45 protein-coding genes and 5 pseudogenes (1 of these 50 running past the window's edge) are annotated in these 57,671 nt (G+C 39.8%); 18 read left to right on the forward strand and 32 right to left on the reverse strand.

What is annotated here, in order from left to right; all coding sequences use genetic code 11:
* Window positions 1–137 precede the first annotated feature (137 nt).
* The 5 genes and pseudogenes from ACYQ3L_RS18000 (at window position 138) to ACYQ3L_RS18020 (ending at window position 2,405) form a co-directional block, all read left to right on the forward strand.
* Window positions 138–311 (forward strand): histone H1, encoded by a 174-nt coding sequence (locus tag ACYQ3L_RS18000; protein ID WP_291031373.1) that lies wholly within the window; start codon window positions 138–140, stop codon window positions 309–311.
* 109 nt (window positions 312–420) lie between these two features.
* Complete coding sequence (locus ACYQ3L_RS18005) at window positions 421–825, forward strand: hypothetical protein (RefSeq protein ID WP_379998861.1); 405 nt, start codon at window positions 421–423, stop codon at window positions 823–825.
* 12 nt (window positions 826–837) lie between these two features.
* Window positions 838–1,149 (forward strand): annotated as a pseudogene (locus ACYQ3L_RS18010) (hypothetical protein); the annotation flags it as partial.
* 126 nt (window positions 1,150–1,275) lie between these two features.
* Window positions 1,276–1,503, forward strand: a complete 228-nt coding sequence (locus ACYQ3L_RS18015) for an OST-HTH/LOTUS domain-containing protein (RefSeq protein ID WP_379998899.1) — start codon at window positions 1,276–1,278, stop codon at window positions 1,501–1,503.
* The gene (locus ACYQ3L_RS18020) at window positions 1,500–2,405 is read left to right on the forward strand and encodes a hypothetical protein (RefSeq protein ID WP_379998863.1); all 906 of its coding nucleotides are present in this window, start codon (window positions 1,500–1,502) and stop codon (window positions 2,403–2,405) included. The genes ACYQ3L_RS18015 and ACYQ3L_RS18020 overlap by 4 nt, the downstream gene beginning before the upstream one ends.
* A gap of 178 nt (window positions 2,406–2,583) precedes the next feature.
* On the opposite strand, the gene ACYQ3L_RS18025 is transcribed toward ACYQ3L_RS18020, so the two are convergent.
* From ACYQ3L_RS18025 to ACYQ3L_RS18095, 15 genes are all read right to left on the reverse strand, one after another.
* The gene (locus ACYQ3L_RS18025; RefSeq protein WP_379998865.1) at window positions 2,584–3,012 is read right to left on the reverse strand and encodes a DUF3872 domain-containing protein; all 429 of its coding nucleotides are present in this window, start codon (window positions 3,010–3,012) and stop codon (window positions 2,584–2,586) included.
* 24 nt (window positions 3,013–3,036) lie between these two features.
* Window positions 3,037–3,621 carry a conjugal transfer protein TraO gene (locus ACYQ3L_RS18030; RefSeq protein WP_379998867.1) on the reverse strand — a complete coding sequence of 195 codons (585 nt, stop codon included), beginning with the start codon at window positions 3,619–3,621 and terminating at the stop codon, window positions 3,037–3,039.
* Between the two features lie 2 nt (window positions 3,622–3,623).
* Complete coding sequence (gene traN, locus ACYQ3L_RS18035; RefSeq protein WP_379998869.1) at window positions 3,624–4,589, reverse strand: conjugative transposon protein TraN; 966 nt, start codon at window positions 4,587–4,589, stop codon at window positions 3,624–3,626.
* A gap of 84 nt (window positions 4,590–4,673) precedes the next feature.
* Window positions 4,674–5,963, reverse strand: a complete 1,290-nt coding sequence (gene traM / locus ACYQ3L_RS18040) for a conjugative transposon protein TraM (RefSeq protein WP_379998871.1) — start codon at window positions 5,961–5,963, stop codon at window positions 4,674–4,676.
* A 61-nt stretch (window positions 5,964–6,024) separates the two neighbouring features.
* Complete coding sequence (locus tag ACYQ3L_RS18045) at window positions 6,025–6,360, reverse strand: TraL conjugative transposon family protein (RefSeq protein ID WP_379998873.1); 336 nt, start codon at window positions 6,358–6,360, stop codon at window positions 6,025–6,027.
* Window positions 6,361–6,406: 46 nt separating this feature from the next.
* A complete protein-coding gene (traK, locus tag ACYQ3L_RS18050) occupies window positions 6,407–7,030 on the reverse strand; it encodes a conjugative transposon protein TraK (RefSeq protein ID WP_379998875.1) in 624 nt (207 codons plus the stop codon).
* Between the two features lie 337 nt (window positions 7,031–7,367).
* Complete coding sequence (gene traJ, locus ACYQ3L_RS18055) at window positions 7,368–8,360, reverse strand: conjugative transposon protein TraJ (protein WP_379998877.1); 993 nt, start codon at window positions 8,358–8,360, stop codon at window positions 7,368–7,370.
* A complete protein-coding gene (locus tag ACYQ3L_RS18060; RefSeq protein WP_379998879.1) occupies window positions 8,360–8,989 on the reverse strand; it encodes a DUF4141 domain-containing protein in 630 nt (209 codons plus the stop codon). Before ACYQ3L_RS18060 ends, traJ begins: the two co-directional genes overlap by 1 nt.
* A gap of 68 nt (window positions 8,990–9,057) precedes the next feature.
* A complete protein-coding gene (locus ACYQ3L_RS18065; protein ID WP_379998881.1) occupies window positions 9,058–11,562 on the reverse strand; it encodes a TraG family conjugative transposon ATPase in 2,505 nt (834 codons plus the stop codon).
* Complete coding sequence (locus tag ACYQ3L_RS18070) at window positions 11,547–11,888, reverse strand: DUF4133 domain-containing protein (protein WP_379998883.1); 342 nt, start codon at window positions 11,886–11,888, stop codon at window positions 11,547–11,549. The genes ACYQ3L_RS18065 and ACYQ3L_RS18070 overlap by 16 nt, the downstream gene beginning before the upstream one ends.
* Before the next feature lie 164 nt (window positions 11,889–12,052).
* A complete protein-coding gene (locus ACYQ3L_RS18075; protein ID WP_379998885.1) occupies window positions 12,053–12,352 on the reverse strand; it encodes a DUF4134 domain-containing protein in 300 nt (99 codons plus the stop codon).
* 110 nt (window positions 12,353–12,462) lie between these two features.
* The gene (locus tag ACYQ3L_RS18080) at window positions 12,463–13,137 is read right to left on the reverse strand and encodes a hypothetical protein (RefSeq protein WP_379998887.1); all 675 of its coding nucleotides are present in this window, start codon (window positions 13,135–13,137) and stop codon (window positions 12,463–12,465) included.
* 12 nt (window positions 13,138–13,149) lie between these two features.
* The gene (locus tag ACYQ3L_RS18085) at window positions 13,150–13,569 is read right to left on the reverse strand and encodes a DUF3408 domain-containing protein (RefSeq protein ID WP_379998889.1); all 420 of its coding nucleotides are present in this window, start codon (window positions 13,567–13,569) and stop codon (window positions 13,150–13,152) included.
* Window positions 13,570–13,579: 10 nt separating this feature from the next.
* Window positions 13,580–13,993, reverse strand: coding sequence for a DUF3408 domain-containing protein (locus ACYQ3L_RS18090; RefSeq protein ID WP_379998891.1), 414 nt, complete (start codon window positions 13,991–13,993; stop codon window positions 13,580–13,582).
* A gap of 4 nt (window positions 13,994–13,997) precedes the next feature.
* The gene (locus ACYQ3L_RS18095) at window positions 13,998–14,759 is read right to left on the reverse strand and encodes a ParA family protein (RefSeq protein ID WP_379998893.1); all 762 of its coding nucleotides are present in this window, start codon (window positions 14,757–14,759) and stop codon (window positions 13,998–14,000) included.
* An 886-nt stretch (window positions 14,760–15,645) separates the two neighbouring features.
* On the opposite strand from ACYQ3L_RS18095, the gene mobA reads away from it, so the two are divergent.
* The 5 genes and pseudogenes from mobA to ACYQ3L_RS18120 form a co-directional block, all read left to right on the forward strand.
* On the forward strand, window positions 15,646–16,083 hold the full coding sequence (gene mobA / locus ACYQ3L_RS18100) for a conjugal transfer protein MobA (RefSeq protein WP_379998895.1): 438 nt from the start codon (window positions 15,646–15,648) through the stop codon (window positions 16,081–16,083).
* Window positions 16,073–17,299, forward strand: coding sequence for a conjugal transfer protein MobB (gene mobB / locus ACYQ3L_RS18105; RefSeq protein ID WP_379998897.1), 1,227 nt, complete (start codon window positions 16,073–16,075; stop codon window positions 17,297–17,299). Before mobA ends, mobB begins: the two co-directional genes overlap by 11 nt.
* A gap of 48 nt (window positions 17,300–17,347) precedes the next feature.
* Window positions 17,348–18,499 (forward strand): annotated as a pseudogene (locus ACYQ3L_RS18110) (YWFCY domain-containing protein); the annotation flags it as partial.
* Between the two features lie 626 nt (window positions 18,500–19,125).
* Window positions 19,126–20,940, forward strand: coding sequence for a reverse transcriptase domain-containing protein (locus tag ACYQ3L_RS18115; protein ID WP_380002105.1), 1,815 nt, complete (start codon window positions 19,126–19,128; stop codon window positions 20,938–20,940).
* Window positions 20,941–21,047: 107 nt separating this feature from the next.
* Window positions 21,048–21,902: pseudogene (locus ACYQ3L_RS18120) on the forward strand (TraM recognition domain-containing protein); the annotation flags it as partial.
* Window positions 21,903–22,088: 186 nt separating this feature from the next.
* Here ACYQ3L_RS18120 and ACYQ3L_RS18125 read toward each other — a convergent pair.
* The 16 genes and pseudogenes from ACYQ3L_RS18125 to ACYQ3L_RS18200 form a co-directional block, all read right to left on the reverse strand.
* On the reverse strand, window positions 22,089–22,490 hold the full coding sequence (locus ACYQ3L_RS18125) for an RteC domain-containing protein (RefSeq protein ID WP_459952450.1): 402 nt from the start codon (window positions 22,488–22,490) through the stop codon (window positions 22,089–22,091).
* Entirely contained in the window at window positions 22,474–22,719 is a 246-nt protein-coding gene (locus ACYQ3L_RS18130; RefSeq protein WP_380001593.1) for a hypothetical protein, read from the reverse strand. The genes ACYQ3L_RS18125 and ACYQ3L_RS18130 overlap by 17 nt, the downstream gene beginning before the upstream one ends.
* 98 nt (window positions 22,720–22,817) lie before the next feature.
* Complete coding sequence (locus ACYQ3L_RS18135; protein ID WP_380001595.1) at window positions 22,818–24,131, reverse strand: MFS transporter; 1,314 nt, start codon at window positions 24,129–24,131, stop codon at window positions 22,818–22,820.
* 133 nt (window positions 24,132–24,264) lie between these two features.
* Window positions 24,265–25,161, reverse strand: coding sequence for a glycerophosphodiester phosphodiesterase family protein (locus tag ACYQ3L_RS18140; RefSeq protein WP_380001597.1), 897 nt, complete (start codon window positions 25,159–25,161; stop codon window positions 24,265–24,267).
* A gap of 13 nt (window positions 25,162–25,174) precedes the next feature.
* Window positions 25,175–26,209 carry an MBL fold metallo-hydrolase gene (locus ACYQ3L_RS18145; protein ID WP_380001619.1) on the reverse strand — a complete coding sequence of 345 codons (1,035 nt, stop codon included), beginning with the start codon at window positions 26,207–26,209 and terminating at the stop codon, window positions 25,175–25,177.
* The gene (locus ACYQ3L_RS18150; protein ID WP_380001599.1) at window positions 26,209–27,078 is read right to left on the reverse strand and encodes a sugar phosphate isomerase/epimerase family protein; all 870 of its coding nucleotides are present in this window, start codon (window positions 27,076–27,078) and stop codon (window positions 26,209–26,211) included. The genes ACYQ3L_RS18145 and ACYQ3L_RS18150 overlap by 1 nt, the downstream gene beginning before the upstream one ends.
* 53 nt (window positions 27,079–27,131) lie before the next feature.
* Complete coding sequence (locus ACYQ3L_RS18155; RefSeq protein ID WP_380001601.1) at window positions 27,132–29,117, reverse strand: outer membrane protein assembly factor BamB family protein; 1,986 nt, start codon at window positions 29,115–29,117, stop codon at window positions 27,132–27,134.
* An 18-nt stretch (window positions 29,118–29,135) separates the two neighbouring features.
* Window positions 29,136–30,527 (reverse strand): RagB/SusD family nutrient uptake outer membrane protein, encoded by a 1,392-nt coding sequence (locus ACYQ3L_RS18160; RefSeq protein ID WP_380001603.1) that lies wholly within the window; start codon window positions 30,525–30,527, stop codon window positions 29,136–29,138.
* Window positions 30,528–30,542: 15 nt separating this feature from the next.
* Window positions 30,543–33,983, reverse strand: a complete 3,441-nt coding sequence (locus ACYQ3L_RS18165; protein ID WP_380001605.1) for a TonB-dependent receptor — start codon at window positions 33,981–33,983, stop codon at window positions 30,543–30,545.
* Between the two features lie 175 nt (window positions 33,984–34,158).
* On the reverse strand, window positions 34,159–35,154 hold the full coding sequence (locus ACYQ3L_RS18170) for a FecR family protein (protein ID WP_380001607.1): 996 nt from the start codon (window positions 35,152–35,154) through the stop codon (window positions 34,159–34,161).
* 66 nt (window positions 35,155–35,220) lie between these two features.
* Complete coding sequence (locus ACYQ3L_RS18175) at window positions 35,221–35,772, reverse strand: RNA polymerase sigma-70 factor (RefSeq protein WP_380001609.1); 552 nt, start codon at window positions 35,770–35,772, stop codon at window positions 35,221–35,223.
* 109 nt (window positions 35,773–35,881) lie between these two features.
* A complete protein-coding gene (locus tag ACYQ3L_RS18180) occupies window positions 35,882–41,191 on the reverse strand; it encodes an N-6 DNA methylase (RefSeq protein ID WP_380001611.1) in 5,310 nt (1,769 codons plus the stop codon).
* Complete coding sequence (locus tag ACYQ3L_RS18185) at window positions 41,181–41,618, reverse strand: DUF1896 family protein (RefSeq protein ID WP_380001613.1); 438 nt, start codon at window positions 41,616–41,618, stop codon at window positions 41,181–41,183. The genes ACYQ3L_RS18180 and ACYQ3L_RS18185 overlap by 11 nt, the downstream gene beginning before the upstream one ends.
* Before the next feature lie 299 nt (window positions 41,619–41,917).
* The gene (locus tag ACYQ3L_RS18190; protein ID WP_380001615.1) at window positions 41,918–44,026 is read right to left on the reverse strand and encodes a type IA DNA topoisomerase; all 2,109 of its coding nucleotides are present in this window, start codon (window positions 44,024–44,026) and stop codon (window positions 41,918–41,920) included.
* 97 nt (window positions 44,027–44,123) lie between these two features.
* The gene (locus tag ACYQ3L_RS18195) at window positions 44,124–44,825 is read right to left on the reverse strand and encodes a DUF3945 domain-containing protein (protein WP_380001617.1); all 702 of its coding nucleotides are present in this window, start codon (window positions 44,823–44,825) and stop codon (window positions 44,124–44,126) included.
* A gap of 111 nt (window positions 44,826–44,936) precedes the next feature.
* Window positions 44,937–45,035 (reverse strand): annotated as a pseudogene (locus tag ACYQ3L_RS18200) (DUF4099 domain-containing protein); the annotation flags it as partial.
* A 165-nt stretch (window positions 45,036–45,200) separates the two neighbouring features.
* On the opposite strand from ACYQ3L_RS18200, the gene istA reads away from it, so the two are divergent.
* From istA to ACYQ3L_RS18215, 3 genes and pseudogenes are all read left to right on the forward strand, one after another.
* Window positions 45,201–46,784 carry an IS21 family transposase gene (gene istA / locus ACYQ3L_RS18205; RefSeq protein WP_380002093.1) on the forward strand — a complete coding sequence of 528 codons (1,584 nt, stop codon included), beginning with the start codon at window positions 45,201–45,203 and terminating at the stop codon, window positions 46,782–46,784.
* Window positions 46,771–47,553, forward strand: coding sequence for an IS21-like element helper ATPase IstB (istB, locus tag ACYQ3L_RS18210; RefSeq protein ID WP_459952321.1), 783 nt, complete (start codon window positions 46,771–46,773; stop codon window positions 47,551–47,553). The genes istA and istB overlap by 14 nt, the downstream gene beginning before the upstream one ends.
* 112 nt (window positions 47,554–47,665) lie before the next feature.
* Window positions 47,666–47,876: pseudogene (locus tag ACYQ3L_RS18215) on the forward strand (BRO-N domain-containing protein); the annotation flags it as partial.
* Between the two features lie 134 nt (window positions 47,877–48,010).
* Here the strand turns inward: ACYQ3L_RS18215 and ACYQ3L_RS18220 are convergent.
* Window positions 48,011–50,179, reverse strand: coding sequence for a bifunctional alpha,alpha-trehalose-phosphate synthase (UDP-forming)/trehalose-phosphatase (locus ACYQ3L_RS18220; RefSeq protein ID WP_380000897.1), 2,169 nt, complete (start codon window positions 50,177–50,179; stop codon window positions 48,011–48,013).
* A 203-nt stretch (window positions 50,180–50,382) separates the two neighbouring features.
* On the opposite strand from ACYQ3L_RS18220, the gene ACYQ3L_RS18225 reads away from it, so the two are divergent.
* The 5 genes from ACYQ3L_RS18225 to ACYQ3L_RS18245 form a co-directional block, all read left to right on the forward strand.
* On the forward strand, window positions 50,383–52,176 hold the full coding sequence (locus ACYQ3L_RS18225; protein WP_380000895.1) for a glycoside hydrolase family 15 protein: 1,794 nt from the start codon (window positions 50,383–50,385) through the stop codon (window positions 52,174–52,176).
* Between the two features lie 505 nt (window positions 52,177–52,681).
* On the forward strand, window positions 52,682–53,788 hold the full coding sequence (locus ACYQ3L_RS18230; protein ID WP_380000893.1) for a site-specific integrase: 1,107 nt from the start codon (window positions 52,682–52,684) through the stop codon (window positions 53,786–53,788).
* Window positions 53,789–54,455: 667 nt separating this feature from the next.
* Complete coding sequence (locus ACYQ3L_RS18235; protein ID WP_380000891.1) at window positions 54,456–54,992, forward strand: dihydrofolate reductase family protein; 537 nt, start codon at window positions 54,456–54,458, stop codon at window positions 54,990–54,992.
* A gap of 153 nt (window positions 54,993–55,145) precedes the next feature.
* Window positions 55,146–57,506 (forward strand): carboxypeptidase regulatory-like domain-containing protein, encoded by a 2,361-nt coding sequence (locus tag ACYQ3L_RS18240; protein WP_380000888.1) that lies wholly within the window; start codon window positions 55,146–55,148, stop codon window positions 57,504–57,506.
* A 7-nt stretch (window positions 57,507–57,513) separates the two neighbouring features.
* On the forward strand, window positions 57,514–57,671 hold the start of the coding sequence (locus ACYQ3L_RS18245; RefSeq protein WP_380000886.1) for a sensor histidine kinase. The gene runs 1,594 nt beyond the window's last position; only the first 158 of its 1,752 coding nucleotides appear in the window; the start codon lies at window positions 57,514–57,516; its stop codon lies off the right edge, out of view.

Genomic DNA, 57,671 nt, shown 5'->3' on the forward strand with positions numbered 1-57,671 from the left:
TACAACTATTGGCGGACTGAAAAATTCAGTCCGTTTCTTTTCTCATGAGTCTGAACGGAAGAAAAGAAACAAAAGACCATGAGAAGAAATTAGTCTATTTAACTATCTTTGTCCCTGAAATAATTAAAAAAAGAAACATGAAACAACTAACTGACAATTTGAATCAATTATTTGCTGATTTTGCAAAAGATGCAGCATTGCAAGTAGAAGCCGGAAACAAAGCAGCGGGAACACGTGCCCGTAAAGCTTCTTTGGCTATTGAAAAAGCATTGAAAGAATTTCGTAAAAAATCAATTGAACATTCAAAGTAAGAAGTTCAAGAGATACGATAACTTTCATTGGGGTAGATTTTTGCTACCCTTTTTTGTTTTCCGTTCATAGAATTTTACTTACTTTGGTATGGATTAAACTTCTAAAATCATGACGGAACGTTTTTACGATATAAGTCATTTATCTACTACCCAGCTTCAAGGGCTGTACACCACCTATATTAAAAAGGGTTGGAAAGACTTTGACTATTATGAGCTGATGCCTGAAGGTATTAAACCCACAGACATTTCGGATGCTGAAGTAATTATGAGTATTGATGCTACCCACGAACACAATTATTGTGTTCTGATGATTGATTGCGAGAATGAACAGGACGGCATTATGTTTGGCTTCGGATTATCATATTACCCCGATTTTGCCGTCTATCTGCATTTACCTCTGAACCTGTTGGATGAGTTGGTTTCTAAATATGGACTGATAGCCAAAGAGGAAGCAAAGGATTATACCGTTAATGAATTTCTGATTGAGGATCATCTGAGAAATTCACAGAACTGATATTGATGTATTATGGCTGTAAAATTAGATAAATGGTTAGTTGCACAAAAGAAACATCGCCTGTCGGATAAACATACTATGATGGCGAGAGAGTTAGGTCTAAATCCGGATAAATTAGGTAAAATTGATAATCACAAGCAGGAACCCTGGAAAGCTCCCCTGCCACAATTTATAGAAGACATTTATTTCAAACGCTTCAAAAGAGAAGAGCCGTTAATAGTAAAATCGATCAAACAACTGATTGCCGAAGAGAAGGTAAAAAAAGAGAAGCAGAAAAAGGAAAAAGAACAAAATCGAAAAGCTAAACTTCAAGAAGATGGCTCTATAACTGATGATAAGGCCACTGAAAATCCCATAGAGCACCCCAACCATACTAAAAAGATCAGATACAACGATATAAAGCCGATAGCAAGGGTTCAATTAGAAGCTGGTGATACTCCGGAAACTATATTGCAGAAAGAAGCCCATATTTTTGATGAAGCTTTTAATCTCCATGAAAAAGAAAGTGCGACAATGTCTGAACTCGGATTTATGCTGAAAAAGATATATCCTCAGTATAAACCTCGCCGTTATGGTTGTAAATCATTAGGGGAGATTTATGAGAGATTAGATAAGTATGAGGTTATCCAAGCCGAAGAAAAAGGGGCTTGTAATATTGTTCGTAAAAAAGAAAAATGATGAAAATTAATTTATTCCCGGATGAACTTCCAAATGAGGAATTTACAATGGAAGAGTTGCAACAAGCCCTTGATCAGGTAATGAATGATAAAAACGGGCAGCCTGTTCCTGAATTTGAAGGCTATTCCCCTTCCGAAATGTTCAACATATTGCACCATCCCCTTGAAGAAAGTTCTGTGGTTTATCTACGCAAGCTAAAAAAAGATGATTATGTACAAAGCCCTTTATACATGCAAATTAAAAGTTTGGCTGAGATTATCAAACGAGAGGGGACTGTGAAACTGACTCCTAATGGTTATCTACCTCCAAAACTTGTAATTGAATTGTATAATCTGGGCTATTTTAAAGAAGATAATATCGAACAGGGCTATGTAAAACTGAAAAGAGAGAATGATTCGGATATAATATCTCTGGCTCACTACATCTTAGTGTCATCGGGTGTCTGCCTGAAAAGACATAGTAAACTCAGTCTTACACTAAAGGGCCGAAAATTACTTGAATCTGATGCCGATTTATTCAAACATCTGTTTTTATTTTTTGTACATCGTTTCAATTGGTCCAGTTTCGATAATTGGGGAATGGAAGAAGTCGGACAGTTTGGAGTTGCGTTTTCGCTTATTTTAGTCAATAAATATGGGGATCAGAGCAAAACGAGTGAGTTCTATGCCGAGAAATATATAAATGCTTTTCCAATGCTGATAGATAGTTTCGAAGCAGCGGTACCCGGAACATTAGAAGGTTTTTTCACTCGATGCTATTGCTCACGCACTTTCAATCGTTTTCTCAGCTATTGGGGCTTGATAAACATTGATAGACAGGGTAAAGCATTTGATACAGTTGAGTACATTACCAAAACGCCTTTGTTTGATAAGTTAGTGGTCTGTGTGCCTCCCGATAAATAAAAGAGTATCTAATAAGAAAGCCCCTGACTTCGTGTCAGAGGCTTTCCAAAATGATAATGAACCGACAGAATCTATTCAATTTCTTAACCAAATAGTTCTATGTCACTGGGGGCTGTAATCAGCGAATAAATAATCCCTACCCATGTAGAGATATACGAAATTACCATCATTGTCATCATTATTCTTCCTCCTCTGAGTTATCGTTGTTGAATGAAAAACTTAAAAAAGAGGTGTTCTGATAATTATCTGAAAAATAAATATCAATTACCTGCTGATCCTCCGACTGAGAAGTGTAGTACAGTCGAAACGTTTCTTTTGTCAATTCGTAAGTATCATTCGGCAAGAATACCGTCCCATCATCCGATTGTAAGCTGCCTTTTCCATCGGACTGAAAATATCGCAGATAGTATTTCGCATTGTCGTATTTTCCTGAACGCTCCAACTGACAACGAATTTCCGCTGTCTCCCCAACCTTTAGCTTTTTTTGAACAGGGAGATGACTAACCTCAAATGTATAACCCTGACGAATATCAATATCGTCGCTACAGGCACACCCTATTGCGACCAGCAATAGGGTAAATAGTATATATGATGCAAATTTCTTCATGTTATTATTGTATTTAATTAGTTCTTAGTTGATTATGATTTTTACGCCCAAACCTATTTGCGTGTGGAATTTATTCACAGTAGAGCCGCCCAATACCCGCTCCCGGGCATTCAGTAATAGTACCACCCGATCCGTCAGATAGGTTTCTATCTCGAAATTGACTGCTCCACCATACAAGAAGTTATCTTCCGAAGTAATCGTTGCCCCATCGAACAACAGTTCCTTACCCCAATTGATCGTTTCATAGCCTGCCATAGCAGAAATACCCACCGAAAAGAATACCGTTTTACTCGGGTCAGATAAGAATTTCAGATAGTGACCACCCTCTATCGTCATTTGTGATAAGGGTATCAGTATATCTTTATACTCATATGACTTTTGCAAGTATTCCGCACCGAAAGTCCAACGATTGCCATTTTTGGTATAGGTCGATAGAGCCACACCTCCGAAGAAAGCCTGTCCGTCTGTCTTCTTGAACTGAAAACCATCTACTGCACCACCAGTAAATTGAATACCTTTTTGTCCCGGCAGATAGCGTTGGCCATGAGCCTGCCCGATAAGGGCAAGACTCAAAATGAAGCTCAGTGTAATAATATATAGTGTCCTCATATTTACTTAATCTTTAGTTCGTTGATTTGTTCTGCACGTATCAGATCGTCATTCTCTACGATGAATGACTGATTGCGACCGCCATTTTTCTCAAAGAGTTCAATAACTAATTGCTTATCATTGGGAATGGTTATCTTATCAATCGTGAATACAGTTCGTTCGGTCTGATTGCCACCGACCTGTGAGATAAAATTGTGAGCACGAAGCGGATAGATAACCATTTCTTGTACAGCCGTTTGTTTGATCATCTTTTTATCCACCACCTTGAATCGGATAAAATCAATATCAAAAGCTACATTCGAAGAGTTCTTGATTTGCATGTGTAAATACAAAAGTCCATTGTGACTATAAATTCCTTTGAGTAGATATTGAATACCAAAACGTTTTGAGCCGATATGCTTTACAATCCGTTTATCGTTCTGATAGATAGAGCGATTAATGAGATACACAATACGAGGCGATTCGCTACCTAATTCTTTCAGGTAGATTTCCATTGAATTATTAGGACGGTTTGTTGCTATACCGTCGTGCATAAAATCCTTCATTTCGATATTTAGCTTTTCCGGCTCATTGGCATACTTCACATTGAAAGTATAATAGCTACCTTCTTCGGTAATAACCGCCATATTGGTCTCCGTCTCAAATTGTCTCATAGCTGCTTTTACTCGCAATACATTTTCCGAACTTCCGACTTTGCCAGCAATAATATTATTGGAACCCAAGTCCACATACTTGATGGATGCCGGAAAGATGATATGTACTGTCTTATCGAATGTGACCTCTAATCCGTAGGGAGGTATCATCCTATCGAAAGTTATTTTCTTGGATAGCCCTTCGTAGTAATCTCCATAAGTAGGCTTGAGCACCTGTTGCAGATCTTCCTGCATATTGTTTGTACTTGTCTCTGTCTGAGCATGGGCAACGAGTGTTGTTACCATCAATGTAAATGCAATAATATATTTCTTCATTTTTAAAATTGTTTGATTTATAAATACTTGTTTTGATTCTGCCAATCTTTCGTTCATTGGCATATCGGCATATTAGCACATTATCTAATTAGCCTTTGGCATCAGCATTACCCGATAGCCGGATTTGAGCGTTACCTTGACCTGTCGAATTTTCTTCTGCATATAAGCCGATACGCCCTGTATCGCTCCTTTGCTCAGGTCGGAAGCCAATTGTGCCCCTGTGCTTTGTGTCATGGTAAAGCTACTGCCGACACTATTTCCCATATTGGCAACAATCTCTTTAGCGGCATTCATCTCTAATGAGCCGGGGATGTAGATACCTTTCTGGCCGTCTGTGTCATATGTGACCATTTCCACCGGAATGATTGTTCCTTCGTACTCAATAGAGGCTATCAGAATGTCCAATCGTTCGCTATGAACTTTAGCTACTCCCGTCAATATTGTATTTTCAGGAATGAGTGTCGTTCCGGCAACCAATGGTTCTGTCAATCGCAAACGAGTCGTCTGCCCATCTATAACCGTCTGGTCATCATGGATAACCGCCGAAATGGTATTTTTGGTAGAGATACCAACTTCACCGCCCATTGTATTGAATCCTGCATTTCGGGGCTGGTCATACATATGGAACAGTTCCTCATTACTCATATTCTGAGCCAGTGCAGATACCGTATGCTTCTGTATCTGCCGAACAGGGCTAACCGTTGTCTTGCCATTTTTAGACGAATTGTTTTTGCCATAATTATCAATCTTGCTTTTTAAAGAATTGTTTGGAGCTTCCTGATTCTGACCCTGTGGCATATACTTCGCTGCCATTTCGTAGGATTTTTCCATTAGCAGTAGTTGTTCGTCTATAGCTGACTGCTTATCATCCTTTTCGTTCATCTTGGCCTCCAGTTCCTCCAGCTTTTGTTTCATCGCTTCCTTTTCGGGATCATCTTTGGACGGTTCGTAAAAATTGCCCAATGTCCGATTGATGTCCTTGTAAGCCGATACCGAGTTGTTAATCGGAGCTTTCGGCGTGGAAGCCGATTGGTTTTGTTTTGGTTCGTCATCAAAATCAATGATGACCCGTTCGTTTTTGGAACTTTCCAGCATATCGGCATATCCTTGTAAGGATTGCATCCTGTCTTTCTGTCGCTGTTGTGTCTGTTCCTGTTCGTAGGCACTCATCTTGTCGCCAACAATACCGTCTTTTTTGGGGTCGGGTATATCGGCATTGAAGCCCATACCTATCTGTTCTTTGGCTATATCTTCGTCCGATGGAGCAAAGATCAGCCAGAAACATCCCGCACAAACAATCGCCATCAGTACGAAAATCCCATACTTGATGAACTTTTGCTTTTGCTCTTCTCTTAGTTTTGGTTTATCTGCCATATAATTTTTTTGTTATAATTTATACTACATCTCAAAGTCATAGTGACTTATCATTATTATTCTAAGAGGGAGAATTTAGAGGGGCACAGACGATAATACTATCCGGCATCGCTATATCCAGTTCAGAGTCTAAAAAGTCAAAGTCGAATTCCATTTTTTTCGGCTTTGACTTCTCCAATTCCAGTCCTTTCATATGTTCTATTTTCAACTGTTCCCTGCGTTCCTCTTCCATTCCCCAAGTCTTAATCGAGGTAAATGTGAAGTACAGATTCAAGATTGTAAAGAGCAGAAGCATGATGATAATGACTGTGAGTCGCTTATCGGTAGTAATCTCCCCACATAGCTCTTTGAGTTTATCCTCCAACCAGTAACCAAGTTCTTTGATTCGTTCTTTCATATTTTCGTGGTTTACCCAAGTCCCCTTTGGGGAATTTAGGGGGCTGTTATCTATCCAGAACTCTCAAATCCTTATTCTCCCGTATCTCAAAGGCTTCGATAGTAAACCCATGCGGATTATTATCAGAGCGAACGGAGTTCAGTAGTTTACAAGTCGTTATCAGACTGCGTTCCGTGATATTACTTTCCCTGATAATCATCTGTCGGGCATGGGTAACAACCTGATAGGGATATGCATCTAAATTGCAGGAAATACTATCGACCTGAATGGTCTGATTGATATTACCCGAGATGATTCGATTATAATATCCTTTCTCCGACAAGTCTTTATAGTAATTGAAAGCCGATTTATCCGATAGCACTAACGCCCGATTGATATTACTTTCGATAGCGGACTTATCAGGAGACAGTGTAAAGAACAGTTCGTGAAACCGCCTGACGTGTTCCCGAGCTTCCACAGGTCTGTTCTGCGACAAGTCTTGCGAGAGAGCCAGCATCAGCGACTTGCCACTATCCAGCACATAGATTTTCTGTCGCTGTGCTTCTGCGAAATCGTAGGCACTCCATGTGGAGTAGCCTGCGACCACAGCACACAAACAGAGAAAGACAATGCCGAAGATGCGGAGTTGCTTAAAACTCGATTCGATATTTTTTAATGATTTAAATTCCATTGATTTTTAATTTGTTATTTTTTAACTAATTATGAAAGAATTTATCAGAATTGGATTTTGGTTCGCCATCACAAGTATATCTGTCAATATGCTGGTTATTATTCTTGCATTTATTTTCGGAAATACATTCTCATTTGTGATCGCTTTTATCTATTTATTATGCTATCTAACTCCTATTCTGAGTTTTATGCTAATCTTCTTTTGCCTATTCTCGGCTCTTCTCAATAAAGAAGTCAGAAAGCAATTATTGATAAATAGTTTACTCTTATTGCTTGGCGGTACTGTTCCGATTATTCTGATGTTCTATATTCTCTTTGGTTCTAATTACATGCTATAATTATTTCCCTTTGAGCCTTCCCGCAATATTTCCTGCAACAGCACCACCGAAACCGCCTGCCATAGCAGCACCTTTGGTAGCCGTGTTATTTACGTTCTTACCGAAATTGCCCATACCTCCGGCGGAGATAATCCATCCTGCAACCGTTGGTATTGTGAAGTAGCCCACAATTCCAATAATGAGAAAGACAATGTAAATTACATCTGAACTATCCAGCGAGAAGTTAGGGTCAGTCTGCATCCGGTCGATGTCCGATTGTAGCATGAGTGATTGCAACCTTGCCAATATGGTACTGAACAAATCCGAGACGGGCAACCACAGGTATACCGATATATACCGACTTATCCATTGAGTCAGTGTCGATTGAAAGCCATCCCACACAGATATGGCAAAAGCCAGTGGACCGAGTATGGCAAGGACAATCAGAAAGAAAGTGCGTATCACATCAATAATCAGGGCAGCCGATTTGAAGATTATCTCCAACAATTCCCGAAAGGCTTCCCGTATCCATTTCTTTAATTGATAGGCAGCCCTTTCTATATACAATCCGGCTTTTGTCCCCACATCCATAACGCCCAATGCTTCGAGTTTGGCATCCCATACCTCGTTATCTACCAGATAGGCTGTCTCGGGATTACGCCGCATGGCTTCATATTCTAACTTGTCCTTTATGTCTGCATAACGTTGCATATCCAACGTTTCGGACTGCAGCATCCCATTTGTTCCCTGTACCACCGGACTCATAATACTGTTAATTGTTCCAAGTACAATCGTAGGAAAGAACATAATGCACAAACTGAGAGCGAACGGACGAAGGAGCGGGTACACATCAATAGGTTCTGCCCGAGCCAAAGATTGCCACACACGATAGGCTACATAGAACAAGGCACCCAGTCCGGCAATCCCTTTGGCGATACCAATCATGTTGCCGCAGAGGGGCATCATACTGTCGTAGAGTGCCCGTAGCGTTTGATGAAATTGATCGAAATCCATTACCAATAACGTTCGTTAGGGTTACCATACAAAGCATTCACACGGGCTGTCTCACCTTTCTTCTTGGCACGGAGATAAGAAACACCGATATTCTTATTGGTATAGTAGCGGACAAGATTCCGGTACTCCACCATCGAATCGTAACAGCCATTGACCACATCCATACGGTCTTTGTCCGAAAGGGATAGTGTAGAAATATTGACTACTCCTTTCAATTCGTTCAGCACATCATTGCTTTGCTCCAGCAGTTTGGCATAGCCGTTAGCGATAGCATTGAGTTCTTCTATCGAATAATTAGGGTCGGATAACATCTTTTGGAAGCTGTATACATAAACATCTGATATTTCGCCTACCATAAGAATTGTCCTTTGGACTTTTTTTGCATCCTTAACTAAGTTATTTACAGCCTTTAAAGCATCGTAATATTGCTTCCCCTGATCGTACACTTTTTTAACTTCCTGAAAATTTTTGACCATATTGGTCGCAGTCGTAGTGGTCTGGGTAACGTTACGGGTTGTATTGACAATACTTTGAGCCAAGTTGCTCGGATCAAATACTGCCCACTGAGCTTTTACTTGTGTTGCCATAAGCAGACAGCTTACGCATAACATGAAGATTTTTGTTCTCATATTCAATTGATTTTTAAATAAATAATTGTAATTTGTTACGCTCTATCAGAGCGTTGAGAGAATGAAGCCTATCCGCCCCTTTTGCTTTCAGCCAATTGCCGGATCGCCTGCTCAATATCTCCGCCGAGTTTACCTGCCAACTGCAAGACTTCCATCTTTTCAGTTTCTTCCGTTGTGAACGTCAGATATTCTTCAGTCGATACTTCGGTAGCGTATACTGCCGACTGCATTCCACCCAGACCAATCCAGACTTCTTTGTAGATACGACTTGGATTGTTCGACATATTGATGGAAAGTATCTGAGCCTTTTCTTTGTCGGTCAAACCTAATAAGGATTGTATCGAATCAAATTTGTTCATATACTTTCGTTGATCCAGCAGTATCTTACAGTCTGAATTATTGATAATGGCTTCCTTGACAATCGGCGATGAAATAATATCATCTACCTCCTGTGTAACAACAATCGCTTCCCCGAAATATTTCCTAACGGTTTTATACATATACTTGAGATAATCAGCCATATTAGGGGAAGAAAGAGCCTTCCAGGCTTCTTCCACAATCAGTTGTTTTCGAACGCCTTTCAGGTGTCTGAGCTTGTTAATAAAGGCTTCCATAATGATGATAGTGACAATAGGAAAAAGTTCGCGGTTCTCCTTTATACTGTCAATTTCAAAGACTATAAAGCGTTTATTCAACAAGTCGAGTTTCTTATCCGAGTTCAGCAAGAAGTCATAACGCCCACCCCGATAGTATTGGCGAAGAGTAGTCAGAAAATTATTGACATTAAATTCTTCTTTCCTCACCTCAATCTCCCGATTTTCGAGTGCCGCCTTGTATTCGTCCCGCATGAACTCGTAAAATGTGTTGAAGCTGGGAACAATACTACTGTCAGTCTGAATCCTTGTGATATACTCATCTACAGCACTACCCAATTCGCCCGATTCAGTCTTCGATATTTTATCATCATCACTTTTCCAGAGAGTCAGCAGCAGCGTTTTCAAACTATCCTTTTTCTCTACATCGAACTGGTTGTCATCGGTATAGAAGGGATTGAAAGAGATCGGATTTTCTTCGGTATAGGTAAAATAAATTCCATCATCCCCTTTGGTCTTGCTGCGAATCATTTCGCATAATCCCTGATAGGAGTTTCCCGTATCGACTAAGACGACGTGCGTGCCCTGCTCCCAGTATTGGCGGACGAGGTGGTTCATAAAAAAGGACTTTCCACTACCCGAAGGACCCAACACAAATTTATTTCGGTTGGTAATAATTCCTTTTTTCATGGGTAGGTCGGAAATATCCACATGAAGCGGTTTGCCTGTTACCCGATCCACCATTTTGATACCGAAAGGCGAAGGAGAACTTTTGTAGTTTGTCTCTTCCACGAAAAAGCACAAAGCCTGTTCGATAAAGGTGTAAAAACTCTCCTCACTCGGAAAATCGCCCTGATTGCCTGGAATGCCTGCCCAGAACAAGGTCGGCGTATCGACTGTATTGTGTCGGGGCTTACATTCCATGAGTGCCAATTGGCTACCCACATCGTTTTTAATACGTGAAAGTTCTTCCTTATCCTCACTCCATGCAATCACATTGACATGGCAACGTACAGAGGTCAAGCCAAAGCTGTGAGCTTCGTTCAGGTAATCTTCGATCCACTGTTTGTTAATTTGGTTTCCACGACTATACCTTGAAAGTGAGTGCATATTCCTTGCTTGTTTTTCGAATTGCTTTAAGTTAGCCGTATGGTCATCAATAAAAATATATTGATTGACGATGTGATTACAGGTCAGTAATACCCCGATGGGTGCTGCAAAAGACAGACGGCAGTCACTCCGGTCGGTAGATAGCCGTTCATAACGGGTATCGGTTTCTACTTTGCCCGGCAGATCTTCCACATCCGACAGCGTATGCAGGCAGAGATACTTATCTCCGACTTTCATCTCTCCCGCTCCAAGTGCCATATCTTTCAGGCAAGTCGTATCTTCCTGTGATAAGGAGAAATACTTTTCGATAATGCCTGCCTTTTCTTTCGTACCTACAATCTGGTCAGTAGTTAGTCGTACCAATTTAATAAATCCACTATCATTGATAATTCGTTCAAACTGCCCGACCGATTCTAAAAATTTCTGAGCCATCTCCCGATCCTGCATTTCCTTTGGAACAATAAAACCACGAGTCAGAGCTGTATAACTGCTTTGTTGTTTGGCTCGCTCTTTGGTGGTCTTGGTCAGATACAGATAGCTGGTATGATTCAGAAAAGGGCGTTCGTTGAAATGCCGCTCGAAACTGCGAGACAGAAAACTGATGTCTTCTTTTTGCACCTGTGGTTCGTACTTTTCTTCTACAAACCAATCTTGTTTATGAATGATACTGTAGTTAGGCAATACTTTCATCGCTTTTGCCCACGAAGCATGTATCGCTTCATACTCGGGAGAGGTTACGGTAAAGAGTTCGGGCAGTTCCACCCGATAGGCAATAGTTATATCCGCATCTTTACTTAGGATGCAGTCATGTTCTACCGCCAGCAGAGGGAACTTGCTCTCTAAGGTGGCAGCACTTAGTGTGTTTCGCATAGAGCCTCCTTTCTTTTGATTCTCGAAATGAGTTGTATTATTCGTTTGCGATTGATAATGTATCGGGGGTGGTTGCGGGTAGCTTGCAACTTCATCAATCCATATTCGCCGTATTTATCATTCAGGTGGAATGTACCCCAGACCAATGTTCCGGCAGTGATGACTCCGAAGCCGATGCAGATAACCTGACTGATCCCGATCATATACATAATCACAAAGACAATAAACACAGCCAATAGCCCACCTGCGAAAATGAATAGGTACTGCGATTTGAGTCCTTTAAATTCGGCAGGCTTGCCAATTCCTTTGTTGATTGAATATTCCATTCTTTTTCCTTCTTTATTTGAGTTAATAAGAGGGCCTAAGACCCTGAATTGATTTTAAGTGTGGTATCCAAGGCGGACGAGAGATTCGAATATTCATCTACCGATAGTAGATTCATATTCAAATCCTCGAAGCCCAATGCTGAAGACCGGAGCTTAAAATCGGCTTATAAGAAGAATGAACGAAGAATGGTTGCCGCCACAATCAGGAAGATACACGCCCCAAACCACGAAGCGGCAGTTTTCGAGGTGTCGGGATCGCCACTCGAAAACTTCGAATACACTTTTACGCCCCCGATCAGTCCTACGACTGCCCCGATGGCATAGATTAGTTTGGTCGCTGGATCAAAGTAGGAGGTTACCATGTTTGTCGCATCGGTAATCCCCTGCATGCCGTTTCCTTGTGCGAATACAGATGTGGTAGCAGCTAAGAGTATAGCTGCAAAGAATAGGATTCTTTTCTTCATACGTTTTTTGTTAGTTGTGCCGTGAGGATTGGATGGTCGCTCACGGCGGGTTAAACTTGGATAATTTTTAATTGGATAATTAGTTTTTTTGATCTATTACATAGGCAGATTTATTTAGGATTTAGAAATTTATTTACGTCAAAGTCTTCCAGCTCTTCGGACTCATCAACTATCTTCGATGTTCCTTGTTCTTTCTGATGAAGTGTTACATGCAGGTCTATCAAGTTAGAAATAATGGATGCCGTTTTACCGGAGGAGAGTTGTTCTACGATTTCGGTTTCTTTGTTCTCATATAGTATTCTTCCGGCTTCCCTCTGTTCGTTCTGAGATGCTTCCGTAGACTCAACAACTTGTTTCAGTTTATGCAACTCATCGATTGTGACACCCGAAGCAAAACAGACATCTTTACCAAACATTTCCTTTAATTCAATAGTCTCTTGATCTTCGTCAATCTCATCATTATTTTCTTCTCTGTCCAATGGGTAATCGATCTTCATCGGAGCCGGATCGCTTTCCGTTGCAAAGGTAGGTGCATTCTCTTCGATTATCGGCTCTTTTGCCATAGGGGTGGTCGTGGTTGGCAGGGGTTGGCTTAGGGTAAAGGTACTTTTACCGACTATCGAAGCCTCTTTTTTTGAAATTTCAGGCTGATTTGGGTCTACACTCTTCTCTTTTTCCATCTGTTCTTTTCCCAAATGAAAGATTCGATATAGACGAATAATGGTCGGATATACCAATAGTAGAAATAATAGGACTGCGGCTAAAGTGGTTATTAGTATTATCATAACAATTTATTTTTAGCGTTTCTTGGATGGCAACTTTTGCTTGAGGCTGTCTTCCAATAATTCATCTATTATCTCCTGATAATCGTCAAGATGGGTTTTCAGTACATTATCAATGTAACTGAATAAGGATATATTACTATCTGTTGATATCTTAAGCAGTAGTGACAAGCAAGCATGAAACTCCGGACGGATATTTACGGACTTGCCATGACGGGCTATTTTATCTGATTCAATCAGAAATAAGGAACTATAACGCTTTATATTATTCTCTTTGTATTCGGAGCCATAGATATCCTTATCTGCATTTAAAAGAGGATTGTTGTCTGGTTCTCTCTTCTTGTTCTGCATAATGATTCTAAGGGTTATCCCTTTTACAAGTAAGAACAGGAGAACGAAAATCAGAAGAATTGATATAATTATATATGGTAACATGGTGTCTAATTTATAATTGGTTATTCTTCCGTAGGAGTTCGTTTACTTCATCTTCATACATGTTAAAATGATGTTCCAGAATATTATCAATATAACCGAAATAGGACAGGTCATTCTCAGCAATTATGCCGAGAATTTTTCTGATTTTATTATGGAACTCCTGGCGTATATTGATATTCTTACCTTTTCGGGACGAAGTCCTGTTCTCTTTCAGAAAGGTCGAAACAAAATCCGGTGCTTTAGCCTTTCGCTTTTTTGATTCTTCTTTAACTTGTACCGGTTCTTCAGATGTTTGTTCTTGTATTTCTGATTGCTTTTCTTCACTGGGAGCAGGTTGTTCTATTTCAGGTCTTTTACCTTTCATTAAAGACCTCAAAATCAGATCTTCGTCTGATTCCTCATGTGTTATTATTTTTTTACTCATCTGTTTATTGATTTATTATTTGTAAAATTTCTTCAGCAAGTTCAGCCAACTTTGCTTTCTGTATCAATACTTTATCGGCAGGAAACAGGGTAGACCGAAATAGAACCTTCTGCGATGACAATATATCCTTTCGGAATTTTTTCGTATCGGGAACAGAACTTTTAAGTAGCTGTATTCCCAATTCGCCCACTACTTTTTCATAGACGTCATAGATATCGGTTCTTTCCCGTCCATCGACCATATTCCAAAAAAGGTACATTCCCTTGATATTGCCCTTCCCTACGGATAGGTAGCCTTCGTTCATGGCTACAGCGAATTGCAAAGTGCTTTCTACGGCAAGACGGTCCGCAATCATCGGAGGAAAAATATAGTCCATATTAGCGATAAGTGTCAGTACCCCTTTGGTATTGAGTGTTCCCGGCAGATCGAAGAATATCATATCGAACTGCGTATCGGAAGATGCAATCAGCTGCCGGGCTGTTGTAATGGCATCCATCGTATTGCTGGGGACTATTGGATAAGCCCCCCGATTATCCAACTTAAACTGATTCAAAGCCAATCGCTTATAATAAGGATCATTCATTACAAGTTTGCTCTCCCGTTCCCGTTCTTCATTAATACTATGCTGCGGACTATCGCAATCGATAATCGCAACGTTCTTACCCAACACATAATTGAAATAACTGGCCATCAATACTGTAAAGGCACTTTTGCCAACTCCGCCTTTTTGATTACTAAAACTGATAAACAAGGGTTCCTTTTTCATATCATTACTTTTTAGTTTGATAAATTTATATTTCTGTCTATGAAACTACATACCGTTCTATAGATCATATCTTTTGTCCTATTTATAATTCTATCAATTGATAGATTAATAGATGGATGGATGATTGGATTTATAGATAGAGATTCCTCCCTATATATCTACATATAGTCCTATCGTTTTTTAGTTTTATAGATAGAGATATTCTTTGTTAGATTTATCAATATATCTATACCTCGATCATTAGATTGTTAGAAGATTCTATCAATAGAAAAAAACATATATCAATACAGAAATCTATCTATCCATTTTTTTATTTATCGATTGATATATGAGTCCATCTTCTACTCTGTCTTTCGTTCGATAGAACAAAAGTAGATCAACATTCTCTTTAAACGATTCATTTTCATAAGTGGTGGTAGCGGTTGGCAGGGGTTGGCACAGGTAAAGGATTATTTCAGCCCATAAATACCCTCTAACTTTGCATAATCGAAGGATAAAGATTCTCTGATTTACAAATTATAGTTTGGAAAGGGCTGATTCATTTAGGATGTGTATCCAATGATGGCAATATATATTGCTTATCCCCATCATTCTCCATTTGATAATGTTCGGTCAGTTTCGAGTTTAACGTCAATCCACCCTTTCAAGGTGGATTTTTATCAGCGTCAGCTGAAGGCAAGATGTGTTTTGAGTACCCTCAAAACTATTTCAAGGTACTTGAAACCATCTTGCCCACTCCTATGATAAGTCGGGGGAATCTTGCTCCGAAGTCGGCAAGATTTTTAGTTCTCGATTGAATGTAACGGCTACACGAATAGTAGCATATGTAAAACTTGTCGCAGACTATGTAAATAGGACGGTCTGCGACCGCTAATTATCCAATGTTATGAACGAAAAGAAAACAAACAAACGAAAGACCGGACGCTTGCCCAAGCAAGATCCGGCGAAAAGAAAGCACGTATTCTACCTCAATGAAGCCGATGAAGTCCGCTTCCTATCCCTTTTTGAGCAGTCGGGAAAGGCAGCAATGGCTCATTTTATTACTTCCTGCATCTTTGACAAGCCGCTCAAAGTCGTTAAAATAGACAAGGGAATACACGATTATTATATGCGACTGACCACTTTCTTTGGCCAGTTTCGGGGTATTGCCAATAATTACAATCAGATTGTGAGGTCGCTCAACACCAACTTTACGGAGAAAAAAGCACTCGCTTTTCTCTATAAATTGGAGCAGGAAACTATTGAATTGGCTCAACTAAATCAGAAAGTTATTGCACTTACCGCTGAATTTGAAGCTAAATATTTACAATATTATGGTCGCTAAAATCAACAGCGGGAGTTCATTGTTCGGAACTTTATCCTACAATCAGGAGAAGGTAGAGCAGGGCAAAGGAAAGATACTCTTTGGCAATCGTATGATCCAACATGTAGATGGCACATATAATATGTATCTGAATATAAAATCATTTGAACTATATTTGGATGCCAATAAACGAACCGAGAGACCTGTCCTGCATATATCGCTTAATCCGCATCCCGATGATAAGCTGAGTGATGAGCAGCTAAGTACCATCGCACAGGAATATATGGAAAAGATGGGTTATGGTAACCAGCCTTATCTTGTGTATAAGCACGAAGACATTGACCGTCACCATCTGCATATCGTTTCGATACGAGTAGATGAGAATGGCAAGAAGTTGAACGACTCCTATGAAAAAAGACGTTCGGAGAAAATCCGCAAGGAACTGGAGCAAAAATATAATCTCATCCCTGCCGAGAAACAAAAGCAATCCGATACTCTGTCTCTAAAACCTGTAAATATCAAAGATGGTAATATCAAAAAACAAGTATCCAATATTGCCAAATCGCTGATGCGGGACTATCATTTTCAGAATATCAATGAGTATCGGGCACTCCTTAATATATATGGTATAACCGTAGATGAAGTAAAAGGCGAAGTTCGGGGCAAAGCCTATAATGGATTGGTATATTCGGCATTGGATAAGAAAAGTGAAAAAGTCGGCAACCCGTTCAAAGCATCGTTGATTGGTCGGGAAGTAGGATATCATGCTTTGCAGAAGAGAATGGATGCATCTAAAGATGTGCTGAAGGATAAGAAAGCCTACAACCGGACAAGGCATATCGTATCTGCTCTCCTAAAAGAACAACCTTCCCGAAAGGCATTTGAGAAGGAGTTGGCTAAAAATGGTATCTCAGTATTGTTTCGAGAGAATGATGACAAGCGTATCTATGGTGTTACCTTCATCGACCACCAAGAAAAAGCCGTATTCAATGGCTCCCGCATGGGCAAGGAGTTTTCGGCGAATGTGTTCCATGAGTTGTTCAGTAAAAGCGATAATGCGGATAACTATAAACAGAACTTCGACAATAATTCCAACGATTTCAAAGAACAGGACTCGGCAGTAGAAGCGGTTGCAGGCTTATTCTCTATGGAGCAGCATGGCGATAATTACGAAGAAATTGCCTTTGCCAACCGTATGAAGCGGAAAAAGAAGAAGAATAGAGGCAGAGGATTGTAAAAAATAAGTATAAACAAATAGGTCTGTGACCTAAAAAATTAGAATAAAATGCAACAAGAAGATGATTTGAGAGGATTAGCCAAAGTGATGGAGTTTATGCGGGCTATCAGTATATTATTTGTCGTAATCCATATTTATTGGTTCTGCTACCAGTCGATACGGGAAACAGGAATCAATATTGGAGTAGTTGATAAAATCCTGCTGAATTTTCAGAATACAGCAGGATTGTTTTCCAATATCCTATGGACAAAGCTGTTTGCTGTGGTGTTCTTGGGCTTATCTTGCTTGGGCACGAAAGGCGTAAAAGAGGAAAAAATAACTTGGAATAGAATATATGTATTCTTGTTCTTTGGGTTTCTCTGCTTTTTCCTTAACTGGTGGATACTGGCATTGCCTCTACCATTGATTGCCAATACTGCTATTTACATTTTCACAATGACCGTCGGGTATATTTTGTTATTGATGGCAGGATTGTGGATGAGTCGCTTATTGAAGAATGACCTCATGGATGATGTCTTCAATTTGGAGAACGAGTCTTTCATGCAGGAAACTCAATTAATGGAAAACGAATATTCGGTCAATCTGCCGACTCGCTTTTTTTACAAAAAGAAATGGAACAAGGGTTGGATTAATGTAGTCAATCCATTTCGGGCAACCATTGTGTTGGGTACTCCGGGTAGTGGTAAATCCTATGCGATTGTAAATAATTACATCAAACAGCAACTCAGTAAGGGCTTTTCGATGTATATCTATGATTATAAGTTCGATGACTTATCTACCATCGCTTATAATGAGCTTTTGAAGAATTTGGATAAATATGATGTTACTCCCAAATTCTATGTAATTAATTTCGATAACCCGTCAAAAAGCCATCGTTGTAACCCCATTGCACCCGAATTTATGAGCGACATCTCAGACGCATATGAAAGTGCATATACAATTATGCTAAACCTCAATAAATCGTGGATTCAGAAACAAGGAGACTTCTTTGTGGAATCCCCGATCATCCTGCTGGCAGCCATCATCTGGTTTTTGAAAATCTATGAAGGTGGCAAGTATTGTACATTTCCTCATGCGATTGAGTTTTTGAACAAAAAATATGCTGATATTTTTCCTATATTGACATCCTATTCCCAATTGGAGAATTACCTGTCTCCCTTTATGGACGCTTGGGAAGGAGGAGCACAAGATCAGCTCCAAGTGCGCCCGTAAGGGTACTCAATAAATATCTCTTTGGCAAGAGATTAGGTTCGCGTTCTTTGAAAAAATAACCTATCATCACCCGGCTTATCCGTCAACGAAAGACGACGGGGAGTGTAGCATGCTCGGGAACGCCACAAGTGGACAAACTACCCTGTCTCGACTGAGTGGCTAGATGAAACGATAGATATGAGGATAAAGTCTGTATTGATTGAACGATAGTCTGAGCGGTCAGATGGTTAGGCTTTGACGTAAGGTAGTTATACGATTTCAAAAGAATCGAAACCCGTCATATCGTGGTACTCAAGCTCACCTTGCAGGGGCTTTGAGCAAAAGAACTTACTACGACGCAACTACATACATAGTAAAGGACGAAAGTCGTATCCGACAATCTATCTGCCAAACTAATCTGAATTTCAGATTATGTTATTGTGTACCTAAACGGGGATTACCTAAATCGGAAAGCCAGTTGTAAGGCTATGGGGTCTGCCCCTGAATATCCGACATGGTAACAGAGCCTCCGTAGTAGTCTGAGCAAGGGAAAGCCTTGTACACGCAGGTAAAACTGCACGGCGAAGGGGGGCAGTTAATTCAGTTTAATATGATTAAAGGAAATTGTGAGAGACATGAGAAATCCGGAAAAAGTATTAAACAGTCTAACCGAACACAGCAGCGACTTGACTTACAAGTTTGAAAGGCTGTACAGGATTCTGTTTAACGAGGAAATGTATTATCTTGCCTATGAGCGCATTTATGCTAAACCAGGCAACATGACCAAAGGTGTCGATGGGAAAACCATTGACGGCTTTAGTATATCCAAAGTTAAACAGTTGATTGATACGTTAAAAGATGAAACGTATCATCCTTATCCTTCCAAAAGGACATATATTCCAAAGAAAAATGGAAAGAAACGTCCTTTGGGCATTCCTGCATTTTATGATAAACTTCTGCAAGAGGCAATCAGACTTATTCTGGAAGCAATTTATGAAGGTAGTTTTGAGAAATCTTCTCACGGGTTCAGACCTAAGAAGAGTTGCCATACTGCTCTAAAAAGCATTCAGAATTCGTGTAATGGTACAAGGTGGTTTATCGAGGGCGACATTAAAGGATTCTTCGATAATATTAATCACGAAATACTGATTAGTATGCTGAAAGAGCGCATAGCAGATGATAGGTTCATAAGACTTATCCGTAAATTCCTTAATGCCGGATATATCGAGGATTGGGTATTTCGCAAATCGTATAGTGGAACTCCGCAAGGTGGAATTATCAGCCCAATTTTGGCTAATATCTATCTAGACAAGTTTGACAAATACATGAAAGAATATATCCTTAGATTTGATAAGGGAACAAGGAGAAAAGAAAATCCTATTGCCAAAAGACTTGGACATCAGAAAGCAAAGCTGAAAAAGAAACTCGAAAATGTAAACGATGAAACACAAAGAAAACAGCTTAATGAGCAAATACGAGAAATAATAAAAGAACGCCTGAAATATCCTGCTGGTGATGAAATGGATAGCAATATCAAACGTCTGAAATATGTGAGATATGCAGATGATTTTCTAATAAGCGTTATTGGAAGTAAAGAAGACTGTAAACAAATTAAAGATGATATCAAAAATTATTTGTATAATGTCTTAAAGTTGGAACTGTCGGACGAAAAGACACTGATAACCAATGCACAGAAATCAGCTAAATTTCTTGGATACGACATCTTTGTACGCAATTCCAATGATACCCATAGGGATAAGAACGGGCATCTAGTCAGAAGCTACGATCACAAGATCGTTCTTTATGTAACAACCGAAGTGATGCGAAACAAACTATTAGCCTATAACGCAGTGAAAATCACTAAGAAAAATGGCACGGAGTTTTGGAAGCCCACAGGACGTAGCTATATGAGAAATCTGGATGATCTGGAAATCATTAGCCAGTATAATTCGGAAATCATAGGCTTCTACAATTATTACTCAATCGCAAATAATAGCTGTATTATCGACTCCTTCTATAATATCATGGAGTACAGCATGTATAAAACGTATGCAGGCAAATACCGTACTTCCAAGAAAAAGATAATAGCAAAATACAAAAAGAAAGGTGTATTTGCTATTCCTTACACCAATAAGAGGGGGCACACTTTTTATCGAGAATTTTACGACAAAGGTTTCAAACGTAACGAAACACCTGATGTGAATCTAAATGACAGTCTTCCTAACACGATTGCTATAACAGGAGGTCGAAATGGACTTATAACGAGGCTGCAAGCCGGAGTTTGTGAACTTTGCGGTTCGACCGACGAACTCGAAATGCACCACGTCCGTAAACTCAAAGACCTGAAAGGCAAATCCGAATGGGAAGTTAAGATGATTGCTCGTAAACGAAAAACGTTAGCAGTATGTATAAAATGCCATCACAAGATACACGCAGGTACATTAGACTGAATGAATTAATGGAGAGCCGTATACGCAGGAATGTGTACGTACGGTTCGGAGGCGAGTGCTTGGAAACCTACCACCGTGAAAAGTGGCAAGGCGCCGGGTGCTTAGCCTATGGGCAGATTGCGAGTGCCAAAATTCCCTTATCCAGAATGATAAGCCCACAACTGTATTGGGTAATGACAGGTAACGATTTTACGTTAGATATCAACAATCCGAAAGAACCAAAAATACTTTGTGTTGGTAACAACCCCGACAGGCAAAATATTTATTCGGCGGCATTGGGTTTGTACAATAGTCGTATTGTGAAGTTAATAAACAAAAAGGAGCAACTTAAATCTTCGGTTATCATTGATGAGTTGCCAACTATTTATTTTCGGGGATTGGATAACCTGATTGCAACCGCTCGTAGTAATAAAGTAGCTGTTTGTCTGGGTTTTCAGGATTACAGCCAGTTGAACCGTGACTATGGAGATAAGGAATCTAAGGTTGTACAAAATACGGTTGGAAATATTTTCTCTGGGCAAGTTGTCGGCGAATCGGCAAAAACGTTGTCGGATCGTTTTGGAAAAGTCTTACAAAAACGCCAATCTATGACTATCAATAGGCAGGATAAATCAACATCAATCAGTACACAATTGGATAGTCTTATTCCTGTCAGCAAGATATCGAATCTTACACAAGGTATGTTCGTGGGTGCTGTATCTGATAATTTTGATGAACGGATTGAACAAAAGATTTTCCATGCTGAAATTGTGGTAGACAACGCGAAAGTGGCTGCTGAAAGTAAGGCTTACAAGAAAATTCCTGTTTTAACCAACTTTATAGGTGTGGATGGTGTTGATATGATGGAGTCTGAGATTAAGAGAAATTATACTCAGATTAAAGCAGATATTGGGCAAACTGTTAAGGATGAGTTGGAACGAATAAGTAATGATGAGAATCTAAAGCACCTGATTAAAGGATAATGATAATAAAATAAAGCGTGGATAGCATTATTTCCGGGAATAGAGGCACTGGTATACCTAACGAACAGGAATAATGATCCACGCTTTGTACGCATGAACATTGTTTCCTTTTCTTTTGTTCGTGAATCTAAAATTACCAGTTTCCTATTCTACCCAAAGAAAATGAATACAATAATCTATATTTTTCTACTTATCTTTTCCTCTTATTTTCTTCTTTTTGAAAATACCGTTATCCATATTATCCATTCGTTGATTGAGCTTTTCAATCATTTCATCAAGAAAGAGGGTTCGGCTTCCTACTCGTCGTCGGATAGCTCTGAATGTATCGTAACAATCTTTTACTTCAAATGAAAAAATAATACACAGTTGCTCTATAGCATCAATCAAATCAACATCCCCGTCATTTAGCCGTTTCGTTTCAATAGTCCCATTAACTAATTCTACAAAATCGGCTACTGTTCCGGTCCATTTGAGATTTGTTCTTTCAGGTGCCCATTTCTTAGGCTCTGACAGCTCATTTTGCAACTTCCATTGAATAATCTGTTGCTCAGTTTCAATCAAAGAGATTGCTTTAAATACAAACTTCAAGACATTTTTTTTCCTTCCTGTCAATTGAGTAGTCCCGTATTCCGACAAGTTCCAAACGCACAAAACTCAAATTGTAGTAGAGTTTTGTAGTGTCTATCTCACTTTGTAGTTTTTCCAAAAGTGTCACTGCAAATTCTTCATAGGCTGATTCTAATTTAGTTAATACTTCTTTCTCTTTTGAGGTGTCCGTCAATAACAGAAATAACCTCGAACTCATTAATTGTTTCATAATTTTGAATATTAAATTAATAATTGGGCAGTCTTTTAAATTCAACTGCCCAGAATTGATTATTATTCATTAATCATGTAGAACAATTCATAATAGATTTAACTCTTCTTTTTCGCCCTCCACAACATAGTACAGAATAAAACCGACAAGGCTGCCGCTCCGATCCAGAAGTATCGTATAGAAGAAAAATCATATACGGCAATGCCATCTATCATTGTTTTACTGTCGCCGATCAATTGTCCACTCATAATGTCCTGAAGTCCTGCCCCCAGATAACTGGCAATACCTACAACCCCTAAAGCTGCACCCGATGCTCTTTTAGGAGCTATATCTGTAGCCATCAAACCACCCAGGTAACAAATTAATACACCAATTGATAATCCGAACAAGATCATACTGGCAATATCTATATAATAATATCCTTCCGGTACAAGGACAAAAAGTGCGATAGCTATAGCATTACAAATCCCGAAGATAACAGCCGGAACTACACGGTTACTTTTAAATAGCTTATCAGACAGGAATCCGGAAAGAACTGTTCCCACAATACCGCAAACCGCAGAAACAGCAACAATACTACTTGCTTCAATAGAACTATATGCCTTTTGATTTTCAAGGAAAAATATACCCCAGCTATTAATAGCGTATCGGCTCACATACATACAGGCGCTTGATAAAGCAAGAATCCATATATAGGGGTTCTTTAAAACTTCAAGTTGTGCTTTTCCAGCTGACTTCTCTTGTTCTTTAGTAGGCATAACAGAAGGTAATCCCTGACTGGTTGGACTGTCTTTCATAAAAATCAAGATAACTGCAGCTCCTATCAGACCGGCAATACCTGCCGCACCAAATCCATAACGCCATCCGGCTATACTTACAATAAATGCAGTTGCTATAAATGTGATGGCTTCTCCAATATTATGGCTGGCACTCCAGAATCCATAATAAGAACCACGTTCTTTATCCGTGAACCAACGGGACAACCCGACCACACTGGATGGTGCTCCCATACTTTGTACCCATCCATTGATACCCCATAAAATGACAAACACCCAGAATGTATGGCTCATTCCCAAGAAGATATTTACAAGAGAAGATATAATAAGCCCTACTGCCATAAACCGGGTAATATTCACCCTGTCTCCCAGAAAACCGTTCACAAATTTCCCCACTGCATAGGTAAAGAACAAAGCCGAACCAACAATACCAAGTTGCTGTTCAGTCAGTATTCCATCATCAACCAAAGGTTTCTTTACAACATTCAAACTCATACGGCATACATAGTATAGCCCGTAACCTAGTGTTGCTGATATAAAGAATGACCATTGCAACTTTTTTAGTTTCTTATTATCTTCTTCAATCACTTCCTTATCGGGTAGTGGGGAGAAGAAACGTGCTATTTTCTTTATCATGGAATTGTTAATTTTTAAAGTTTAAAAATAAGAGAGGAGGAGACCGAATACTTTTAAAGTATCCGGTCAGAGTAGTACAGCCCCTCTCTGTTGGCTCAGACTATACCTACCTTAAAAACCTATAACCAATTGATTAGTCGTGTAGCCCTTTTGCTTTTAAATAGTCTATCAGGTAAGCGGGACGGTCTGTTTGAATGATTCGGGCATTTAACATATCAATCAAGTATCCATAAGCACCGTCTTTATCATCAAGTGCCATATCGTCATCATGACCTCCACACAGGGTATCCCATAAAGTATTATACCATATCAGGGCTTTCCCATTCAAATAAATCGCCATTTCTATTGGAAGAGTATTGGAGTCGTCTGCATAAACAAGTTCAAACGCAACAGGGTTAAAATCTTCAACAAACATCTTTATTTGTTCAGCCGCACCATCTTTATCCAAATTTACCACAGGCATATAAATGACATTTTCCAAATATTTTCCGAATTTTTCTTTGACCTCTTCCGGTGTTTGGCTTCCCTTCATTATAATCTGTTGGGTAGTCCCAGTCTTTTCCATCAGTTCGTAAATCTCATCAAAGAAACGGTCGGCTTTATCCAAATTCAGCATAATTTTTCCTTTGGCATGAAGTAAAGCTTCCTCCAGTGTCGGAATATTCTCTTTGGTTTTAATGGCACATCCATTTTTTAATTTTAGTGTACGAATAGAATCGAGAGTCCATTCTGTCACAAGACCTTTACCTGTTGTAGTACGATCCAAAGCTTTGTCGTGCATTAGAATAATATGTCCGTCTTTTGTTCGTTGCACATCTATTTCTACAATATTGACTCCCATCTTTATGGCATTATCAATAGCAGCCAGAGAGTTTTCCGGTGCAAACCGCCAGTCTCCACGATGGGCTACAACGATGACAGAGCTTTGATCCCTGTTTAATAATTTATTTCTTATCTCTGTGGCACGATCTTGTGCTGTAAGAAGTTGCAATACACACAGGAATAGCAATAATATATTTAATCTTTTCATTATAAATCCTTTCTTAGTTTAACTTACCGTTTTTCCAGATCAGCTTTTCTCCCCAAAATGGAATGATTGTATTATCACAGTTTATGTCTGAAGCTCTTTTCAAACCGAGCTCAAATGACCAGCGTGACTCATCAACTCCGGCGTGGGACAATTCGAGTATATGAGAAAGGATAACATATTTAGGTGTAACCTTTTTTCCTATGATGTTATTTTCTGTCTTAGCATTCGGTGCATAACGGGCTATAAAAATATCGACTGGTTTTGCGATTCGGTATTGATCCTCTTTATAATTGGAATCACCCACATGCATTAAAATTAAATCTCCGCCATCACTACCACAATCAATCTGGAATGTTGTTACAAAGTTTTTGAGAGCTGACTCATTATGATTAGTCAAATTTATCGTTACTGTAAAATCTCCTATAATAAATAACTTGAAATCATCCTTTGTCGTATACTGGTAATTCGCATTTTTCAGATAGTTGGAAATAACAGGCTTGTTATTAGCGAACATTTTATTTATCAGGTCAGTGTTGTAATGATCTGCATGATTATGTGTTATACAGAGGAAATCAAGATAAGGCTCTAGTTTCTCCGCATAGCGATGGCAGATATCAACGGCGAAACACCCTTTTGGAGTTTTTACAATATAGCCCATATTATAAAGGTTCCACATGACTGTAGTTCCATTTTCAACCTGTGTTGATTTTACTTCTTCCAATATCCGGTCAAATGCTGCCCGGTAACAAGTTAGAGCCGGAGTATATTTCTCTGTATTCTCAGCCGCAGCATCCAAGCTTTTCAGGTAATTATTGAAGTAAGTGCTGGAACATTCGTCTGCATATCCTTGGATAGCATCAAATGCTTCCTGTCTTTTAGTATTGTGGTTCAAACTGGAGGTACCCCACAGTTTTTCCATTACTTCCTTCGCGTCATTCGCCGAGGGTGTTGGTGTAGGTTCCGGAGCCGGGGCATCATCACCTGAACATCCTGTAAAGAATACAATCGATATCAGAAGTATCAATAGATATAAAAACTTATTATTCATCATTCATCCTTTTTTAATAATTCAAAACTATTGGCAAGTTGTTTTGCTGTCGCGCGCACTCCATCCTTGCTTTTCAATGCTTCATACATATAAATGCCCTTATAGCCTTTATCTCTAATGATGTCAAGTAATTCACACCAAGGGATTGTTCCATCTCCGGGTATCCAATGGCTTTCATTTACTCCGTCGTAGTCAGATATATGCAGGGTTCCGATACGATGTCCTGCTATTTTTGCAAAATGGATAGGCGTGCCCGTCAGATAATGGTTGGTATCAAAACAAATTCCGACTTCCGGATAATCAGCAATGATGCGTAATAATTCTTCAGGAGTATTACCCAAACAAGTCCGTGGCAGGTTTTCAACGCACAATTGTGCCTCGATTTCTTCTGCATACTTTCGTAAAAAGCCAATAGATTCGATGGCATTACTAATCCTTTGTTCACGAATACTGTCATCGATTGGTTCGGAGCTTGAGTGCAATACCAGTTTAGAAGGATTAAATATGGCGGATGCTTTTATCATCCGGGCAATAATATCCACACTCCTTTTTCTGGCTTCATCGTCGATAACAGATATGTCCAGCGTCCGGGAAAATGGAAGATGAATGGACCAGACTTTCATTCCGGCACTATCGATTTTAGCTTTCAATGCATTTATTCGAGGAATTACCTCATCTTCCGATACATTACGGTAATACTGGTTTAAAGCCACTTCTACATACTCGATACCATTTTCTTTGGCATCTGCGAAGTCTGCAGTTATTGGTTTTTCCCATAGGGCTGTTGTTGTCCCCATTTGCATATTCTGAGCAATAACCGAGAAGGAAAGCCCTATAAAAAGGCATCCCAGTATCAATATTTTTCTCATAAGTCAAGAGATATTTAGGTGGGGAGTAATTTCATCCCCACCAAATAATTTATTTATTTGCGGTTAGTACCGTAAATATCACCACCACGTACACTCCAGGAAGAAGTTTCAGGGCCTGCTTCAATAGGAATGGCTAACAGTGACCCTATATTATCTGAACCTATCGTACCCATATAAAGTCGTTTATCCGGCCCTATACTTGCTGTAGCCATAAATTGCTGAGCACTTTCATATTCGAAGACTATATCTCCGGTTGCTGTATTCAAGCCATAAACCATGTATGAACTTCCAACCTTACCTTGTGTAGCACAATATATTTTACCGTTATCGGCTAAAACGGCTCCACAATAGGTTAGGGCTGCACCCAGACTTTTCCCCCACTTCAGCGTTCCGTTAGAATTCACAGCATAAACCTTTTTACCTCCTTTGTCGCTGAAATAGATCGTACCGTCAAGTCCTACTATCGGGAAATATGCATCACCGCCTCCGCCATTTGCATAGGTCCACCTGATATTTCCAGTAGCCATATCGATAGCAGAAAGACCTGCGCTTCCTTTTTGTGTAGCATACAAAGTTGTACCAGATGCATCCATTGCAAATGACCCACGCTCGGTAACATTTACCGTAGCCGAAGTTTTCCATAACTCTGTACCGGATGCATTGAATTTATAGATAGCCGAATTAGTGCCTGCAAATACATTGTTTGAAGCATCTACTACTATAGCACTGGAAGTACCTCCTGTTGTCTTGTTCCAACTAACTGAACCTGTTGAAGCATTAATAGCATATAATGTTCCTGCATTTGTTGCACAATACAATGTACCATCAGACGAAAGGGCGGGGAATGCTCCCATCGCTCCATCAACAACATAAGTCCATTTTTTTGTTCCGTCTGGATTAATTGCATACACTGTATTATCTTTTTCTCCACAAGTATAAACTGTACCATCTTCACCTACTAAAGCACCTCCTCCATAAGTAAGTGTAGATATCTGATACACCCATTTAACTTTTCCTTTTATCACATCAATGGCAAACAAGTGTCCATTTGGCGAGGAAGTAGGAATATAAGCTGTTCTGCCATCGGGAGAAAAGACAGGATTAGATACTTTTACATATCCTGATAATCCATTATAATTAAGATCCATAATTGACCACGCGTAATTGGAAACTTCCATAACAATACTTCCACTTTCAGATGTACCATCCTCATAAATTACTGTGATTCCTACAGTATAATTCCCTATTACGGGATATGAATGAGTCGGTTCCTTTTCGGTTGAAGTATTACCATCTCCAAAATTCCAACTTACAGATTGTACCGTTCCCATTGTGAAATACATGTCATTATATTCGAATGTACAAGGTTCGTTTAATGTCAAAGCATTGCTTGCAACAATAATCGGATATACTTGTCCCGGAGTAGCTTTGGTTGATATAGCATCTGATGTTCCGTTCGGATAAACACATATCAATGAGAATTCATACTCAGTGTCGTTGGTCAGACCCTCAACCACATAAGATTCATGGTCTCTATCAATGATAATAGGATCGTTTATAGAAGATACCAGCAATTTATATTCAGTAAAGTTATCAACGTCTGGTTTTGTCCATTTCAACCTTATTTTTTCGTCTCCGGCAGCGGCAATCAGATTGGTAGCCGGAATCCTTGTAGAAACAGGCTGTACTGTTGCTAATATCTTTCCGCCTTTTCTTCCATCGGAATATACCGGTTGTACGGAGAACGTATATTTCCCCCCATTTACCAGTTCTGTAATAGTGGCGGTCATTGTATTTCCATCGACACTCAGATCACCACCTTTAAGGCTCAAAGGGTTTACAGTCCAGGACACATAATATCCGCTTGGATTGGAGCCTTCCAAGGCTTCCCAACTCAAGCTAACTTCTTCATCCCCGGCTATGGCTTTCAGGTTGGATGCTTCATAGGTATTAAAATTGGCATTTGGAATGTCTTCATCGTTACAAGCTGAAAATAATAGGATAGAAGCTATAAATATGCTATATATAATATTTTTCATTTTCTGTTAGTTTTAAGATTAATATCCCTCGTTCTGCCAGAGAATTGATTTATTGCCGATTTTTTCAATCTCTTTCTGTGGAATCGGATAAACCAGTTGATAATCATTCACTGTATGGCCTACGGCAGCCATTATCTCTTTGGCATAACCCATACGAACCAGATCGAACCAGCGGTGTCCTTCGAAAGGAAATTCCCGTTGCCTTTCTTCAAGGATTGCTTTACGGAAAGCGTCTTTATTGGGTATAGTAGCAATGTCCAAAGCATTAAGTTCTGCGCGTTCACGCACTTCGGTGATTGCGGCCATTGCAGGTGATGTTTGTGAGTTACTATATGAAATCTCATTCAAAGCCTCAGCATACATTAACAACACATCAGCATAACGAAGAAGGATAAAATCATTTCCATATTGTGTTGGGTAAGTAGCATCCGGAGTGTCATAATATTTCATGGGTACATATGCATTTCCGGATTTGGTGAGTGTTATCAGATCCTTGCGTAAATCTGCCTGGTCAGTATAGGCAGCAAGTAGCTGAGGTGTTTGATAGTCATTTGATGTAGCGCTGGTTTGAAACCAAAGCCCATGCCCTTCACTGACAATAGATTTATTAAAACGAATAGCAAAAATAATTTCGTTGTTCATCTTATTATTCACATCAAAGATATCGGCAGGATTTTTCAGTAGGGAATATTTTCCGATGACTGGTTCCAGCACATCCTTTGTCTCTGCCCATTTGCGGAATGTCAGGTAAACTTTACCCAGTAAAGCTCTTGCAGCCCCCAGTGTTGCCCGTCCAAGATCATCTTTTGAATATGCTTCCGGAAGCATATTGTTATCGATAATATATTTCAGATCTCCAGCAATATAATCATACATTTCCTGGTCAGTACTACGTAGTATTGTTAGCGATTCCGAAACGGTAACAACTTTACGAGTAGTAGGAACACCACCCCATAGGCGATACATATTAAAGTAATTGTATGCCCTTAGAAACATAGCTTCCGCTTTATATTGATCTTTCAGTGTTGCGTCAAAATCAGCATCATCAATCTGATCTAAAATTAAGTTACATCTGTAAACGCCGTTACTGAAAATACCCCATACGGACTGAAGTGTTCCATTAGCTGAATTTTCCTTGAATTGGTCGATATCATAGCGGTCCTGTTGACCTGTTGTTGGTGCAGTATATTGGGCATTATCGCTACGAAATTCCACACACTCCAAGTAGTAAGAAAAATGTTCCTGATATTTTCCATAACATCCTATAACCGCAAGGTTATAATCGGATGCTGTCTTATATATTTTATCGGCAGTAACCTTATCGCTTGGTTCCAAGTCGAAAAAGCTGTCGGCACAGGATGTTGCGAATAATAAGGCTGATAAAGCGAATATTAATTTATATTTTTTCATAATATACTTTTATTTTTAGAAAGTAATATTTAATCCGAATGTAAAAGTCTTAGCTAACGGGTAGGTTCCGTAATCTTCTCCGGGTGTTAATGTAGCCTTATCTCCGTCATGGCGTAAGCTTACTTCAGGATTATAGCCGGAGTAATTAGTCCAGGTATATAAATTTTGTCCTGATACGTAGGTTCTTAATTTCTGGATATGGAAACGTTGTGTCCATTTACTTGGTAAAGTATAACCCAAGGAAAGATTCTGCAACCGCAGGTATGAACCGTCTTCAACATGCCATGTCGATGTACGCCCGTTATTACCTTTAGTCTTACGGTTGGCACGGTTTACCTGTCCATTGCCTGGATCATCCTCACTTCTCCAACGGTCCAATGCGATAGTTGTTCCGTTTACATTCCCTTCCATATTGTCGATATAGCGTTTATTCAGATTCAGTATTTCGTTACCGTAAACCCCTTGAAAATTAAAGCCCAGATCGAAATCTTTAAAAGTAACTGTTCCTCCGAAACCGTAAGTAAAGTCCGGCATATAATTACCGACAACAGCACGGTCTTTATTAGTGTCGAGGACACCGTCTCCATCCACATCTACAAAACGGAAATCACCAACTTGTGTGTCTGCGAAATGAGGGTACTGTTTCAGTTGTTCTTCATTCTCGAAAATACCATCCTGTACTAAAAGATAATAAGACCCGATTGGCTTGCCTACTTCTGTAATGTAATAGGCATGTTCCACACTTCCGGAATTAATCATTTGTGTTTGTCCATTTGCTAACTCTACTACCTTATTCCGGTTCGTAGAAAAATTGGCATTGAATGAATATTTCAGGTCTTTGGTAATGTTTTTCTGAGATGTCAATTGTATTTCCCATCCCCGGTTATTTACCTTACCAACATTCATTAAGGTTGAAGAATATCCCGTAATTAGAGGAACATCAACATTAAGTAACATGTCAGAGGTGTTACTGTTATAGAATTCAACGGATAAGCCAAGTAATCCTTTAAACATCTGAATATCTAAACCGACATTAACCATAGCAGTTTTTTCCCAGGTCAGGTCATCATTCTTAATTTTTTCCGGTTTATATCCGAATGTCTGTTTACCACCATCGGCTCCCAGTATATAGTAATCTTTTGCGAAAGTTGACAAACGTTCATAATTGCCGATCTGGAAGTTTCCGGTTACCCCGTAGCTTGTTCTCAGCTTTATATCATCCACAAAATTCAAAGCCTTGGTTTCTTTGAAAAAACTTTCATCACTTATACGCCATGCAGCGGAGGCTGAAGGGAAGTATCCCCAACGGTTATTGGCACCAAAGCGCGAAGAACCGTCTGCACGGATAGCAGCGGATGCCATATAACGACCTTGATAGCTGTATTGTGCACGGGCAAGATAAGAGGCCAATGTCCATTCTGTGATTTCGGAAGTTCCCTTGGAAACCACACCTCCCGTTATTGTTTCGATATGGTCGTTAGGATAGTCAGTAGCTTCCACATAATTCTTCTTCAACCTGTCTTTCTGAGCCGATTGAACCAAAACAGCATTAATGTTATGACTGTCATTTATTGTAGTATTATAGTTTAGTTGGTTTTCTACAAGCCAGTTGAAATAGAAAGAAGAAGAACTAGTACCTACAGGATTGGATGGTTGGTCATAATATTTAAGTCCTACTAATGGAAGGCTAGACTCTCTGTATGTGTCATTGTGTGCACCATAATAATCGCCCCCCAATGAAAGGGTATAGCTTAATCCTTTCATAAATTCATATCCTGCATATACTTTTCCCACCAACACATAACGGTCTACAACATCGGATCGTAATTTGGCTAATGCTACGGGATTCAGTATTTCATTATGTTGGTAGTCCGTTCCTATTCTCCAATAGCCATTCCCCTGATAATTATATGATCCATCTGCATTATATACGGACCATACTGGGGGCATTGCCAAAGCGGATTGAACGATACCACCGGAACCGTAAGAACCACTGGCATTTACCCTATTTGATTTTGAATAGGATGGAGAGAAGTTTACTCCGAATTTGAATTTATCATATTTTCCATCTAGGTTTAAGCGGGTGCTGTATTTCTTAAAATCAGATTCAATAATGATCCCTTCCTGGTCATAATATCCAGCAGATACATAATAACTGATATTCTTTCCTTTGGCAGACAGAGATATGTTATGACTTGTTGTTGCTGCAGTACGGAATATCTCATCCTGCCAGTCTGTATCCGTAAGGCCTTGCTCACCATTCAGGTAAGGAAATAATTCTGTTGGTATCTGATGATAGCTCTGAGGGCGTACACTATTGGGATCGTCTACGGAACCTGTTGGAACCTCAGCAAGATAAGCGGCATTATGACCATCACGTGCAAATTCAGCGAACTGATAAGCATTCATCATCGGAAGCTTCTTCGATACTTTTTGAAAGCCATAAAATCCATCATAGTGTACTGTCAGTTTTTCTGAGCGTCCTTGTTTTGTTGTGATAAGGATAACCCCGTTTGATCCACGGCTACCATAAATGGCAGCAGATGACGCATCTTTAAGAACTTCGATAGATTCTATATCATTGTTATTTAAATTGGCTAGTCCTCTTTCCACAGGCATGCCATCAATTATATACAAAGGCTCATTTCCTGCTGAAATTGTACTTGTACCACGTACACGGATTGATACCGCCCCACCAGGATCACCACTAGGTTGTGTTACCTGTACTCCGGCCATCTTCCCTACAAGAGCCTGGCGCATATCTGATACTGCAACATTCGCTATATCATCAGCTTTTACTTGAGAAATTGAAGTAGATACGTCACGCTTATTCTGAACACCATAACCGACAACGACAACTTCTTTTAATAACTCCGTATTTTCTTGTAAGATAATATCTAGTGACGTTTTATCTCCTAATTTTATTTCCATAGGAGTATAGCCAATATAAGAGATAACTAATGTTGATCCAACAGGAGCTTCAAGAGAAAAGTTTCCGTCAATATCAGTAACGGTTCCTGCTAAAGCATTACCTTTCACAATAACACTTGCTCCTATAATAGGTTCTTCTTTATAGTCTAGGATTGTTCCGGTATATTTCTTTTTAGGGGCTTGTGCCTGTGCTGCTACAATAATAATCCGGTTACCTTGTATTTTATAGGTGGTATTGGTTCCTTTTAACAAGATTACCATTGTTTCCGATAAAGATTTCCCGGAAACATCAGCATTTATCATTTGTTTCACATTAATGACAGATTCGTTATATGCGATTGTCATTTTAGTCTGTTTCTCTACCTCCTCAAAAGCTGATAAAATAGTTTTTTGTCCCGGAGGTAACGTGATTTTTTGATTTTGTGCATTCAGGTTCAGTGAGCCAAACAGTATTATAAAGAGAATAATACATATTCTTGATAAATTAACCCACTGTTTACTTAATGGATAAGTTTTTATTTTCATATTTTTGCATATATGTTTTTCGGTGAATACTTATTTATAATTCTTAAAATGGTATCGTAATAAAGGTTCATCGATTTCAAACCGGGGAGACATGCTTGGTGGCGGCTCTCCGGTTCTTTTTTTCATGGTTAACAATATTTTAGACGGTTAGTATTTCGATTATTTCATAGTGTTATCAGTATATATATAACTTGTTGTTTTCTATTTTGTATTTCAACTGGGGTACAAGGAATTTCAGAACATCCATAAACTCATTAATACTTTCGTCACTCTTGACTTTCATTGTGATTCGTTCATGGTCATATTTATTAGAATTAAGAAATACTTCCATCGCATATTTACGTTCAACAAATTTTATGATCTCATTTATCGTCATGCTTTGGATAACCATATTACCTTCTGTCCAAGCTATGACATTTTCAACCTTTATAGAACTCTTTTCAAATAATCCGGTACTTCGGTTATATGTTACACATTCATCAGGAATAAGAATCACTTGATCCTGATTTATATTTTTAATTTTCACATTTACTTTTCCACTTTCGAGTGTAGTTGATGTCTTTTCACTGTCTGTATAGGCATTTACATTAAAGACTGTTCCCAGCACTTCAATATCCATATCTGTTGTTTTTACTATAAATGGTTTTGTCTCATCTTTAGTAACTGTAAAGTATGCTTCTCCATTCAGAAAAATATCTCTGCTGTCAGAAAATTGTTTCGGATAAATAAGAACACTACCAGAGTTAACCTTAATGACAGAAGAATCGGGTAAGGTAATTGTACGTGTTTCTCCATTGGGAACAATACATTCTACCAATTGAACCTGATTATCAATCTTAACGGAGTCCTTCATGAGATAATAGGTAACGCCAACCGATAATATCGGAAGCATTATGATTGCTGCTATACGGGAAAATCTGCGGATAAGTGGGATGCGTTCCTTACCGGATGTAGGATTTGTCGCTTGTATTGTGGTTAACAATTTATCAAAAGATTTTTCAGTCGATCTGTCAGCCTCAATATTGAGGTTATCCCAGATTTCATTAAACGCAGTCTCTTTCTCTTCTTTATTAGATTCTCTTTTTATCCAGGAAGCAAATACTTTCTTTACTTTTTTAGACTGGTTATTTTGAAAATACTTTTGTATTATTTCATGGATTCTTGTCGACATATTTTTATGCTTTATACATATATGACAGACAAGTCCCTTCTTTGTCCCGACTAGAAGTCAAATTTTTTATAAGAAAAATAAAAATACGAGAGCTAAAATATCCCGAATGTCTTTCAGAGCAAGGCTTAGTTGATTGTTTATTGTTTTTTCGGAAAGGCCCAAAGTTTCTGCAATTTTTCCGTTCTTTATATTCTCAATCCGGCTCATAATATAAATTTTCCGTCTTTGCTCGGGCATTTGGTCAATAGCAATCTGAATTAAAAACTCCAGCTCTTTGGCATTTAATTCTTCTTCAGGAGTGATTGATTCGGATTGATTGCTATAATTAGCAACATATATATCTTCTATATATTTATGTTCCAGATAATTCAATGCTGAATTTTTAGCCATTCTGTATATATACGCATTAAATGAGCGTAGATTGGGTAAATGTTCTTTAGAAGTCCAAACTCTAAAAAATATATCTTGGGATAGGTCTTCTGCTGTTTCTTCTGATTTAATAATATGAGCAATGAAGTACTTTACCTTAGGATAGTATTTCATAAAGATAGAGCGGAAAGCCTCATGATCTCCCGATGCTATTCTTTCAAGGTTATTTAGTTCTTCATTATGTATCATTTAAGCTGCATATTCTACATCTAAGTAAATACAAAATTAAAATTAATTACCATACTATAAAATAATCTTTTGTTAAGAAAATATAGTGTACTAAGTACAACTCAAAATACTATCTTATGCTAAAACCTCTCTTTTTATGCATTGAAATATCTATTTGCTGATTATTGAATTTATTATCAGGTAAAATATTCTCTTTTTTATTTTCTTTATTTTCCAGACTCAGATTAATCTGCCTGCTAAGCGAATCCAGCTGCGATTTCAATTCCTTTAGCTCCGGCTCTTTCTTGAAAACAGCACCCATAACCTCTTTCAATACAGGTAAATCTTTCTCCAGCTTTTGATTATCCGATTGGTATTTATCAATCAGGGCAGGTATCCTGTCTAATGCTTTCAAGAAATTAGTCGATGCCAATAGCGGATCAGTAGCAATATGTCCGTTGTTGTACGAATATTTGATATTGCCCTCTCCCTCAATAAAGAAGCGATTGTCTTTGAATATCGAACCCTCCTTTTGACTTTCTTCGGTTTTGACAAGAATTTTGAAGCCATACAACTCTCCAATCTTGAAGTATTCACCATTGGTTCGCGCATTATCAGCAAGCTGATTAAGCTTGTCGCCAATAACTTTCGGGTCATTGCTACCCAGATTATCCAATCTAATTGGATTGAGTTTATTGCCTTCTTTATCAACCTGTACCTTTTCTTTGAATGAATTTAGGTCTTTATTCATTCTGGCAACCATTTCAGAGTTACTATCTACCGTTCGGGTAATATCTTCAAATTTATAGATGGCAGACGACTTACTCCGATTGAACGCCTGCCGTTCACTTTCCAAAGAAGCTATTTTCTTTTCCAACTTAGCTTTTTCCAACAAATCGGTATTACCAGAAAGGATAGCCACATATTCCGAGAAATTCATGCCCGAACCTTCATCCAAACTACCTTCGTCAATGGTGCGGGTAGCCATATTATTCGTTTTTAACTGATTGATAAATAGCTGTTTATTTTGCAATAGATTAAACTTATAAGAATCAAGACTCTTTTCAACCGCATAGATAATCACGTCTACTTTATTATCAGCATATAATTTGGCGATTTCATTACCTTTTCTGATTGCCCTTCCATCCCTTTGTGAGAGGTCTGACGGTCGCCACGGCGTATCAGCGTGATGAATTGCCACAGCCCTTTGTTGAGCATTTACACCCGTTCCTAACATACTTGTTGAACCAAATAATACACGAATACGTCCTGCGTTCATGGCTTCTATCATGGCCTTTCGGGCATTATCGGTCTTAGCTTCCTGTATAAAGCGTATCTCATGGGCAGGGATACCATGATCTTCAATTAACTTTCTTTTAATCTCACTATATGGATTCCATTCATTGGGTTTATAGGTTCCTAAGTCTGAAAATACGAACTGAGTTCCCTTTTGTGCATTATAGGTTTTATAGTATTCAGCAATCTTAGCTGCACAATGCGATGCTTTGTTATCCACATGGTCGCCGTAGGCTTGGTCTATCATTCGCATATCTAAAGACATCTTTCGAGCATAGTCTGTCGCTATAAGCATTTTTGCTTTTTCTTCCTTTTCGGATAATGGCTCTCTTCCCAAAATTGTAGCATCCCCCGTTTCAGCAAACTTCATTAATTTTCCGATAAATACCTCCTGCTGTGGTGTGGGTGGGATATTGTACAATACCTCATTCTTCTCGGGACGGTCAATTCCAATATCCTTTGCTGTACGATAATCCGTTATCTCCGAATAGAAGGATGCCAGTTCGGGCACTTTGATAAAATAGCGAAAGCGTTCTTTTTGTACGATCTGATTGGTTACCGAAAACTCATAGTCTGTTGTCTTCTTGGCAAAAACAGCCGCCCATGCGTCAAAGGAGTTGATACCCTGCTTTTCCAGTTCTTTTGGTCTTAGATACTTGAAAAGTAGATATAGTTCCGTCAATGAATTTGAAATAGTAGTCCCCGATAGGAATGTTGCTCCTAAATCTTTATCTCTCCTTTCCTGTATGGTACGGATGGCAAAGAGCATATTCATAGCCCGCTGACTTCCTTCGGGATTGCCCAATCCTGCTACACGGTCGTGGCGAGTAGTAAATGCAAGATTCTTGAATTGATGCGATTCATCTACAAACAAATGGTCGATGCCCATCATCTTAAAGTCCACCACATCATCCGTTCTATTTTTAATCGTATCGGCCAGATTATCCAGCTTTACCTCTAAGTTCTGTTTGCGTATTTCCAGGCCTCTGAGCATCCTTCTCGAAATATCCTTGCCTTGCGAACGCAATACTTCGAGATTTTCCTCCACAGACTCCAGTTCCGCCTGAAATATCTGCTGCTGCATTTCGGGAGACTGGGGTATCTTTCCGAACTGGTCGTGGGTTAGAATTACCGCATCCCAAGAGTTGTTTTTTATTTCATTAAAAATCTTTACCCGTTTCTGTGGAGTAAAATCTTCTTTGCCGGGATAGAGTATCTTGGCATTGGGATAGGCTGTTTTGAAGGTAGCTGCTATCTCGTGTACATTGGCTTTGAGTCCGACTATCATCGGTTTATTGGCTTGTCCCAAACGTTTCATTTCGTAGGCAGCACAACAGATAATCAGTGTCTTACCTGCCCCCACCTCATGGTCTCCTATGCCCCCACCGTTCTGCTTGAGCATCCAGACACAGTCCTTTTGCGATTGGTATAAATCGGGAATACCCAAACCTTTCAGATCTAATCCCGGAAAGGTTTGGTGGGATCCGTCATACTGCGGACGTACAAAACAGTTGAACTTTTTATTATACAAATCGGCTAAATTGTTCTTAAATTCGGGAGATTGTTCGTTCAGCCAATCGGTAAAACCATTACGAATTTCATCTATCTTGGTATTTGCCATTTGTATGGCTTGCCCATCAGGTACTTTTACATTTTTGTCTTCTCCCGTCTCAGGATCGGTTACGGTAATTGTTTTGGTAATATTGGGCGTTGTATTCAGCAGAGCGTGTTTGAGAAGATGGATACCTGTATATAACTTACTTTCTCCCTGTACAGCAAACTTCTCGTTAATAATCATATTGCTCCTGTCTGCTTTGACGCTATAGTCATCCCGAGAAGCATAATAATCAATGGTTATGTCTGTCTCAAAGAGTTTGCCTATATATTTTTCATATACATCCGTACCAATCCACCTTTCTCCAAAATTAAAATCCAGTTCTTCATACCTGATCGGTTGCGGAGTAGCTTCCTGCAAGGCTTTTAAGGATGTCTGGGAACGGATATCATCAGGATACTTCAAGACATAGCGTTCTACCAATTCGGATTTTTCGACAACATTGCCTGCAATAAAACGATCCCGGACTTCATAATTCTGTACCAATGGATTGTAAAAGATACGCCCATCCAAATCGTGAATTATTTCCTCTCTGTTCTTGCCTACCAGCAAAGAATCCATATAGTCTAAGCGTACCTCGCCGTATTTATTCAACGAAGCGATCAATGCTTCATCAGAAGTATCTACTACCTTTATCTCGTTGGGATTAAAAGCGACAGGTATGGAAAATATATCGGCTTTTTGCAGTTTGCCTTCTACGGCACGTTCCAAAGAAAGTATCTCCCGACCTCCAACATCCATTTTGATAACATCGAGGTTTCGTTTGTCATTGAGGTTGCCATAACGTTTGACAAAGTTGTCATAGACTATATTCAGATTGCTCCGCAAAGAAGCGTGTTCTGTCAGATGCTCTGCTTCGTGGTTATACAGCGTATGATAAAAATCTCTGATTTCAATATATCTACTAATCTTTGCTTTTTGGTCAAATGCGACATCCAAAGGCTGAAACTCAGCCCCATCTTTATAGCGTTCTTTCAGAAAGCCGACCTGCCCTTGATCTTCGACTAAGGAGCCTTGCTTGTGAAATACAAATAGTTCTCCTGAATAGGGACGAGGGTCTAAACTCGGGCTCGGTTGCTCTATCGGTTTTTGAGTTGTTGTTTGCCTATTGCTGGTGGAAAAAATATTTAGCTGTACAGATTTACCACTTCTAACCGATGCCGGTTTTTTTCTACCTCTGGCCGGTTTTATCTGGCTACGCTCTTCTTGCGAAAAGCCGAAGAGATCATATAGAGATAACACTGGCTCAGAGATATTAACCTCTAATGCCTGATAGCTAACTTTCTCTACTTTTTCTAAAACTTCGGGGTGTTCCGGTAGAGAAATATTGTTTTTTGGCTCTGGTTGCTGCTGCCGATTTGATTGAGTATTACTTATTAAATGTTGTTTGTACAAATCAATATTCAGATTGGCTTTCAGATCACTTTTTAGCATCTGTCCCATATAATCCGCCATTTCAGCCGTACTGCCCTCATAGATGAATACCTGAGCCGGTTTGCCGTAAGGATCGGTGCCGATACTGCTCTTGGTTTGTACCACACGTCCTAAGTTGTAGAAATAATCGTTATTGTAGCTTTCTGTTTCCCGATGCAAGGAACTGGTCACAAATAATTCTTCCCAGAAATTCGGTTTGTCCTTGCCTGTATTTTTCTGTAAGACAATCAGGTCACTGCCGACTTCCGTTCCGGCATAGTTCATAAAAAGGTTATTGGGCAGACGGATCGCTGATACCAGATTCGTATTTTCCATCAGCCATTGGCGGACAGGCTCATTGCTCGGGGAGTTCATCACTCCCTGCGAAGTGATAAAAGCCATTAGGCCGCCTTCCCGTAGAGTATCGACTCCTTTTAGAAAAAAGTAGTTGTGAATGGTGCGGGTAGAATCTTTATGTAATTTACTCTGTTTATTAAAATTAGCATCGAATACACTAATATCCCCAAAGGGGATATTACTCGAAACAATATCGAAATAGTTGTTATATCGATTCTCAATGCTTTCGAAGCCTTCGATATTAACTTTTTCGTTTGGATGAAGATGTGATAGTATCTTTCCGGTCAGCAGGTCTTTTTCAAAAGCGAATTTTTCTGTATTGTTACCACCTATTGCACGGGAGAACTCGCCCATACCTGCCGATGGATCAAGAAAACGATTAATGTTTATACCTGTTTCTTGGACAGCATTGCCTATTACCTCTACTATTTCGGGTGGAGTATAGAAAGCGGTCAGCACCGAGTTCTTGATGCTATTGAAGTAGGCTTTGTATTCCTTATCCGATTCTGTATTGTCCCGGATAACCTGATGCAGTTCGACCACCATCGGGAATAAGTCGAGTTCGGATTTAGCCCAATATTGTGTATCGGTCAAGGAATTTGCCGGATTTAGTACACACTTCAATCCTCCGAATCCCGAGTAGCCTTGCATAACTAATCGCTCGTCATCGGTAGCTGCCCTTTGCTCCCTTTCGAGAGTAAGGACAGTACGGATGGCTTCAATATTGGCCCGAAGATGTATCTTTTTGTTATAACTCATTTTCTTCCAGCCATAGGTCAATACATCCGGTCAGCTCAGTATAGAGACTATTGTACTCGGGAGAATACATAAATTCATCGAAGAGAATGTATTGTGAGAAAACGGTTTCACATTCGGGCAAAAGTTTTTTTGCATAGTCTGCTGCTTCACTTTGAGATATAATATCGGCAAACTCGTTCCACAACACATGAACAATCATATCATGTCGCGAGAAGAGCAATCCCCGAAAGAGAGTTAGGTTTGCCAGTTCCTCAGCTTCAGTATGGGATAATCCATCTCTAATGGCTTCAGCATATGCTTCTGCTGCTTCATCGGCTCTATTTTTGATAAAATCATCATCGATAGCTAATGTCGGATGGCTTTCTTTCAGAAATGACAATAGACTTAATCTGTAATAGGATAGTTCCATTGGCTTATTTTGTTTCATATTTGCTTTTTGTTGATTGTTTTAAAAAAAGGTCTGCGACCTTCGGAATATTCAATTTCATTAGTCATTTTACATATACTACGCTCCTGTGATTGTTAATTCTCGCAATGGCATAGCCAAAATATATTTTTGTCTCTGTACATTGCTTAACGAAAATGTTCCCTACCTTTGTTTCACTTCAATTTATTCATAAGCGTTTTTTTCGTATGATGTCGAGAGACATAGCGGGTTAAACTTGGATAAGTTGGATAATTAGTGAGGTGCTTGGGAGGGATACCCAAGCACCGTTTGCTTTAGGTCTATTTCTTTTTGAATTTGCTCCCTTTGGTACTATTGTCAAATATAAACTGAAGTTTGTACTCCTTATCAAGAGACAATGAGGCTTCAAACTCTTTCCCTGCTTTACTTTTGAAACCTTTGAATGGTCCCATCTTATTCATTTTGAATAATTCGGTAAGTTGAGTATCTGTCAAATTTTTTCCCGATTTATTTCGGAAGCAGATAAAATCACAGTTTTCGTCAGTACATCTTGCAACCATCGGATAGAAACGTATCTTACCCTCTTTACACTTGGGACAACATACATCCGATTGTTTTTCCCGAAATACAATATTCGATGACATAAGTTCCGCTGTTACCTGAGTAACATAAACTCCGATACTTTTGGAAAACGTACCTGCATCAAACCCTCCAGTCTCTATTTTGCCAAGTGTTTCTTCCCACATACCCGTCATCTCCACATCGGCTATTCGCATTGATTTTACAATGCCGTATATTGCCAATCCTTTTTCAATTGGCACAAGAGTTTTCTCTTTGCGGATAATATACCCTCGTGAAATCAGAGTCTCGATAATCGCTGCACGGGTAGCTGGCGTACCCAATCCGCAACTTTTCATAGCTTTACGTTGAGCGTCGTTATCGAGTTCCTTTCCGGCATTTTCCATTGCTGTCAATAATGAACTTTCGGTATATAAAGGTTTCGGCTTGGTTTGCTTTTCTACCAACGTAGTTGCCATAGCTTCGATGGTTTCTCCTTCTGTAAAAGACGGGAGGCGAACGGCAGAGGATTCTTCACTTCCCTTTTGAGCTTCTTCTGAAAGGACAGCCCGCCATCCCGCTGAAATAATAATCGAGCCTTTGGCTTCAAATTCCAGTTCGTTGGAAACAAATACAATTTTGACCTGCTCTTTGCTGCATTTCGGAGAGATAGCTTCCAACATACGTCCGGCAATCAGGTCATAAACCTTTCGTTCGTCTTTCACTATGTCATGTGCGTAGTTCTCAGTAACAAGCAGGGCATGATGATCGGTTACTTTCTTGTCGTTAACAGCTTGTTTATTTAGTTTCTTCTTCTGCAAGTCCGTCACATGGTTCACAAATAAGGGATGTATTTTCAGACATCGTAATAGTTCGAGCATCTGTTCAAATATATCTTCGGAAATATATTTGCTGCCTGTACGTGGATAGGTAATCAATTTTTTCTCATAAAGGGTTTGTGCCAGACTCAGCGTTTTATCTGCCGAAAAGCCATACAACTGATTCGCTTTCTTTTGTAGGCCTGTCAGATCGAAGAATAAGGGAGCCTCTTCCGATACATTCTTGCGTTCAACAAACTTTACTTCGATTGTAGGCTGTTTCTTCAACAACTCATAGCATTGCTCGGCATTCTCCTTAGTATTAAATTTCTCTTTTGAGAAGGCTTTGAACGAAATATCGTCTTTATTGATACCTAATGCCAATTGCCAATAGAGCTGAGGAACAAATTGCTTATTTTCTTTGTATCGGGAGCAGATCATAGATAATGTAGGAGTTTGTACTCTACCCAATGAATAAATACCTTCTCCGGCACTAATACTCAATGCCTGACTGGCATTAATACCCACGAGCCAGTCCGCTTCGCTGCGTACTTTTGCTGCTTTGTATAGGTCGTCATACGCTGTTCCATCCTTCAAATTTTTCAACCCCTCTCGGATAGCTTTTTCCGTCAGCGAACTGATCCATAGTCGTTGGAACGGTTTACTGCATTCCAGATAATTGTAGATGTAGCGAAAGATAAGTTCCCCTTCCCTACCTGCATCGGTAGCAACAATAATTTTGTCGCAACTATCGAATACATTTTTTACTACTTTGAGTTGCTTCAATGCTCCGGGATCAGCTTTATATCCTTTTTCTCCCTTTACCTGTCGGGGTTGTAGTGTGAATATTTCGGGAATAATAGGTAAATTTTCTCTTTTAAACCCATTGAATCCATAGTCTTCGGGCATAGATAGTCCGACAAGATGCCCGAATGCCCATGTTACAAGATATCCGTTACCATACAGGTATCCGTCTTTTTTATCGGTAGCTCCTACGATAGATGCTATCTCTCTGGCTACACTTGGCTTTTCTGCTATAATTGCTATATTCATAGTTATTTTGGATAATTAGTGAGGTCTGATAGACCGTTTTGTTTTACATAGTCTACGAAAACAAGTAGACCGTTGTTAATAAAGGAGTTTGCAACCCTTACATTTTTCGACCTTTGGATTTTTGAGGTTGCTGTTCCTTCTTTTCCTCCTGTTTCTCTTTTTGTTTTTCGGTAGGCTGTGTTTGACCTTGCTTAAGAGGCTCTTTGACATCTTTGGTGGCTTCATTAGTCTTCCCCTCCGAATTGACAGCTACCTGTGTTTTGGCAGCATTGTCGGGAGTTACTTCTGCTCCTTGCTTTTTCGCCTTATCAGGATTCCATTTGAAGAAGTCCAGTTTTTCTTTTTCTGTATTCACTTTGATGTAAGCATTGAAAGGTTCTCCTTTCTTATCGGTCATACCTGTCACATAGATCGTTTTATTCTCTTTCAGATCTTTTTGCTGTTGTTCGGAGAGTTCTGCTCCCAATAACTTAGTTGGGATATGGAATTTCTTTTCCTGCGATTGAGATTGATCTTGTTTGCTCGTATTCAATTGTTGTTGCTCTTTCGATAGCTTATTGGCATTATCGAACTTGAACTCCAGCCCTCTGCGATCGGCATCGATCTGTACAGTAGCATTGAAAGGCTTGTCGTTCTTGGATATCATGCCCTCCAGATAGACGCCTTTTCCCTCTGCCAAATCTTTCTTTTGTCCATCGTTGAGAGTAACGCCTTTTATCTCATTGGGTATTTTGATTTTATCGGCTCTGACAGCTACCAGTTCGTTAGTCAACTTATCAATAGATACGAATGCCATCATCTTTTGGTCTTTGACAGGTTCGATCTCTACCAATCGTCCGGCATGACCTGTCTGGCGGAGGTTTTGTTTGTCATCTTCAGATAGACGTGTTCCGTAAAATGGACGATCTAATTCCGGTTCTTTGCGTAAGGCATGAATGGCTAAAGCGATATTCCCTTCGGCAGTTTCACGCAGAGATAGGCGGGCATCGGTACGGATTGGAAAATCCAGTGAGCGTTGCCCCCTCGTGCCAGTCTAAATTGACCCCATGTACCAAAATATGTTTGACCCTTTTCGCCAAAATAAAAATGTCCCCTGTCGGAATATAAACCAACAGGGGATTTTTATGTAATTTAGATTTACCCTCCTGGTCGATGGGTTAAAACTAAAATTACTATGACAACAAAATTAGCAAACATTCTTCATTGCTATGCAATGGGGATGGGTATAAAAGGTATCAGCGCGACCTTTGAGCTATCCCGTAACACAGTGCGCAAGTATGTGCGTTTGTTTCAAGAGAGTGGTATGCCAATGGAGCAGCTTCAGTCCATGCCGGCGAAGCGCCTTGAGGAGATGTTTGGAAGCAGCGGTGAGAGGGAACGTACCCCTTCAGTGCGTCAGTTGGAACTGGAGGCGCTCTTACCTGAGTATGCCGCAAGACTTACACGCAAAGGAGTGACAGTAAAATCTTTGTATGAAGAGTACCGGCGAGAGCATCCGGGTGGATTCCGTCATGCAAGTTTCGGCGCGTACATACAACGTTATCGGCTTGTATCACGTCCGGTGGGTCACGTTGAGCATTACGCCGCAGACCAGCTGTATATTGATTTTGCGGGCGACCGTCTAGAGGTTGTTGATGAGCAAACAGGCGAAGTCAGATCCGTTGAAGTTTTTGTAGCCATCCTTCCTTGTAGCCACTATACCTACTGTGAGGCAGTCTGGTCGCAGAAGAAAGAAGACCTTATAAAAGCATGTGAGAATGCACTACACTTCTATGAGGGTGTGCCCTTTGCAATCGTCCCTGACAATTTGAAGTCGGCGGTAACTCGGAGCAATCGCAATGAGCCGGTTATTAACGAAGACTTTGCCGCTTTTGCCGAGCATTATGGTTGTAGTGTATATCCGGCACGTGTCAGGCACCCAAAAGACAAAGCCCTTGTAGAGAACGCTGTAAAACTGATGTACAAGTCTGTTTATACCGATCTCGAAGGTCTGATGTTCCATGATTTGGAATCACTCAATGCCTGCATTATCCAATCTCTAAGTCGTTTCAACGAGAGAAAACTTACCGGACGCAATCAGTCTCGCAGGCAGTTGTTTGAAGAGGTAGAAAAAGACTATCTACGAACTTTACCCTCTGTGCGGTATCAGATGAAGGAACGCAAATCTGTGACCGTGATGCGTAATAGCTATGTAACTCTCAAGAAGCATCATTACAGCGTGCCAAAGGAATATGTAGGCAAGCGTGTCGATATTGTTTACGATGCTGATACTCTCGATATCTTCTATGGCCTGCGGCTGGTAACAACCCACCAGCGTGATGACACTCCCTATGGCTACACTCGGAAGGAGGCACACAATCTTCCCGGTAGGCATGGTAGCTACGAAAAGGATCTGGACGAGGTTTTTGAACGAGCTACTCAGATAGATAATATCGTCTTGCTTTATCTCAAGGATGTAGCATCGCAGAAGAAATATATGCCTCAGGCCTTCCGCTCATGCAGAGGTATCCTAGCCTTGGAAAAGACCTTCGGACAGGACAGGCTTGTGGCGGCATGCGCCTGTGCTTCATTGATGCGCGTTTACGGATATCAAGATGTTATCGGTATCCTGAACCGGGGCGATGATGCAGACTTTCTGCCACAGGCTGATCAGGACTCGGACACCAACTTATCACTTCCGCACCACAAGAACATCCGTGGACGTGAATACTTCTCAAAATCAACAACAAAAACTAACAACAACAATGGAAACAAATAATAAAACCGCACCCGTTACTCAGGAGAAAGACCAAAATATCATTTCTCTGGATCTGATGAACCGTATGAAGCTGCATGGTATGGCTGCCGCCTTTAAGGAAAGCCTGCAGTCCACCGTTGCCGAGTCTATGACTGCTGACGGCTTCCTCTCATTACTATTGGCTCGTGAATGGGACTATCGTTCGGATGCCTCCATACAACGCCTGATTCGAGGGGCCGGCTTTCGATACAAGGCTTATCTTGAGAATATAGACTATACCATCAATCGAAGTCTCGACCGCAACCATATAGAACGGCTCTCGTCGCTTGACTTTATCCGTCAAGGAAAGAATCTGTTCATTACCGGTTCATCCGGAACCGGCAAAAGTTATATTGCAACAGCCATTGGGTATCAGGCGTGTAAGAACGGAATACGAACTAACTATGCCAATGCATCCAAACTTATGGGAGCGCTAAAAGTTGCAAAGACAAAGGGGATCTTCGAGGCCGAACTCAAGAAAATAGAACGATGTCAGTTACTTATACTTGATGATCTCTTTCTTGTTCCTCTTGACGCTAAAGAACGTTCAATATTGCTTGACATCATCGAAGATCGTCATGAGCGCAAATCTATCATTGTGACCTCACAATTACCGGTTGCCAACTGGTATGATGCAATAGGAGAACCAACAGTCGCTGATGCCATTCTTGACCGCATCGTCCACTCGGCGCATCAGATAGAACTTACCGGTGAGAGTGTGAGAAAAATGAAGGTAGACAAAAACAAGTAAATCTAAAATAAAAATGACCCCGTCGACCAGGATAATTTAGGGGTAATCATAAAGTTTTTTCAGGGGTCAATTTAGATTTGGCACGAGGGGGCAACGCTCACTGGATTTTCCACAAGTTGCATCTGAGAGATTAGATGAAATGCAAGATCCGGAATTAACAATCGATCGAGCTATGGAACAATATCTTCGTTTAGGTTATTCTGAGAATTGGATAAACCAACGGCTTAAAAGTATTGAAATCCGTAAAGAGCTAACTGACGAATGGAAACGAAGAGGTCTAAAAGAAGGAGTCCAATTTGCAACGCTCACCGATATTATACAGTCACAAGAAAGAAAAGGCAACAATAAGTCAGAGAAAAAAACTCCGCTCAAAAGCCTGAAAGAAAAAAGAGCAGATAAAGCAAATAAACGTGCTGAAAAGAACAAGAAAGGTGATAGCTTAAAATAGCTATTACTTTTACTGATCTAACAATCCCAGAAGAAAAGACAGAGTCTGCTGTTGTATTGGCAGATTGTATAATGCAGCATTTGAACTTTGCCCTACCTTGATTGCAATAGCATCGGAAGGTAATGCCATAAACATTTCCTCATCGGTAGTATCATCGCCTATAGCCATCACAAAGTCATAATTACCTTTATTTATTAATCTGTTAGCTTCCGAACCTTTACTAATATCACTATATTTTACTTCTACTATTTTATTTCCTTTCATTATCTGCAGGTTATGACGGGCGCATGGATTTAATAATGCATTGATGAGTTGAGTTACCCGAAGATCTGCTAACCATACATCCACATTTCGGTAATGCCATACCAAAGCGGTATCTTTTACCTCCATCTTTGAGCGTGGAGTTCGTTTTACAGTTTGTCTTATTATTTCAGGTATTTCATCATCCCATTCTATATTTTGAGCTGTCTGGTGCCAAATGCCTTCTTCTTTATAAAAAGCCCCATGTTCAGCGGCTAAGCCAATAGGTAAATGCCCCAACCATTTATCCAACGTTTCCTTGTTGCGCCCGCTACTTATAACGATATGGTTTTTAGGATCCGCACTCAGGTCTTCTAATATCTTGAGTAAATTAGGAGTAGGAAATGCTTGCATCGGCTCTTTATAAAAGGGAGCCAATGTTCCATCATAATCGAGTATGACAAGTCTATTTCTGGCTTTATCATAAGCCTGTTTTATAATATCAAAATTCTTTTTCTCAACTATCTTCTGTTGTAAAGCATCATTCTTGGATTTTATGCCTGTTAATTCTTCAATGAAATCTTTAGCCCATTGTTTAACCGTCTGGGTTGATATGATTTTCTGCATGACTGTAATAGTCTCTAATTGTTCCTCAGCAGGCATTTCCAATGCCTGTAAAATAGCGCTTTCTATCTCTTTTATATCTGTGGGATTTACAATAATGGCGTCGGACAATTCAATGGAAGCACCTGCCATTTCGCTAAGGATAAGTACACCCGGTTCACCTCTTTTTGTTGCTACATATTCTTTGGCAACCAGATTCATACCATCGCGCAGAGGTGTGACTAAAGCAATGTCGGCTATATGATAGAGAGCTGCCAGTTCTTCGAAACCGAAAGCACGATAAAAATAATACACCGGAGTCCAATCAATACTTGAATATTTTCCATTGATGGCTCCCACTTTCATATCTATCTCATTCTTTAGCTCGGCATAGATATCCACATTATCTCGCGAAGGAGCTACAATCATCACCAATGATACTTTTCCTATATATTCGGGATGATTTTCCAAAAATTCTTCAAAACTTCTTAGACGAATCATAATACCTTTACTATAGTCCAGCCTATCTACCGACAGGATCAGTTTGCCTGAACCGAAGCTTACTCTTAGCTCCTCCGCGTTATCTTTAATCTCCTGATTCAACAAGGCATCATGGAACATATCATAGTTAATCCCCATAGGGAAAGCATCGACATCAACCACACGCCTGTCCATTTGTATTTCATCTAGTTGACAATCTAGCTTCAGTACCCTGTATACAGCACTTATGAAGTGTCGCATATAATTGTGGGTATGGAATGCGACTAAATCGGCACCCAATAATCCGTTCAATATTTCGGCTCTCTCGGGTAAACCTCTGAATAATTCATAAGAAGGAAAGGGTATATGATGAAAATAACCAATACTGATATCAGGAGTTCTATCACGGAGCATTTTAGGCAACAGCATCAACTGGTAATCCTGTACCCAAACTATATCGCCAGGTTCAATAATCTCCAGAGCCGCTTCACAGAATAGACTATTAACCTCTTTATAAGCCTCCCAATATTTGTTCTCATATCGCATATGATTTGAAAAATAGTGGCAGAGCGGCCATAGCACGCTGTTGCTATACCCTTCGTAATAATTTTCTATTTGGTCGGGAGATAAATAAACCGGATGAAAGTTCTGCTCTTCCAACTGTTCATCTATCACTTCTTTTTCCTTGCAGTCATCAATATACATTCCGGGCCAGCCAACCCAATGTTTATCCATTTTTGTTTCCAGAGAATCCAGTCCTGTCGACAACCCTCCGGTACTGGGAATAACCTTATACTCTTCTTTCTCCTGAACAATTGTCAAGGGTAACCTGTTTGCTATTATTATAAGTTTCATCTTTTTTAATTTAATAATAAGAAATTTCCAGAACACTCCAGGAATGTTCTTACAATGTATTTCTTTCAGTAAACTGGAGAAGAAACGATCACGAAGTGTGAATTAATACTAAATAGAACAGAGGAATTGCGAGTTTGGTTCAAACAAAGACTACATTGTATCCTAAAGAACGGTATAAACATCGGATAAAACAAATATTAAACATGAATAATCTAAATTACGGAATTATAGGAAATTGTAAATCGGCAGCATTAATTTCGGAAAAAGGAAGCATCGATTGGTTGTGTATGCCAAATTTTGATTCGCCGTCAGTATTTTCCAAAATTCTGGATGAAAAATCCGGTGGGAGTTTTGCCTTTATAGTATCCGGCGATTATACATGTACGCAAAAATATATGAAAGGGACTAATATCCTGTGTACACAATTCATTTCTGATGAGGGTAGTTTCGAGGTACTCGATTTTATGCCCAGATACAGGACTTTACAAATGGATCATTTCTTTCCTGCGGAAGTTTACCGTTATATACGCCTGTTGACAGGCAAACCGCGTTTTCGGGTTCAGTACGAGCCTGTGATGAATTATGCTAAAGAAACAGCCTCTCACCAGAAATTTGCGGACTACATAAAAACTTCTTCATGTGAAAACATCAAGGATAATATGTACTTGTATTCAAGCCTCGATTTTGACACGGTACTGAATAGCGAAGAAATAACCCTCGAAAAAGAGGAGTTCATCTTATTATCTTATGGACAAAAGCTTGTATCGATAGACATCGACCGTGTTTATCTGGAATACCAACGCACTAAGGTCTATTGGCTGAACTGGAATAACCGTTCCCGCAAATTTATTCAATACAATGATGTTATATCCCGCAGCCTGTTGATATTGAAGCTAATGTCTTATCAGGATTCAGGGGCAGTTATTGCTGCCCTGACCACTAGCATTCCGGAAACGATTGGCGAAGTACGCAATTGGGATTACCGGTTTTGCTGGATCAGGGATGCCTCCATGTCGATAGAAGTTTTATTGAAAATGGGGCACCAGTCTGCTGCAAAGCGATTTATGGGTTTTATTAAAAGAATATTGAGATCGAAATCGGACTCTTTTCAGATTATGTATGCCATTGATGGCAGCCGGACTTTAAGAGAGGAGATTCTCGACCATTTATCGGGATATGAAAATTCAAAACCTGTGAGGATCGGGAATGCGGCATACAATCAACGACAAAATGATTCGTTAGGGTACTTGATGGACGTTATCTACAATTATTATATCCATTTTCCCGGAACTCTCGACGAAATAGAAGAGATGTGGGAAATAGTAAAAAACATTGTCAAAACGGTATCTATAGAATGGAGAAATCCTGACCAAAGTATATGGGAATTCCGCAATACCGAAAAACATTTTGTGTTTTCGAAAGTGATGTGTTGGGTGGCGTTGGACAGAGCCGTAAGTGTCGCCACTTTTTTGGGTAAGTCAGAATATGAAACTGAATGGAAAGAACAAGCCGAAGAAATCAAAAATGATGTTTTAGCACATGGCTGGAATGAGGAAATACAGAGTTTTACACAAACGTATGATAATTATGATATGGATTCTTCACTGTTATTAATGGAACAATACGGATTTATCGATCCAGATGACGAAAAGTTCGTTAAGACGGTAGAGCGAATCAAACAGGAATTATTCCACGAGGGATTGATGTACAGGTATAAAACCGATGATGATTTTGGTTTGCCTTCGTCTTCATTTACAATATGTACTTTCTGGCTCGTACGTGCATTATTTGTTACAGGACAGAAAGAAGAAGCCTTAAAGGTATTTAATGAGTTGCTTACTTATTCCAATCATTTGGGATTATTCAGTGAAGATCTCGATTTTGATACAAAACGGCAATTAGGTAATTTCCCTCAGGCATATTCACATCTGGCACTGATAAATACGGCTTTATTATTTTCGGAAGAGAAAGCGTTTTCAAAATTTGTGAGGGCATAATTATAGACTTCAAAATTGGTATTTCAAAGAATAATCACTATTTTTGAACTAACAAAAGAATACAAGTCAACTCCAAGCCAAAAGTGGTATTTTGAGAGACAACAAAAAGCCAAAAATAACTACTAAACCGCTACTAAATTAATAGTAGTGTTTCTGTAAAATATTAGAAAACATCAGTTTAAGACATAAATCGGTTGATCCAAGTGGGATCACTTCAAGAACTGAACCTTTTAAAGACAGTTCGAGGTCAAACAAGACAAAACCTCTCATAACTATTGATTATGAGAGGTTTTTCTGTTTTTATATCTTGTAAAAAGACACAAATAAGAAAGCCGCCCGGTCGAATTCGGACAGAGTTTCGTTACCAATCCGTTACCCAAAAACACCGATGACAAAATGGTAACGAATTTCAATTTAAGTCTCTGCATTGTAGCATATTGTCTATATTTTGTCTGCCATTCAAAATACATTAGAAAGTAATTTTGAAATTTTAAACATTGACAGTATGAAATCAACATTCAGAACATTATTCTATTTAAGGAAAGATCGGGTTAATGCACAGGGATTAGTTCCGATTATGGTCCGTATTACTATCAACAAACAAATGGTACAATTCAGCTCCAAGCTGGAAGTTGACCCCAATTTATGGGATACTAAACTTGGAAGGGCTATCGGTAGAACATCCGATGCCACAAATCTAAATCGTTTGCTTGATAATCTACGCTCCAAAATTGACCAACTATACAACAGGGAGTTGGATACAAAAGGTTATGTATTACCTGAAACAATAAAAGAAAAATTGCAAGGCAATGACCCTGACAGAAAAACTTTTATGGAGTATTTTAGCCTGCATAATGAGCAATACAACCTTAGGATCGGCAGCAGGACATCATCTAAAACAGCCCAAAGATATGAGCTGACTAAAAACCGGATGAGTGAATTCTTGCGTATCAAATATAACATCGAGGATATTATTGTACAGGAGATAGACTACATGTTCCTTGAAAACTTCTATGCATATCTCTGTAATCATTGTGGATGCAGTAATAATACGGCAATGAAATTCATGCAACGATTCAGGACTGTTTTCAATTTTATCATTAATACCGGGTATGATATGAAAGTCGATCCATTTGCAAATTTTAGATTTCACACACAAAAGGTTAATCGTGAAATATTATCTAAGGAAGATATTGATAAAATATACCAGAAAAAATTTTCAACAGAAAGATTGAATCAAGTCAGGGATATATTCATTTTTCAGTGCTATACTGGATTAGCGTACATTGATGTTTATAACTTAACTGAAGATGAGATCAGGTTAGCTTATGACGAGCGACTTTGGATTATGACTGAACGAGAAAAGACAAAGGAGCCCGTTAATGTTCCTTTGCTTGATATTCCATTAGCTATTCTTGAAAAATACAAAGATAAGAGAGACGAGAATAACGGGAAATTATTGCCGGTTTCGACCAATCAAAAGATGAATGAGTATTTGAAGGAAATTGCTATAATATGTGGGATTAAACAGAAGCTCTCGACACACATTGCAAGACACATGAATTTTTATTCTCGGCTGAAAACAAGCAAGTTACAAGAACTTTTTTCTTGACAGGTAACGATTTAGAAACGAGCGAGTCTCGTTTATTTACGTCATTTTTCACAAAGTACAAAGAACGATATTGAACTGCAAAGTTACAAAAGAATCCTCATATTACCAATATACTCAATCATTTCTTTTCTGTTTCCCTTTTTCCAATCTATTTTGGTTACTCATAACGAAATGCTTTTACAGTTTTAACCCTTCATTACAAACTTAAAAACAGAAGTTTAGGCAGGCGGGAATAAGCATTGGGCAACAATATGGAAATGAGCGAAATTCCTTACCTTGCTTCGTTTATCCATTGCTTCAAATAACTTCGCCACGATAACTGCTTTTTGAGAGAAACCACAACAATCAATACCTTTTCTATTTCTATTTTTCGGACAGTATGAATATAGGCAAAGAATTTGTACCTTTGCCCCTGAAAAATAGAAAATAGCGGCTTGTAAAGCCGTTTATATAACATAACGTTCGCTGAACGTCTCGATACGAAAACTGGCACTTTTCAAAACTAAGAATGAGACCAACGCGCAATGTTCATGCTATACGAAAGTATGGCGTGGAATTGCCTGTTTCATTCTTAGGTATGCCAGTACCTCGTATCGGAGCAGTGTGGATTCCACGCTTTTTCGTTGGATGCAGGCGAACACAGTATAAACAATTAAATTGAAGAAAAATGAAAAAGATTAAAGTTTTCATCGCTGTGTCGCTTGATGGTTACATTGCTTATCCTGATGGCGGAATAGATTGGTTAGCAGGACTTAATGCTCCTTCCCTGAAAGAATTTAAGGATAAAGTGTTTTACAATTCGATAGACACTATCCTTATGGGGCATGGTACATATCAGGAGATAACATCTTTTGATGTGGATTGGCCGTACAAAGACAAAACAACTTATGTGCTTTCCCGTCGAAAAAATAATCTTCCTCCTAAAGCAAACGTATCGTATCTTACTGAAAATGTATTGGAATACATACGTCAAATCAAACGTCAGGATGGTAAGGATATTTGGCTTTTAGGTGGCGGGCAAACGATAAGACTTTTGTTGAACCATGATTTGGTGGATGAACTGCACCTTTGTTACATCCCTGTTATGTTTGGAGACGGCATTCCTTTGTTCCCATCCAAGATGAAAATATCAAAATGGGAATTGCGCGGCAGCAAGACGTTTGAATCCGGTATATTAAAGGTCGATTACGTGTTATCCGCATAACAGAACATTTACGAATCAAAAATAGACAACTTCCTAAAAAATACATTCAAAAATCCGTTTTGGTCGAAAAACCACCGTGTTTTGTCGAAAAATCCTTTTGTGTATTTTGAATGCCTTTACTTTTGTCGCTTCAAATTAAAATAGAAAACAGACATGAGGAAACAGGTATTCGTTATATGGGCAATTATGATTGCCGGGTTATCAGTACAGGCGATGGCGCAGCCGGGTGGAAACATCCGGGGGGTCGTCACCGATGCGGCATCGGGACAAACATTATCGTATGTAACGGTGATAGTGTTGAACACAAATCCCACCGTTGGGACGACAACGGATGAACAGGGGGCTTTCAATCTGCCGCCACTGCCTGTCGGACGCTATAACATCCAGGCGTCGTTTGTCGGATATGAACCGGCGACAATCAGGGAAGTGATGGTTTCGTCAGCTAAAGAAACCGTACTGGAGATTACAATGAAGGAAAATGTACAGGCATTGGACGAAATAGTTGTCCGTCCGAAGACGAACAAGGAAGCGCCGCTCAACCCGATGGCATTGGCCGGGGCGCGGATGCTCAGCGTGGAAGAAGCAAGCCGTTATGCAGGCGGTTTCGATGACCCTGCACGGCTGGTCGGTTCGTTTGCGGGCGTAGCGGGCGATGTAACAAGCAACAGCATCGCCATCCGGGGCAATTCGCCGCAATCCCTGCAATGGAAATTGGAAGGCGTTGAAATACCCAACCCAAGCCATTATCCCGAAATTGGCGGCGTGGGCGGAGGCATCCTGACAGCGTTCAGTTCACAGGTGCTGGGTAATTCCGACTTCTTGGCGGGTGCTTTTCCGGCAGAATACAACAATGCGTTGTCCGGTGTATTTGACATGGCGCTGCGCAACGGAAACAACCGGCAATATGAGCACACGGCGCAAGTAGGGACGCTCGGCGTGGAATTTGCTTCCGAAGGTCCTTTCAAAAAGGGCGGGCGGGCTTCTTACCTGTTTAATTACCGTTATTCGTCGATGGCTTTGGCTGGCGATATTGTCGGCGGCGATTTGGAAAAGGTTTCCGATATGCGTTATCAGGACTTGTCGTTCAAAATCAATCTTCCGACAAAAAAAGCAGGAACATTCTCGCTGTGGGGCATCGGCACATCCGACGGTTTTATCAGTGACTTGCCGGATGACTTGACCGGCTACGACTACATTCCAATCGAGCAGAAAGCACGCCAATATATGGGAGCGGCAGGACTGGGGCACAAGATTTTCCTCAACGAAAACAGTTACCTGAAATCCACTTTAGCCGCCACGTATGCAAAGAATCATTCGCAAGCCGACCTCTACGATGCCAACCGTCAAAACCCTCAACAGATACTGGACATGCTGGACAAAAACGTCAGTCTTGTTTTCAATTCCTGCCTGAACACGAAGTTCAACGCCCGTCACACAAACCGTACCGGTATCACGCTGACCGGTTTGTTCTATGACGATAACTACAATATCGTACCGAACTACCCCTACTCCAACGGTGAACCGATGATGAATTTTGCCGATGCCGACGGAAGTAGCCTGCTGACTTCGGTGTTCACCCAGTCGTCTTATCAGTTCAATGAACAGTTCACTGCCCAATTGGGACTGAACGTGCAATATTTTGCACTCAACCGGCACTGGACATTTGAAAAACGGGCAAGCATCCGCTGGCAGGCGTCCCCGCGACATGTGTTTGCTTTGGCAGTTGGTTCGCACAGCAGGCACGAGAGGCTCGATTATTATTTCGTTACCACGCCGGAAACAGGCAATCGCCTCGTGAATAAAAATCTTGACTTCGCCAAAGCATTTCATGCGGTATTAAGCTACGATTTGCATGTTTCGGACAATATGCACTTCAAGGTCGAACCCTATTTCCAATACCTGTACGATGTGCCTGTCGTGCCTGGCAGCGGCATTTCCATTATCAACCAAACCGACTTTTACATGTCCAAACAGTTGGTAAACGACGGAAAAGGGCGGAATTTCGGTGTCGATTTCACCTTTGAACGGTATCTGAAAGGCGGTTACTATTACATGCTGACAGCTTCCGCTTTCGATTCCAAATATCGCGGTAGCGACGGCGTATGGCGCAATACCCGTTATAACCGCCATTTCCTGACCAATGTACTTGGCGGAAAAGAGTGGATGCTTGGACGAAAGAGGCAGAACATACTGGGTGTAAACATTCGCCTAAACTGGATGGGCGGCGGTTATTATACGCCCCTCGATGAAGCGGCGTCACTTGCCGGACAGCGCCCCATTGAAGATGAGAACCGCGTGATGGACAGTCAGAATCCTGCCGTATTTGTTGCACACGTAACTGTGAATCTTAAAATCAACAGGCCGGGTCTGGTACATGAGTTTGGAATAAAAATGCTAAATGTGACAGGTAAAAAAGAGTTCGTGAATTTCGACTATAACTACCGAACCGGGCAAATGGACAAGACAGGAGCTGCAGTCAGCATACCCAATATTTACTATAAAGTGACGTTTTAAAAGAAACATGAAACGGAAGATAGCAAATAATTTGGCGCTTATCGCGGTATTGGGCTTTGTCGCTATGGGAAGGATTTATCTGATTTCATCGGAAGGACTGCGTATTGCCCATACAGCGTTGGTTGTAGAGATTGTGTTGATTACGCTGACTTATTTTGCTGCAAC

It is taken from the genome of Dysgonomonas termitidis (assembly GCF_054657735.1).

Coding starts and splice junctions, on each gene's coding strand:
- ACYQ3L_RS18070 (WP_379998883.1), bottom strand. CDS start 11,888: ATGGAATATTCAATCAACAAAGGAATTGGCAAGCCTGCCGAATTTAAA.
- ACYQ3L_RS18025 (WP_379998865.1), bottom strand. CDS start 3,012: ATGAAGAAATTTGCATCATATATACTATTTACCCTATTGCTGGTCGCA.
- ACYQ3L_RS18240 (WP_380000888.1), top strand. CDS start 55,146: ATGAGGAAACAGGTATTCGTTATATGGGCAATTATGATTGCCGGGTTA.
- ACYQ3L_RS18170 (WP_380001607.1), bottom strand. CDS start 35,154: ATGTCGACAAGAATCCATGAAATAATACAAAAGTATTTTCAAAATAAC.
- ACYQ3L_RS18190 (WP_380001615.1), bottom strand. CDS start 44,026: ATGAATATAGCAATTATAGCAGAAAAGCCAAGTGTAGCCAGAGAGATA.
- ACYQ3L_RS18145 (WP_380001619.1), bottom strand. CDS start 26,209: ATGAATAATAAGTTTTTATATCTATTGATACTTCTGATATCGATTGTA.
- ACYQ3L_RS18095 (WP_379998893.1), bottom strand. CDS start 14,759: ATGAAAAAGGAACCCTTGTTTATCAGTTTTAGTAATCAAAAAGGCGGA.
- ACYQ3L_RS18020 (WP_379998863.1), top strand. CDS start 1,500: ATGATGAAAATTAATTTATTCCCGGATGAACTTCCAAATGAGGAATTT.
- ACYQ3L_RS18130 (WP_380001593.1), bottom strand. CDS start 22,719: ATGAAACAATTAATGAGTTCGAGGTTATTTCTGTTATTGACGGACACC.
- ACYQ3L_RS18235 (WP_380000891.1), top strand. CDS start 54,456: ATGAAAAAGATTAAAGTTTTCATCGCTGTGTCGCTTGATGGTTACATT.
- ACYQ3L_RS18185 (WP_380001613.1), bottom strand. CDS start 41,618: ATGAAACAAAATAAGCCAATGGAACTATCCTATTACAGATTAAGTCTA.
- ACYQ3L_RS18080 (WP_379998887.1), bottom strand. CDS start 13,137: ATGATAATACTAATAACCACTTTAGCCGCAGTCCTATTATTTCTACTA.
- ACYQ3L_RS18005 (WP_379998861.1), top strand. CDS start 421: ATGACGGAACGTTTTTACGATATAAGTCATTTATCTACTACCCAGCTT.
- ACYQ3L_RS18085 (WP_379998889.1), bottom strand. CDS start 13,569: ATGTTACCATATATAATTATATCAATTCTTCTGATTTTCGTTCTCCTG.
- ACYQ3L_RS18090 (WP_379998891.1), bottom strand. CDS start 13,993: ATGAGTAAAAAAATAATAACACATGAGGAATCAGACGAAGATCTGATT.
- ACYQ3L_RS18000 (WP_291031373.1), top strand. CDS start 138: ATGAAACAACTAACTGACAATTTGAATCAATTATTTGCTGATTTTGCA.
- ACYQ3L_RS18140 (WP_380001597.1), bottom strand. CDS start 25,161: ATGAAAAGATTAAATATATTATTGCTATTCCTGTGTGTATTGCAACTT.
- ACYQ3L_RS18195 (WP_380001617.1), bottom strand. CDS start 44,825: ATGATGGCATTCGTATCTATTGATAAGTTGACTAACGAACTGGTAGCT.
- ACYQ3L_RS18115 (WP_380002105.1), top strand. CDS start 19,126: ATGAGAAATCCGGAAAAAGTATTAAACAGTCTAACCGAACACAGCAGC.
- ACYQ3L_RS18220 (WP_380000897.1), bottom strand. CDS start 50,179: ATGAAACTTATAATAATAGCAAACAGGTTACCCTTGACAATTGTTCAG.
- istA (WP_380002093.1), top strand. CDS start 45,201: ATGACAACAAAATTAGCAAACATTCTTCATTGCTATGCAATGGGGATG.
- mobA (WP_379998895.1), top strand. CDS start 15,646: ATGAACGAAAAGAAAACAAACAAACGAAAGACCGGACGCTTGCCCAAG.
- ACYQ3L_RS18160 (WP_380001603.1), bottom strand. CDS start 30,527: ATGAAAAAATATAAATTAATATTCGCTTTATCAGCCTTATTATTCGCA.
- traK (WP_379998875.1), bottom strand. CDS start 7,030: ATGGAATTTAAATCATTAAAAAATATCGAATCGAGTTTTAAGCAACTC.
- ACYQ3L_RS18045 (WP_379998873.1), bottom strand. CDS start 6,360: ATGAAAGAACGAATCAAAGAACTTGGTTACTGGTTGGAGGATAAACTC.
- istB (WP_459952321.1), top strand. CDS start 46,771: ATGGAAACAAATAATAAAACCGCACCCGTTACTCAGGAGAAAGACCAA.
- ACYQ3L_RS18155 (WP_380001601.1), bottom strand. CDS start 29,117: ATGAAAAATATTATATATAGCATATTTATAGCTTCTATCCTATTATTT.
- ACYQ3L_RS18225 (WP_380000895.1), top strand. CDS start 50,383: ATGAATAATCTAAATTACGGAATTATAGGAAATTGTAAATCGGCAGCA.
- ACYQ3L_RS18075 (WP_379998885.1), bottom strand. CDS start 12,352: ATGAAGAAAAGAATCCTATTCTTTGCAGCTATACTCTTAGCTGCTACC.
- ACYQ3L_RS18030 (WP_379998867.1), bottom strand. CDS start 3,621: ATGAGGACACTATATATTATTACACTGAGCTTCATTTTGAGTCTTGCC.
- ACYQ3L_RS18135 (WP_380001595.1), bottom strand. CDS start 24,131: ATGATAAAGAAAATAGCACGTTTCTTCTCCCCACTACCCGATAAGGAA.
- ACYQ3L_RS18180 (WP_380001611.1), bottom strand. CDS start 41,191: ATGAGTTATAACAAAAAGATACATCTTCGGGCCAATATTGAAGCCATC.
- ACYQ3L_RS18175 (WP_380001609.1), bottom strand. CDS start 35,772: ATGATACATAATGAAGAACTAAATAACCTTGAAAGAATAGCATCGGGA.
- ACYQ3L_RS18165 (WP_380001605.1), bottom strand. CDS start 33,983: ATGAAAATAAAAACTTATCCATTAAGTAAACAGTGGGTTAATTTATCA.
- ACYQ3L_RS18230 (WP_380000893.1), top strand. CDS start 52,682: ATGAAATCAACATTCAGAACATTATTCTATTTAAGGAAAGATCGGGTT.
- ACYQ3L_RS18065 (WP_379998881.1), bottom strand. CDS start 11,562: ATGCGAAACACACTAAGTGCTGCCACCTTAGAGAGCAAGTTCCCTCTG.
- ACYQ3L_RS18150 (WP_380001599.1), bottom strand. CDS start 27,078: ATGAGAAAAATATTGATACTGGGATGCCTTTTTATAGGGCTTTCCTTC.
- ACYQ3L_RS18060 (WP_379998879.1), bottom strand. CDS start 8,989: ATGAGAACAAAAATCTTCATGTTATGCGTAAGCTGTCTGCTTATGGCA.
- traM (WP_379998871.1), bottom strand. CDS start 5,963: ATGGCAGATAAACCAAAACTAAGAGAAGAGCAAAAGCAAAAGTTCATC.
- traN (WP_379998869.1), bottom strand. CDS start 4,589: ATGAAGAAATATATTATTGCATTTACATTGATGGTAACAACACTCGTT.
- mobB (WP_379998897.1), top strand. CDS start 16,073: ATGGTCGCTAAAATCAACAGCGGGAGTTCATTGTTCGGAACTTTATCC.
- traJ (WP_379998877.1), bottom strand. CDS start 8,360: ATGGATTTCGATCAATTTCATCAAACGCTACGGGCACTCTACGACAGT.